This is a genomic window from Variovorax sp. V93 (assembly GCF_041154485.1).
Taxonomy (GTDB): Bacteria; Pseudomonadota; Gammaproteobacteria; order Burkholderiales; family Burkholderiaceae_C; genus Variovorax; species Variovorax beijingensis_A.
Map to the genome: position 1 here is coordinate 221,470 of NZ_AP028669.1, position 57,671 is coordinate 279,140.

32 protein-coding genes (2 of these 32 only partly in view) are annotated in these 57,671 nt (G+C 65.3%); 29 read left to right on the forward strand and 3 right to left on the reverse strand.

Features of this window, described 5'->3' with window-relative positions; translation table 11 throughout:
- The 10 genes from tssG to ACAM54_RS01110 form a co-directional block, all read left to right on the forward strand.
- A protein-coding gene (tssG, locus tag ACAM54_RS01065) for a type VI secretion system baseplate subunit TssG (RefSeq protein WP_369649522.1) crosses the window boundary here: on the forward strand, nucleotides 1–39 show its 3' portion. The gene continues 1,107 nt to the left of window position 1, outside the view; only the last 39 of its 1,146 coding nucleotides appear in the window; the start codon falls outside the window, past its left edge; it ends in the stop codon at nucleotides 37–39.
- Nucleotides 36–2,765 carry a type VI secretion system ATPase TssH gene (tssH, locus tag ACAM54_RS01070; protein WP_369649523.1) on the forward strand — a complete coding sequence of 910 codons (2,730 nt, stop codon included), beginning with the start codon at nucleotides 36–38 and terminating at the stop codon, nucleotides 2,763–2,765. The genes tssG and tssH overlap by 4 nt, the downstream gene beginning before the upstream one ends.
- A 29-nt stretch (nucleotides 2,766–2,794) precedes the next feature.
- Nucleotides 2,795–5,128, forward strand: a complete 2,334-nt coding sequence (locus ACAM54_RS01075; RefSeq protein WP_369649524.1) for a type VI secretion system Vgr family protein — start codon at nucleotides 2,795–2,797, stop codon at nucleotides 5,126–5,128.
- A 93-nt stretch (nucleotides 5,129–5,221) separates the two neighbouring features.
- Nucleotides 5,222–7,558, forward strand: a complete 2,337-nt coding sequence (locus ACAM54_RS01080; RefSeq protein WP_369649525.1) for a type VI secretion system Vgr family protein — start codon at nucleotides 5,222–5,224, stop codon at nucleotides 7,556–7,558.
- A gap of 52 nt (nucleotides 7,559–7,610) precedes the next feature.
- Nucleotides 7,611–9,941, forward strand: coding sequence for a type VI secretion system Vgr family protein (locus ACAM54_RS01085; protein WP_369649526.1), 2,331 nt, complete (start codon nucleotides 7,611–7,613; stop codon nucleotides 9,939–9,941).
- Nucleotides 9,942–9,944: 3 nt separating this feature from the next.
- Nucleotides 9,945–10,379, forward strand: a complete 435-nt coding sequence (locus ACAM54_RS01090) for a hypothetical protein (protein WP_369649527.1) — start codon at nucleotides 9,945–9,947, stop codon at nucleotides 10,377–10,379.
- A 5-nt stretch (nucleotides 10,380–10,384) separates the two neighbouring features.
- Nucleotides 10,385–13,045 carry a DUF2169 domain-containing protein gene (locus ACAM54_RS01095; RefSeq protein WP_369649528.1) on the forward strand — a complete coding sequence of 887 codons (2,661 nt, stop codon included), beginning with the start codon at nucleotides 10,385–10,387 and terminating at the stop codon, nucleotides 13,043–13,045.
- A complete protein-coding gene (locus ACAM54_RS01100) occupies nucleotides 13,042–14,133 on the forward strand; it encodes a pentapeptide repeat-containing protein (protein ID WP_369649529.1) in 1,092 nt (363 codons plus the stop codon). Before ACAM54_RS01095 ends, ACAM54_RS01100 begins: the two co-directional genes overlap by 4 nt.
- A 26-nt stretch (nucleotides 14,134–14,159) precedes the next feature.
- Nucleotides 14,160–14,879 carry a DUF3540 domain-containing protein gene (locus tag ACAM54_RS01105; RefSeq protein ID WP_369649530.1) on the forward strand — a complete coding sequence of 240 codons (720 nt, stop codon included), beginning with the start codon at nucleotides 14,160–14,162 and terminating at the stop codon, nucleotides 14,877–14,879.
- A 31-nt stretch (nucleotides 14,880–14,910) separates the two neighbouring features.
- Nucleotides 14,911–15,294, forward strand: a complete 384-nt coding sequence (locus tag ACAM54_RS01110; protein ID WP_369649531.1) for a DUF4150 domain-containing protein — start codon at nucleotides 14,911–14,913, stop codon at nucleotides 15,292–15,294.
- Between the two features lie 59 nt (nucleotides 15,295–15,353).
- Here ACAM54_RS01110 and ACAM54_RS01115 read toward each other — a convergent pair whose 3' ends face one another.
- Genes ACAM54_RS01115 through ACAM54_RS01125 form a run of 3 tightly spaced genes read right to left on the reverse strand, consistent with a single transcriptional unit; the run spans nucleotide 15,354 to nucleotide 18,528 of the window.
- Entirely contained in the window at nucleotides 15,354–16,169 is an 816-nt protein-coding gene (locus ACAM54_RS01115) for a PP2C family serine/threonine-protein phosphatase (RefSeq protein WP_369649532.1), read from the reverse strand.
- On the reverse strand, nucleotides 16,162–18,099 hold the full coding sequence (gene tagH / locus ACAM54_RS01120; protein ID WP_369649533.1) for a type VI secretion system-associated FHA domain protein TagH: 1,938 nt from the start codon (nucleotides 18,097–18,099) through the stop codon (nucleotides 16,162–16,164). The genes ACAM54_RS01115 and tagH overlap by 8 nt, the downstream gene beginning before the upstream one ends.
- A gap of 57 nt (nucleotides 18,100–18,156) precedes the next feature.
- Nucleotides 18,157–18,528 carry a TssQ family T6SS-associated lipoprotein gene (locus tag ACAM54_RS01125; protein WP_369649534.1) on the reverse strand — a complete coding sequence of 124 codons (372 nt, stop codon included), beginning with the start codon at nucleotides 18,526–18,528 and terminating at the stop codon, nucleotides 18,157–18,159.
- A gap of 164 nt (nucleotides 18,529–18,692) precedes the next feature.
- Here ACAM54_RS01125 and tssJ point away from each other — a divergent pair, with 164 nt between their 5' ends.
- From tssJ to ACAM54_RS01220, 19 genes are all read left to right on the forward strand, one after another.
- Nucleotides 18,693–19,208, forward strand: a complete 516-nt coding sequence (tssJ, locus tag ACAM54_RS01130) for a type VI secretion system lipoprotein TssJ (RefSeq protein ID WP_025569783.1) — start codon at nucleotides 18,693–18,695, stop codon at nucleotides 19,206–19,208.
- A 242-nt stretch (nucleotides 19,209–19,450) separates the two neighbouring features.
- On the forward strand, nucleotides 19,451–20,746 hold the full coding sequence (gene tssK, locus ACAM54_RS01135; protein ID WP_261380227.1) for a type VI secretion system baseplate subunit TssK: 1,296 nt from the start codon (nucleotides 19,451–19,453) through the stop codon (nucleotides 20,744–20,746).
- Between the two features lie 8 nt (nucleotides 20,747–20,754).
- A complete protein-coding gene (locus tag ACAM54_RS01140; protein ID WP_209535833.1) occupies nucleotides 20,755–22,134 on the forward strand; it encodes a DotU family type VI secretion system protein in 1,380 nt (459 codons plus the stop codon).
- On the forward strand, nucleotides 22,134–25,769 hold the full coding sequence (tssM, locus tag ACAM54_RS01145) for a type VI secretion system membrane subunit TssM (protein ID WP_369649535.1): 3,636 nt from the start codon (nucleotides 22,134–22,136) through the stop codon (nucleotides 25,767–25,769). The genes ACAM54_RS01140 and tssM overlap by 1 nt, the downstream gene beginning before the upstream one ends.
- A 1-nt stretch (nucleotide 25,770) precedes the next feature.
- Nucleotides 25,771–26,496: a type VI secretion system-associated protein TagF gene (gene tagF, locus ACAM54_RS01150; protein ID WP_369649536.1), complete on the forward strand. Its 726-nt coding sequence runs from the start codon at nucleotides 25,771–25,773 to the stop codon at nucleotides 26,494–26,496.
- Nucleotides 26,497–26,527: 31 nt separating this feature from the next.
- Complete coding sequence (locus ACAM54_RS01155; RefSeq protein WP_369649537.1) at nucleotides 26,528–28,696, forward strand: serine/threonine-protein kinase; 2,169 nt, start codon at nucleotides 26,528–26,530, stop codon at nucleotides 28,694–28,696.
- Nucleotides 28,697–29,458: 762 nt separating this feature from the next.
- Nucleotides 29,459–32,872 carry an IPT/TIG domain-containing protein gene (locus ACAM54_RS01160; RefSeq protein ID WP_369649538.1) on the forward strand — a complete coding sequence of 1,138 codons (3,414 nt, stop codon included), beginning with the start codon at nucleotides 29,459–29,461 and terminating at the stop codon, nucleotides 32,870–32,872.
- A gap of 112 nt (nucleotides 32,873–32,984) precedes the next feature.
- A complete protein-coding gene (locus ACAM54_RS01165; protein ID WP_369649539.1) occupies nucleotides 32,985–34,541 on the forward strand; it encodes a hypothetical protein in 1,557 nt (518 codons plus the stop codon).
- A gap of 42 nt (nucleotides 34,542–34,583) precedes the next feature.
- Nucleotides 34,584–41,006 (forward strand): Ig-like domain-containing protein, encoded by a 6,423-nt coding sequence (locus ACAM54_RS01170; protein WP_369649540.1) that lies wholly within the window; start codon nucleotides 34,584–34,586, stop codon nucleotides 41,004–41,006.
- Nucleotides 41,007–41,021: 15 nt separating this feature from the next.
- Nucleotides 41,022–41,609 carry a glutaredoxin family protein gene (locus ACAM54_RS01175; RefSeq protein ID WP_369649541.1) on the forward strand — a complete coding sequence of 196 codons (588 nt, stop codon included), beginning with the start codon at nucleotides 41,022–41,024 and terminating at the stop codon, nucleotides 41,607–41,609.
- Nucleotides 41,610–41,695: 86 nt separating this feature from the next.
- Nucleotides 41,696–46,894, forward strand: a complete 5,199-nt coding sequence (locus ACAM54_RS01180; RefSeq protein ID WP_369649542.1) for an RHS repeat-associated core domain-containing protein — start codon at nucleotides 41,696–41,698, stop codon at nucleotides 46,892–46,894.
- Nucleotides 46,891–47,496 carry a hypothetical protein gene (locus tag ACAM54_RS01185; RefSeq protein ID WP_369649543.1) on the forward strand — a complete coding sequence of 202 codons (606 nt, stop codon included), beginning with the start codon at nucleotides 46,891–46,893 and terminating at the stop codon, nucleotides 47,494–47,496. Before ACAM54_RS01180 ends, ACAM54_RS01185 begins: the two co-directional genes overlap by 4 nt.
- A gap of 42 nt (nucleotides 47,497–47,538) precedes the next feature.
- Entirely contained in the window at nucleotides 47,539–47,985 is a 447-nt protein-coding gene (locus ACAM54_RS01190; RefSeq protein ID WP_369649544.1) for a DUF4265 domain-containing protein, read from the forward strand.
- Between the two features lie 389 nt (nucleotides 47,986–48,374).
- Nucleotides 48,375–48,989, forward strand: coding sequence for a hypothetical protein (locus ACAM54_RS01195; protein ID WP_369649545.1), 615 nt, complete (start codon nucleotides 48,375–48,377; stop codon nucleotides 48,987–48,989).
- Between the two features lie 168 nt (nucleotides 48,990–49,157).
- Nucleotides 49,158–53,123 (forward strand): hypothetical protein, encoded by a 3,966-nt coding sequence (locus ACAM54_RS01200; RefSeq protein ID WP_369649546.1) that lies wholly within the window; start codon nucleotides 49,158–49,160, stop codon nucleotides 53,121–53,123.
- A gap of 5 nt (nucleotides 53,124–53,128) precedes the next feature.
- Nucleotides 53,129–53,578 carry a type II secretion system major pseudopilin GspG gene (gene gspG, locus ACAM54_RS01205; protein ID WP_369650935.1) on the forward strand — a complete coding sequence of 150 codons (450 nt, stop codon included), beginning with the start codon at nucleotides 53,129–53,131 and terminating at the stop codon, nucleotides 53,576–53,578.
- 69 nt (nucleotides 53,579–53,647) lie between these two features.
- The gene (locus ACAM54_RS01210) at nucleotides 53,648–54,826 is read left to right on the forward strand and encodes a type II secretion system F family protein (protein WP_369649547.1); all 1,179 of its coding nucleotides are present in this window, start codon (nucleotides 53,648–53,650) and stop codon (nucleotides 54,824–54,826) included.
- Nucleotides 54,823–56,415, forward strand: coding sequence for a GspE/PulE family protein (locus tag ACAM54_RS01215; protein ID WP_369649548.1), 1,593 nt, complete (start codon nucleotides 54,823–54,825; stop codon nucleotides 56,413–56,415). The genes ACAM54_RS01210 and ACAM54_RS01215 overlap by 4 nt, the downstream gene beginning before the upstream one ends.
- Before the next feature lie 8 nt (nucleotides 56,416–56,423).
- Nucleotides 56,424–57,671 carry the 5' portion of a hypothetical protein gene (locus ACAM54_RS01220; RefSeq protein ID WP_369649549.1) on the forward strand. Its footprint extends 195 nt past the window's final position, so the window shows 1,248 of its 1,443 coding nt (coding positions 1–1,248); the start codon lies at nucleotides 56,424–56,426; its stop codon lies off the right edge, out of view.

The following is a 57,671-nucleotide window of genomic DNA, read 5'->3' on the forward strand; positions in this document are numbered from 1 at the left end:
GCTTCCGCAGCGGCCGAGGCTTCTTCCATGGCCCTATGACCGATATCCGCCGCGTCTCCCTTTTCTCCAAGCTGAATCCGATGCTCTACAAGGCATTGGAGACTGCCACCGCCTTTGCCAAGCTGCGCGGCAATGCCTATGTGGAACTGGTGCACTGGCTGCACCAGATCCTGCAACTGCAGGACAGCGACCTGCTGCGCATCGTCAGGCGCGCGGGCCTCAACCTCGATGCGGTCGAGCAGGACCTCGTGCGTGCGCTCGACCGGCTGCCGCACGGCGCCACCTCGATCAGCGACATTTCGGAGCACGTCGACAACGCCGTCGAGCGCGCCTGGGTCTATGCGAGCCTGCGCTTCGAGGCCACATCGATCCGCGGTGCCTACCTGCTCGCGGGCATCGTCAAGACGCCGGGGCTGCGCCAGGTGCTCTCGGGCATCTCGCGCGAGTTCGACAAGATCGTGCCCGACGTGCTCATCGCCCAGCTTCCCGCGTGGACCGAAGGCTCGCCCGAGGACGACTTCGACGCTGCGGCTGCGCCGGGGCCTGCCGCTGCAGCGGCATCCCACCAGGGCGACGGCGCCGCCGCGGGCGGCTCGGCGCTCGCCAAGTACGCGAGCGACCTGACGGCCAAGGCGCGCGCGGGCGAGCTCGATCCGGTCTACGGCCGCGACGACGAGATCCGCCAGATCATCGACATCCTGATGCGCCGGCGGCAGAACAATCCGCTGCTCACCGGCGAAGCGGGCGTGGGCAAGACGGCCGTGGTCGAAGGGCTGGCCTCGCGGCTCGCGGCGGGCGACGTGCCGCCGTCGCTCAAGGACGTGTCGCTCTGGGTGCTCGACCCGACGCTGCTGCAGGCCGGCGCGGGCGTCAAGGGCGAGTTCGAGCAGCGGCTGCGCCAGGTGATCGACGAGGTCGAGAAGAGCCCCAAGCCCATCGTGCTGTTCGTCGACGAGGTGCATACGCTGGTCGGCGCGGGCGGCACGGCCGGCACCGGCGATGCGGCCAACCTGCTGAAGCCGGCGCTCGCGCGCGGGCGGCTGCGCACCATCGGCGCCACCACCTGGTCGGAGTACAAGAAGTACATCGAGAAGGACCCGGCCCTCACGCGGCGCTTCCAGACCATCCAGGTGCACGAGCCCACCGAGTCCAAGGCCGTGGTCATGCTGCGCGGCATTTCGGCCGAGCTCGAGAAGCACCACGGCGTGCTCATCCTCGACGCCGCGCTCGAAGCGGCCGTGAGCCTGTCGCACCGCTACATTCCCGCGCGCCAACTGCCCGACAAGGCCGTGAGCCTGCTCGACACGGCCTGCGCGCGCGTGGCCCTGAGCCAGCATGCGCTGCCCGCGGCCATCGAAGACCTGCAGCGCCGCATCGAGGTGCTGGGCATCGAGTCGGGCATTGCCGGGCGCGAAGCGGCGATCGGCGTCGGCGAGCACCGGCGCGTGGAGGACATCGCGGCCCAGGTGGCTGCGGCGCAGGCCGAGCTCGACCTGCTCGAGCAGCGGCGCGCGGAAGAAAGCCTGCTCGTCGAACGCATCGTGGCGCTGCGCAAGCAGCTGTCGCCGGCGGCGGTGCCCGTGCAGGCCGAAACGCAAGAGCAGGGCGACGCGGCGGATGAAGACGCGCCGCTGGACGCCGAGGCCGCTGCACCCGAACCCGGGAGAACACCCGAAGAGATCCGCGCCGAACTCGACCAGGCACAGGACAGGCTCGTGCAGCTGCAGGGCGAATCGCCGCTGATCCTGGCCGCCGTCGACGCGCAGGCCATTGCCACCGTGGTGGCCGACTGGACCGGCATTCCGATCGGCCGCATGGTGCGCGACGACGCGCAATCGGTGCTGCGCCTCGGTGAAATACTTTCGGCCCGCGTGGTCGCGCAGCCCGATGCGCTGGAGACCATCTCGCGGCGCATCCGCACCGCGCGTGCGCGGCTCGACAACCCGAACAAGCCGGTGGGCGTGTTCCTGCTCTGCGGCCCCTCGGGCGTGGGCAAGACCGAAACTGCGCTTGCGCTGTCGGAGGCCTTGTATGGCGGCGAGCAGAACCTCGTGACCATCAACATGAGCGAGTTCCAGGAGTCGCACACCGTCTCCACGCTCAAGGGCGCGCCGCCCGGCTACGTGGGCTACGGCGAGGGCGGCGTGCTGACCGAGGCCGTGCGCCGCCGGCCCTACAGCGTGGTGCTGCTCGACGAAATCGAGAAGGCCCACCCCGACGTGCACGAGATCTTCTTCCAGGTGTTCGACAAGGGCTGGATGGAAGACGGCGAGGGCCGCCACATCGATTTCCGCAACACCGTGATCATCATGACCTCCAATGTCGGCACCGACCTGGTCATGCAGCTGTGCGAAGACCCGACCCTGCGCCCCGACCCCGAGCCGCTGGCGGCCGCGCTGCGCGAGCCGCTGCTCAAGGTGTTCGCGCCGGCGCTGCTCGGCCGGCTGGTTGTAGTGCCTTATTACCCGTTGCAAGCCGATGCATTGCATCGCATCATTCGCCTCCAGCTCGACCGCATTGCCACCCGCCTCGATGCGAACCATGGCATTGCGCTGGACTACGACGACAGCGCCGTCGAACTGGTGGCGCGCCGGTGCACCGCCATCGAATCGGGTGGGCGGATGATCGATGCGATCCTCACGCACACCATCCTGCCGCGGTTGAGCGAGGAAGTCATCGGCGCCACGGTCAGCGCGCGCAAGCTCGCCGGCGTGCGGCTGTCCGCGGCGGGCGACGACTTCCAGTACGAATTTTCCGAAGCGTAAGAAGACAAGAATGCAAGGAGACAAACTGCATGGCGAGAGTCGTAAGCGCGCGCACCCCACTGGGTGAGGACCAACTGCTGTTCCGCTCGATGGCGGGCACCGAGGGCCTGTCGCAGCTGTTCGAGTTCGAGGTCGAGTTGCTGAGCCCGAGTGCTGCGCTGGATCTGAAGTCGGTGCTGGGCAAGCCGCTGTCGCTGGAGATCCAGACGGCAGTGGCGGGCGAGCCGCGCTTTCTGAACGGGCAGATCGTTCGCTTCTCGATGGTGGGGCGCGAAGGCGGCACCTCGCGCCACACCGTGTACCGGGCGAGCGTGCGGCCGTGGCTGTGGTACCTCACGCGCTCGAGCGACAACAAGATCTTCCAGAACAAGAGCGTGGTGGAAATCCTGGAGGAGGTGTTCGGCGACTACGGCTTCGCGTTCGAGAAGAAATTGAGCGGCAGCTACCGTCAGTGGGAGTACTGCGTGCAGTACAACGAGAGCGACTTCGCCTTCGTGAGCCGGCTGATGGAACTCGAAGGCATCTACTACTACTTCAAGCACGAGAAGGACCAGCACACGCTGGTGCTGGCCGACGACATCGGTGCGCACGAAGCGATGCCCGGCTACGACACCATCGACTACTTCGCGGCCGACCGTGAGATCACCGAGGACATGGAAGTCATCCGCGAGTGGCAACCCAGCGAAGAGATCCGCTCGGGCAGCTACACCGTGGACGACTTCAACTTCACCACGCCCAAGGGCGACCTGATGAACGTGCGCAGCCAACCCAGGCCGCACGACAACGCCGACTACGAGATCCACGAGTGGCTGGGCGACTATCCCGCTGCCGGTGATGGCGAGCACTACGCGCGTGTTCGGCTCGAAGAGACGCAGGCCCTCGCGCAGCGCAGCGCGGGCCAGGCGACCGTGCGCGGCATGGCGCCGGGCTACAAGTTCACCATGCGCAACTCGCCGAGGTCGGACGACAACCAGGAGTACCTGGCGGTGGCCGTGTCGTACGCGCTGCGCGAAGGCGGCTATGCCACGGGCGCCGCGCCGGGCGAATACAACTTCGACTTCGTGGTGCAGCCTACTTCGCTCGCGTTCAGGGCACCGCGGCAGACGCCGGTGCCGCGCACCAGCGGGCCGCAGACCGCGACGGTGGTGGGTCCCGAGGGCGAGGAGATCTGGACCGACCAGTACGGCCGCGTGAAGGTGCAGTTCCACTGGGACCGCTACGGCCAGCGCAACGAGAACAGCTCGCGCTTCGTTCGGGTGTCGCAGATCTGGGCCGGTGAGCGCTTCGGCGGGGTGTTCACGCCGCGCATCGGGCAGGAGGTGGTGGTGGACTTCATCGGTGGCCGGGTGGACCGGCCGGTGATCGTGGGGCGGGTGTACAACGCCGACCAGATGCCGCCATTCGCGCTGCCGGGCGAGGCCACCAAGAGCGGCATCGTCACGCGCTCGAGCAAGGGGGGGTCGCCCGCGAACGCGAACGCCTTCGTGTTCGAGGACAAGATGGGCGCCGAGCAGATCCTGCTGCACGCCGAGCGCAACCTCGATGTGGAGGTGGAGGGCGACGAGACGCACACGACCGAGAAGACGCGCACCACGCTGATCAAGGGGCACGAGTCGGCCACCTACGAGTCGGGCGAGGAGCGGCACATCACGGGCGGCGCGGTGGAGACCATCGACGGCGGCGAGGAGCGCACGGTGACCGGCGGGGCGACCGAGACGGTGAAGGGCGGGGAGACGCGCACGATCAAGGGCGGTGCGACCGAGACGATCACGGGCGGGGAGACGCGGCTGGTCAACGACGGAATCAAGGAGACCGTCAATGGATGCGTGATGCTGACTGTCAACGGCACGGTGGTGCGCATCGTGAGCGGGACAGATATCCGCATCACCGGTGGCGGACGCATCGAGATCGTGAATGCCATCGACGCCAAGTTCGTCCTCGGGCCCGATCTCACGGTGGTCGCCGGACCCAAGGTCGTCCATGCGCCCACCATTGTCAATCTCAGTTCGAGCTACACGATCAACACCAAGGACTACACGCTCGATGCGGATGTGATCATCTACAACACGCCGAAGCATGAGACGACCACGCAGGTGCAGGACCACCATCGCAACACGAACTATTCGGCCGCTTGGGGGAAGTTCGTTCACCGTTGGGAAGCCTACGACTTCTATGGACTCAAGATGCAGGTGACGGGGGCGTTCTTTTCGTTGAACGGAATCTTCGTCAACCTTTCGACGGTGAATTCGATCGAGCACAGGATCAGGCGGCAATTCGAGTTCGTCGAATTCCAGAACTTCAGGTCGGAGGTCAAGAAGAAAGGGCTGCGTGCGGCGCTTGCAACGATATACATCAAGGCCTGATGGCAGCGAAGGCAAAGTGATCTTGCCAGAGGCCTTTGCAGCGATCACGCGCACCGCGGATTCGGCAATTCGAACAACCAGGAGACAAACTGCATGGCGAGAGTCGTAAGCGCGCGCACCCCACTGGGTGAGGACCAACTGCTGTTCCGCTCGATGGCGGGCACCGAGGGCCTGTCGCAGCTGTTCGAGTTCGAGGTCGAGTTGCTGAGCCCGAGTGCTGCGCTGGATCTGAAGTCGGTGCTGGGCAAGCCGCTGTCGCTGGAGATCCAGACGGCAGTGGCGGGCGAGCCGCGCTTTCTGAACGGGCAGATCGTTCGCTTCTCGATGGTGGGGCGCGAAGGCGGCACCTCGCGCCACACCGTGTACCGGGCGAGCGTGCGGCCGTGGCTGTGGTACCTCACGCGCTCGAGCGACAACAAGATCTTCCAGAACAAGAGCGTGGTGGAAATCCTGGAGGAGGTGTTCGGCGACTACGGCTTCGCGTTCGAGAAGAAATTGAGCGGCAGCTACCGTCAGTGGGAGTACTGCGTGCAGTACAACGAGAGCGACTTCGCCTTCGTGAGCCGGCTGATGGAACTCGAAGGCATCTACTACTACTTCAAGCACGAGAAGGACCAGCACACGCTGGTGCTGGCCGACGACATCGGTGCGCACGAAGCGATGCCCGGCTACGACACCATCGACTACTTCGCGGCCGACCGTGAGATCACCGAGGACATGGAAGTCATCCGCGAGTGGCAACCCAGCGAAGAGATCCGCTCGGGCAGCTACACCGTGGACGACTTCAACTTCACCACGCCCAAGGGCGACCTGATGAACGTGCGCAGCCAACCCAGGCCGCACGACAACGCCGACTACGAGATCCACGAGTGGCTGGGCGACTATCCCGCTGCCGGTGATGGCGAGCACTACGCGCGTGTTCGGCTCGAAGAGACGCAGGCCCTCGCGCAGCGCAGCGCGGGCCAGGCGACCGTGCGCGGCATGGCGCCGGGCTACAAGTTCACCATGCGCAACTCGCCGAGGTCGGACGACAACCAGGAGTACCTGGCGGTGGCCGTGTCGTACGCGCTGCGCGAAGGCGGCTATGCCACGGGCGCCGCGCCGGGCGAATACAACTTCGACTTCGTGGTGCAGCCTACTTCGCTCGCGTTCAGGGCACCGCGGCAGACGCCGGTGCCGCGCACCAGCGGGCCGCAGACCGCGACGGTGGTGGGTCCCGAGGGCGAGGAGATCTGGACCGACCAGTACGGCCGCGTGAAGGTGCAGTTCCACTGGGACCGCTACGGCCAGCGCAACGAGAACAGCTCGCGCTTCGTTCGGGTGTCGCAGATCTGGGCCGGTGAGCGCTTCGGCGGGGTGTTCACGCCGCGCATCGGGCAGGAGGTGGTGGTGGACTTCATCGGTGGCCGGGTGGACCGGCCGGTGATCGTGGGGCGGGTGTACAACGCCGACCAGATGCCGCCATTCGCGCTGCCGGGCGAGGCCACCAAGAGCGGCATCGTCACGCGCTCGAGCAAGGGGGGGTCGCCCGCGAACGCGAACGCCTTCGTGTTCGAGGACAAGATGGGCGCCGAGCAGATCCTGCTGCACGCCGAGCGCAACCTCGATGTGGAGGTGGAGGGCGACGAGACGCACACGACCGAGAAGACGCGCACCACGCTGATCAAGGGGCACGAGTCGGCCACCTACGAGTCGGGCGAGGAGCGGCACATCACGGGCGGCGCGGTGGAGACCATCGACGGCGGCGAGGAGCGCACGGTGACCGGCGGGGCGACCGAGACGGTGAAGGGCGGGGAGACGCGCACGATCAAGGGCGGTGCGACCGAGACGATCACGGGCGGGGAGACGCGGCTGGTCAACGACGGAATCAAGGAGACCGTCAATGGTGACTTGGTGCTCAGCGTCAACGGAAGCCATATTCGCCTTGTGGCCGGCGCCGACATCCGCATCACCGGTGGCGGACGCATCGAGCTTGTCAATGCGATCGATCTGAAGGCGGTGCTGGGGCCGGATATCACGGTTGTTGCCGGACCCAAGATCGTCTATGCGCCCACGATCATCAACCACACCGACAACTACACGATCAAGGCAAAGAACTACACGTTGAACGCGGACGTCACCATCATCAACACGCCTAATAAGACGGTCAATGCCACCGATCAGCACTGGCTCCTCGGTTTCCTGAAGATCCTGACCCGCAACCAGGTGAAGGCGATTGCAGCAGCCACCGATTTCTATGGGGTCAAGCTGCAGCTCTGCATCAACAACATGCAGTTCAACGGCGTCTTCCAGAACTGGGCGACGTACTTCATGCTTGATGCTCCTTTCAAGCTCGTCCTTGGAGAGAAGAAGGGAAAGAAGGCCGGCGCGGTGAATATTCGGAAGACGTCGTTCTATTTCACTAACTATTTCAAGATCAAGAAGTCGTGAGACTGGTTTCTCGCCCGTTTCTGCACTCCATCGAGATGAGAGGCAACAAGCCATGGACCGGATATTGAAAGCCTACTCGCCGTTGGGCGAAGACCAACTATTGTTCCGTGCCATGCATGGCACGGAAGGACTTTCGCAGTTGTTCGAGTTCGAGGTGGAATTACTAAGTCCACGACGATCGATCGACGCCGGCGAGGTGCTGGGCAAAGCGCTCGCGCTAGAGATGCGGACGGCCGGCGGCACCCGGTTCCTCCATGGCCAAATCGTGCGTTTCGCTGCGGTTGGCCGCGAAAGCAGTGGTTCGCGCTACACCGTGCACCGTGCGACGGTGCGGCCCTGGTTGTGGTTTCTCACGCGTTCGAGCGGCAACAAGGTTTTTCAGAACAAGTCGGTGGTTGAGATCCTCGAGGAAGTCTTTGGGGGCTACGGTTTTGCATTCGAGAAAAAGCTTTCGGGCAGCTACAGGCCATGGGAGCTCTGCGTGCAATATGAAGAGAGCGACTTCGACTTTGTGAGCCGCCTGATGGAGCTCGAGGGCATCTATTACTATTTCAAGCACGAGAAAAACAAGCACACGCTTGTTCTGGCCGATGACATCGGGGCGCACGAAGACATTCCAGGGTATGCCAGCATCGATTACTTTGCTGCTGATCTGGACGCCAGCGACGATCTGGAGGTCATCGACGCTTGGCAAGCGACCGAGGAAATCCGCTCGGGTAGTTACGCCTTGGACGACTTCAACTTCACGACATTCAAGGCCGATCTCCGCACTGTTCGCAGCCAGCCTCGCACGCATGCCAACGCCGACTACGAAATGTACGAATGGCTCGGCGACTACACCGATGTAGCGCAGGCCGAACACTACGCGCGCGTCCGGCTGGAGGAATCGCAATCTCTAGCCGCACGCAGCTCTGGGCATGCGACCGTGCGTGGAATGGCGCCGGGCTATCGCTTCAGCATGCGCAACTCGCCGCGCGAAAGCGACAACTGCGAATATCTGGTCGTGTCGGTGTCCTATGCATTGCGTGAAGGCGGCTATGCGACGGGCGCAGCCCCGGGCGCGTACAGCTTCGGCTTCACGGCCCAACCCACGGACAATCCGTTCCGCGCGGCGCGGCGCACGCCGATGCCCCGCACGACGGGCCCGCAGACCGCCACGGTGGTGGGTCCCGAAGGTTCGGAGATCTGGACTGACCAATACGGCCGCGTGAAAGTGCAGTTTCACTGGGACCGCGAAGGCCAGCGCAACGAGAACAGCTCGAGCTGGGTGCGGGTTTCGCAGGCTTGGGCGGGCGATGGATTCGGTACCGTTCACGTTCCGCGGATCGGCCAGGAGGTGGTGGTCGACTTTATCGCGGGCCGCATCGATCGACCCATCGTCATTGGCCGCGTCTACAACGCCGACCAGATGCCACCGTTCGATCTGCCGAGCGAAGCCACCCGAAGCGGCATTGTTTCACGGTCCACGCCGGGGGGCGCAGTCGCCAATGCCAACGTGCTCGCCTTCGAGGACCGGACAGGTGCCGAGCAGATCCTGCTGCATGCGCAGCGCAACCTCGACGTGGAGGTGGAGGGCGACGAGACGCACACCACGCAGAAGACGCGCACAACCTTGATCAAGGGGCACGAATCGGCGACCTACGAATCAGGCGAAGAGCGGCACATCACGAACGGCGCGGAAGAAACCATCGACGATGGCGAGACGCGTACGGTGACAGGTGGAGCGATCGAGACGGTGAAAGGCGGAGAGACGCGCACGATCGAGGATGGCGCGACCGAGAGGATCAGCGGGGGCGAGTTGCGCACGGTCAACGGCGGCATCAACGAAACAGTGAACGGCGATGTCGTTGTGACCATCAATGGCACCGTGTTGCGCCTCGTGAGCGGCGCCGATATTCGCGTCACCGGTAGCGGCCGGGTGGAGATCGTCAATGCGGTGGACATCACCCTGGTTCAGGGCCCAAAGCTGAAGACTGTACTGGGGCCCAAGATCGTCTATGCGCCCAGCATGCGCAATACCAGCACGGACTACGTCATTTCCACCACCACGTTCAAGCTCAATGCGACCGGCACCGTGATCAACACGCCGGAGCAACATGTCAACGCCGCCGACCAGAGCTGGTGGAACCAACTCACGAGGGAATCCTATTGGCACCAGAGATTGTTCGTCCTCGCCAGCCTGGACCTGTTTGGAAACAAGATACAGACGTCGATCATCAATTCGCTGCTCCAACCGGGAATGTTCGTGAACCTTTCGGTGCTCAACTGGGTTCAAGCGAAAAAAGTGACCGATGTGCCATGGGCGAAGATTGCGGCAGGGCTCGCCTCATTGCGCTCCGGGGGCAAGCAGAAGACGACCAGCGGTATGGAAGTCGAAAGCTGAGTGATGGTGGATTGGCTGGATATCGCTGCAACGGTCTTGAGCGTCGTCCTCGGGGCGGCGGTCGTGTTCGTATGCTTTTTTCTCGTTCGAGGCGCTTTCGCCACCGAGGCGATCCATGTCGTGGAAGAAAAAGACTGGGAGGCGTTGAAGGGTGTCGGCCAGCGCGCCGAGGCCGATATTCTGATGCTGGCGCGTCCCCACAACCGGCTCGTTGTCTGGCGCAACGGTTCGCCCAACATGGCAGCCGCGGAATTGCGAGTGCGCTTTGACGATGACACAGGAACGACACGCGAGGCGAGTTTGAAAACCTTGATCGATCAGGAGCTTCTCGCCAATTTCACGGTGGGCAAGAAGCTGCCTATTCTCTATTCGAGCGGAAGCCCGCCGCTCGTGGCCATCGATCGCGAGCGCGCGCAGGTGGCGTTCTCTTCCACGTAGCGCGTATGAGAATCGTCAAACCACTGCGGCTGGGCATGCTCACCCGCCCGTTCACCCATGACCAGCGCCGCTGGTTGGCCGTCACGGTCATCGCCATGACCGACAGCCTGAGGGAGGATGCCAGGCTGATCCCCGAGCCGCATTTCTGGAAGATCTTCGGTGAAGAATTCGGTCAGGAGGCCGCTTTTGATCTGGCCATGCCCAAGTCCAGTCCCGAGTTCCTCGTCAGCGGCCATGCCTATACCCGTCATCAGGAGGACAAGAGCCGATGCGCAGTGCGTGTGCGCGTCGCAGGCGTCCAGAAGGATCTGCTGGTTTCCGGAGAACGGTTCTGGGTCGATGGCCGCCCAAGCGCGCCCAAACCGTTCGAGTCGCTGCGCATCGACTGGCGCCACGCCTATGGCGGGCCGGGATTCGAAGAGAACCCCGTCGGCATGGGGCGAGAAGACGAGACGGTCAACGGCCTGAGTGCGCGTCGGCTGCCGCATGTCGAGCATCCCGGCGCGCGGCTACATCGGCCCAACCAGGACGTCCAGCCTGCCGGCCTTGGGCCGGTTGATATCGCAGTGCCTTCGCGTGCAAGCCGGCTGGGCCGCCAGTACGACGAACACTGGCAGGAGCACCTGTTTCCCGGCTTCGCGAAGGATATGGACTGGGGCTATTTCAATGCGGCTCCTCGTGACCAGTGGCTGCCGACGGGTGAAGCCGGCATCGCCGGCGCGGATTTCGAGATCTGGAACATGCATCCCGAGCATGCGGTTTTGCATGGCAAGGTTCCCGAGTGGCGCGCGCGCTGCATCGTGGTGCGAGGCAGGATCAACGGCTTGAGTCTCTCCGAGGGAATGCTTGACGATGTGCCCATGCGCCTCGACACGGCCTGGTTCTTCCCTCATCTGGAACGGATCGGCCTGATCTACCACGGGTTTATTCCGGTCGCCGAAGACGATGCCGCTGACATCACGCACGCCATGATCGCGCTTGAACATGGGGTGGAACCGCCGAAGAGCCTGGACACCTATCGGGACGTGATGATGCTGCGGTGCGAATCGGAAGACCGGGCCCTCTACGGGCTGTTCGACGAGCACCTGATGCCAGAGGCTGCGATTGCGCCCTGGCCGGAGCTCGATGCGCCATTCGAGGATTCGCCAATGCGGGTCAACATGAAAGCCCGCGCCGACCGCGAGATGGCGGAAATGAGCGCTTCGTTCAAGATGGCGGGCCTGGACCCCAAAGGTGAATTGCCGGCCGAATTTCCGGTGGAGAAGATGCCGACGCTGCGAGAGCTGCCGGCTTTCATCAAGAAAACCAAGGCGACCATCGAAGAGCATCGAAAGAAGGCCGAGGAAGTTCGTGCTGCGCTCGCCGAAGCGGGACGGGCCAACGCGGAGCAATCGCGCAAGGTGGGCTTCGATACGTCCAAGATCTTCGATCGCGCGGGTGAAGCGCGCCAAAAAGGGCCGCCGAAGGAAGATCACATGTCCCGGATCGAGGCCATGGCCCGGGGACCGGCCTCTGCGGGCTTTTCTCCTTCTGCGCAGCAGATGGAGCAGATGCGCCAGCTCGTCGCGCAGGCTCAGGCCAGTCTTCTCGAGAGCTATCGCCGCACGGCGCAGATGCAGGATGCCGCCGACCGCATGACGGCCGAGCAGTCGGCCGAGGCCCGGGCCAGGGTGAAACGCATCCTTGCGGATACGCGGGATCTTTCGGATCTCGATCTCACCGGCGCCGACTTGTCGAACATGGACCTTCGCAACGCGCGCTGGCACCGCACGTTGCTCGAGTGCGCGGATTTTTCCGGCAGCGTTCTGGACGGAGGCGACATGCAGGAAGCCGTGCTGGCGCGTGCCGGGCTGCATCGCACGTCCATGCGTGACGTGAACCTGGCGAAAAGCAATCTGGCACTGGCGCGCTGTAGCGATTCCGATTTCGCGGGTGTGCGCATGCAGGACACCATCGTCGAATCGATGACCGCGGATCGATGCGGCTTTTCGGATGCCCTGATGGAGGATCTCGATTTTTCCGATGCGACGCTGTCCGACTGTGACTTCACGCGCGCCCGCCTTTCGGTGGTGAACTTTGACGAAGGCAGCGTCCTGCGCGGCATTCGCTTCACCGGTGCCACGCTCCACAAGGTGGCATGGATCGAGAGCACGGTGTCGGACCTCCAATTCGATGCAGCCGAGCTCGACACCTGCGACTGGACCGAAACCGACTGCAGCAAGGGCATCGATTTCTCGGATGCCCGTTTGCGCAGCACCTGCTTCGTGGACGAGAGCCATCTGCGCGGTGCCAATTTCCAGGGTGCCGTGCTGATCGATTGCAATCTACAGCAGCTCGAGCTCGACGGTGCGGACTTCCGCGATGCCCGGCTCGACAATACCGATTTTTCCGATGCCTCAATGCGCGGCGCAAAGCTGGCCGGAGCAAACGCTGACGGCGCCACCTTCGTGCGAACCGACCTCACAGGCGCGTCGTTCGTCGATGCGAGCCTCATGGAGGCCGATATGCAGAAATCGATTCTCGCAGCGGCCGATTTCCATCGTGCCAACCTGTTTCAGACCGACCTGTCGCAGTGCCTAATCGACGCCACGACGCGTTTCGACGAGGCCTATACCGATCAGGTCATCACGAAGCCCGTGCGCAGATCGCGAGAGGCGCAGCCATGACGCCGAAGCAGATACAGAGAATGGTCAAAGAAGGCAGGGAAATCCACAATGCCAAGCTGCAGGGATTGGATTTTCGCGGCATGGATCTTTCCGGTGGCATATTCCTCGAGACCGATCTTGCGGGTGCCAACCTGTCCGGCGCGAGTGTGAAAGGCAGTGTGTTCGACGGCTGCAGGTTGACGGGCGCCGTGTTTGAGCATGCCGATGCGGATCTGTCTTCCTTTCACCGTGGCGATGCTTCGGGATTGCGTCTTGGCGGTGCAAAGCTCGACAACGCGTCGTTCCACGATGTCGTGATGTGTGAGGCCCGTCTCGACGGTGCGACAGCGGGGATGCTGAGTTTTACCGGTTGCGATGCGCGCAGGGTGTCGTTTGCGACGCTGGCATCCGAGATGATGGTGTTTTACGAGAGCCGGCTCGATCAGGCGGATTTCTCGGGCAGTGTGCTGGAAAAGACGACCTTCTACCAGGCTGACCTGCGCACCGCCATCTTCTCTCGATGTCATTTCTCGCGCACCATGTTCGTAGAGGCGAATCTTTCAGGGCAAGTGTTCCGAGGGCAGATCTTTGACGGCGCCCAATTTGTCGGGGCCGACCTCACAGGCTGCGACTTCGAGGATGCAACCTTGAAACACTGCAACTTCAAAGGCGCCAGTGTCGATGGCGGATCGTTTCGGCGGGCAATCGCGCCGCAGTGCGTATTCGTGGAAGCGGGATTGAATGGGGTCCGGTTCAACGGCGGCAATTTCGTTCAGAGCGTCTGGTCCGATGCGCGGCTCGTGGGCGCCGATCTGTCGAATGCCGATCTCGAGCAGTGCGTCTTTCACCGTGCGAGTTGCGGCGGTGCCAATTTCGGAGGGGCGAGGCTCAACTATGCGGACCTCTGCTACGCAGACCTGCACGATGCCGACATGCGCGATGCCACCCTGATGCGCACCCAGGTCCACAGGGCCACCCTCGAGGGTGCGCGGTTCTCGGATCGAGGAGGCCTGATCCTCAATGACGCGCCGCTGTTCGAGGCTGAGGAATTTTCTGCACGGCGTCCGAAACACCGTGATCCTCCGCCCGTATCCGGCCGTACCGATTGAGACCCTATCCCATCGAGGAATTCAGCATGAACAACCATCCTTCTCCAATGAGTTCCGCTTCACTGACAGGAGAGCGTCACAAGACGCTCGCCGCCGCCGTACCGATGAGGCCCGAGACTGGCACCGGTGTCGTGAATGCGATAGGAATCGTCACGGCCATCCTTCCCGGCGGCATCCACAGCGTTGCCAGCGAAGGGCGGACCCTGCGCTGCCAGCGCGCGGCCAGTTGCTTGCTGCGGCCTGAAATCGGCGACACGGTGCTTGTCAACGGTCCGGATGAACATCGCCTCTACCTGACGGCGGTTGCCGAGCAGGCCGATGCGACTGCGGCGCGTATCGACGTGCCGGGAGATCTGACGCTGGCTTCCGAACGCGGGGCCGTCAGCGTGAAGAGCGCCACTGAACTGGTGCTCGAAGGACCGAAAGGCCTTGCCATGCAGACCGGGCAACTGCGCATCGACGCCCAGGTGGCGGACTGCCGGGTGGGACGCATGAACTACCAGGGCGAGGAGGCATGCGCGACGGTCACGCGTATTCGTGTCATCGGGCGCATCTATGAAGCTGTCGTGGATCGGCTGGTGCACCTGAGCAAATCGGCATTCCGCATGACGGAGGGGCTGGAGCAAGTGCAGGCGGGCCAGATCGACTACAGGGCCAACGAGATGGCCCGCCTGCACGGAAGAAACACGGTGGTCACTGCAAGGAATCTGATCAAGACGGATGCCAAACAGATCCACATGGGATGACCGCTTGATTTCCATTTAAAGGAGAGAACGAATGCATTGTGGTTGCCAGGGGCCGAGCCTCGATATCGCGGGACCAGACGTCTGCAAGACGCCGGCGGTTCCCTTTCCGCATCCTAACTTCGGGCTGGGATTCATGGCCGTGCCCAACGTCACCAACATCTATTGGATGTGCATGTGCGCGCACAACAAGAAGACCAAGATACCGCTGACGTTCGGCGATAACACGGGCATCGGGCTCGGGGTGCGTAAACAACGGGTCATGAGCTATTCAAAGAAGACCACGGGCTCCAACACCTTCTTGATCAAGGGCTCGCCAGCGGTCCGACTCACGAGCCTGACACAGCAGAATGGTGGCAATACCTTGGGGGGGCAGTTCACTCCCGGTCAGCTCAACAACATGAATTTCATGGCCTGAAAGGAGCGCGGCGCGCTTTGCTGCCGCCACCGGCGAGGAAGGAAATAGCGCCCGACCGTCTACGGCCGCGCTGCGGGTGTCGCCGTCCCCGCCAGCGTCACCTGCTGCGGAAACCCCACCCACACCGCCAGCGCCGAGTAGTTGTCGCGCGACTCGTCGGCCTTGGCTTCGGCCGCGCGGCGCAGCAGCGCGAGCCATTCCTCGGCACTGTCCGCGAGCTGCAGCGAGCGTTCCATCACCTGCTGCGAGATGAGCTGCCACAGCCCGTCGGTGCACAGCAGGAACGCATCGCCGTCGGCGAGGCGTTGCGGCGTCGACACGGTGGTTTCGGCCGTGGCACGGGCGCCGAGCGCGCGGTACAGCAGGTTGCTCTTCACCAGCCGTTCGCCCCCATTGGCACCATTGCCGAGGGCCGCTTCGCCCGAGCGCTCCGACAGGCTGTGGTCCTCGGTGCGCTGCATCAGCGCGCCGCGGCGGAACCAGTAGAGGCGGCTGTCGCCGACGTGGGCCCAGCAGGCCTGGCCGCTGGTGCGGTCCACGAACAGCGAGACGATGGTCGCGCTCATGCGGCTCTGGTCGGCCAGCTCCCGCTGCTTGGCGAGGATGGCGTCGTTGGCGGCCTTCACGGCCTGCAGGATGTCGTGCTGCGCCACCGAGGGGTTGTCGACGAAGGTGTTCAGCGCGGTATCGACTGCGATGCGCGCGGCCAGCTCGCCGCCCGCGTTGCCGCCGACGCCATCGCTCACGACGAAGCAGGCGTTGTATTCGTCCAGGTGGTAGCCGATCGCGTCCTGGTTGCCGCTGCGCTCGCCCACGCAGGAGAACTGCGAGGTCGAGATGGGCACCGCGAATGCGCGGGGGGTGGTCTCAAGCACGGCGCGCCTCCTTCAACCGTTCCATCTCCTTGTCGTAGGCCTGCTGGAAGGCCCGTCCGAAGACGGCCTGGAAATCGTCCTCGACGGCCGCGGTGGTCTCCGCATGCAGCTTCTGCAGCTGGCGCCACAGGCGCGCCTCGCGGCCGCCGGGCAGCAGCTTCTCGCCCAGGCCGCCGTCGTGCGGCGTGGCGGTGTTCAGCGCCGTGGGATCGAAGCGCTTGAGCACCGTGAGCAGCGCGGCGCGCATGCCGGCCACCATGCCGAGCTGATGCGATTGCAGGTCGCCGAGCGCGTCGTGCACGGCCGCTTCGGGCGACAGGAAGCCGGGCATGCGTGCGCCGAACATCTGCATCAGCACGGCGCGGCCATTGGGAAGGATCTTGAAGGGGTTGTTCTCCTCGTCGACGATCATCGTGATCTCGGCCCGCACTTCGCGCTTGAGCATGGCGCGAGACGAGAGCAGCTCGATGGTGCCGTCGGTGAACGCGCGCATGAGCCGGCCGAGGCGCCGCATGGCTTCGGCATCCAGCGGCTGCTGGCCGGCCACGTCGGGCACGCCGGCGCCTTCGAGGAAGGCCTTGAAGAGTTCGTCCGAAGAGGCGGATGCCGATGGCGGCGCGGCGGCAGGGGCTGTGAGCGCGGCCACGGGCGAAGCTGCGGCAGCAGGCTTCGGTTGCTGCGGTGCGGGCGGCTCCGTCGGCGCGGCCTTCGGAGGAGGCGGCGCGACATCCTCCACGCGTGCGGCCGCGGCGGGCACCGGTGGTGGCGGGGGCGGCGGCGGTGGTGGTGGTGGTGGTGGTGGTGGTGGTGGTGGTGGTGGCTCGGCCTGCGCGGACACCTGCGGCTCGGCCGGCTTCGCAGCCGGCGGCTCGAACGGCACCGGGTTCGGCGGCCTGAACTGCGCCGCCAGTTCCCGCGCATGGTTCGAATGGCTGTAGCCCTGCGGCGCCTGCGGCCGTGACAGCAGGTCGATCGCCGGATGCACGTCGTGCAGCGGATCTTCGTGGGTCAGCGCGGTGGGGCGCGGATCGGACAGCGGCGAGGGCGCGTCGTTGTCGGCGGCAAAGAAGGACAGCGGGTCCATGCCGCGCTTGAGCGCCACGTCGGACATGCCGTCTTCCGCTTCCGGATTCAGCTCGGCCAGTGGATCGACCGGGTTCCTGCGCGCCTGCGAGGGCAGCTCGAAAGGCTCGTGCGCCATCGGGTCGGGCATGGGCTCGGCAGCGCTGGCCTCGCGCCGCGGCGCGTTCGCGAGGATGGCATCCCAATCGGCGGCGGAGGGAATTTGCGAGGCGCTCGTCTGCGTGCTTGCCGGTGACGGGGCCGGCGATGGCGGCGCGGCAGGCACCGGCGCAGCCGCCAATGCCTGTGCGGGCGGCGGTGCCGGCATGGCCGGCGGTGGCGGCATCGCCACGGTCACGGGCTGCGTATCGCCGATCGGCAGCGCGCCGGCGCCGAAGAGGTCCGAGAACACATCGGAGACGGGGGCCGCCGGCAGCAGCGAGTCCATGGGCGCCTGCGCCATGGCGCTGGCGGGCAGCGGGCTGTGCACAGGCGAGGCCGGTGGCGGTGCCGCCGCCATCAGCGGCGCGGCGGGCGCCACGACTGCTGCGCGTTGCCCGCTCCCCGCCACCAGCACATAGCTTCCGATGGTCACGCGGTCGCCATCGGCGATCGGCGATTCCTGCTCGTGCTGCAGCGTGCGTTCGTTGACGCCGATGGGCAGCACCGCACTCATGTTGCGCAGCACCGCCGCGCCGCTGTCGTCGAAGCGCACGGTGGCCTGCAGGCGCGAGATCTGGCGCTGCTCGTCGGGCAGCACCAGGTGGTTGTCGGGACTGCGCCCGATGGTTCCGCCGGGTGCAGCGAGCAAGGCCGAAGGGCCTGCGGTCACCGGCTTGCCGGCATGTTCGATCACCGTCCAACGCATGGCATCTCCATGTTCATGTCGAGCGCGGCTCGTGCCGCGGCTCATCGCCTGCGGCGTTCAACGCTTCATTCGCTTGGCGGCCTCGAAGGCGGGGCCCCACACCGGGTGCTTGCGCTCGGCCACGGTGAGGTCGAAGTTGGGGAACGCGTCCATGAGCTTGCGGAACTGCGCGCGGCATTCGGGCACCTGGTTGGCCACGCAATAGCTGAAGGCTTCGAGCTTCATGGCATCGAGCCGCGTGGTGGGCTCGGCCGCGTCGAACACCGAGACGCCGCCGCTCTTGAGCGTGGTGATGGCCTTGGCGTAGTCGCCTTCGTCATAGGCCTGTTGAGCGCGTTCGAGCGTGCTGCGCGCCACTTGCTGGCTCAGGCGTTCGGGTTGCGGCGGCTCGGGCGGCGGCGTGGTCGTGCAACCAGCAACCAGAACCAAGGTGAACGCCAAAGCAGGCAGACATGACTTCAATCTTCTCTCCTACCTTGCAAAAGGCAATGCTTGAGATAGTGTGCCGCTGTCATGCGACAGGCACGCGATGCGACGCGGTAGGTGCGCACGACTTCGATAATATAGGCCGCGAACCACTAGGGAAGATCTCAATGCATCGACGAACCCTGCTTCAAGGCGCACTTGCAACCGCACCGTTGCTTGGTGGCCTCAGTGGATGCGCATCGACTGCGAAGTCATTGCCCACGCCCTACGCGGTGACCATCAGGATCGACGATGGCGTCAACCCCGACGGACGCGGCCAGCCGGCGCCGATTCTCGTCAAGGTCTTCGAATTGAAATCTTCCGGTAACTTCGAGACGGCAGACTACTTTGCACTACAGGACCGCGACCGCGAGACGCTGGCCGCGGAACTCGTGAACGCCGATCAGGCCATCATGCGCAGCGGCGAAGAGCGTGTCTTCAAGCGCGAGGCCGGGCTCGACTCGCGTGCCATCGGCATCATCGCGGGCTACCGCAAGCTCGAGGCCGCACGCTGGCGCATCGTGCTGCCGCTCAAGGAGCCGAAGCAAACCAATCTGTACAAGGTGTGGCAGTTTTCTCCGAGCGAGCAAAACGTGCGCGTCGCGATCCGCAAGAGCGGCATCGAGTTACTACCAAGTCGTTAATTTCACGGCTTTGTAGTTAGAAAGTGCGAGAAATTCGCACGCTAAATGCGGTGCAAAACGTAAGAAGCGCCGTGTAGCATCAGAGAAAAAAACCGATTCAATCGGGAGGTCGTTAACAAGACCTCCCGCTTCAGCGTGGGCATGCCCCAGGAGGTTCTTTGGTGACAGTTCGCAATCCGGGCGCCGGCAAGCAGGGCGCCCTTCCGCAGGCGTTGGCGAATCGCGTGGTGTGGTCCGAAGGCATGTACCTGAGGCCCCAGCACTTCCAGCAACTGGAGCGCTATGTCGAGCAGTACGTCACGCGCCGCACCGCGGGCCTGCAAGGTGCCTATTGGGGATGGCTCAACCTGGACATCGATCGCGATGCACACGCGCTCGGCCGCGTGTCGCTGCTCGGCGGCGCCGGCGTGCTGCCCGACGGCACGCCGTTCTCTTTCGGCGCCGAAGATGCACCGCTGCCCTACGAGGTGCCGAGCGACCTGACCGACGAGCTCATCGTGCTGGCGCTGCCGCTGCGCCGCACCGGCAGCGAAGAGATCATCTTCGCCGACGACGAGGGCTCGGCCGCGCGCTTCGGCGTGGTCGAGCGCGAGGTGGCCGACGGCAATTCGGTGGCGCTCGGACCGGCGGTGCTGCAGCTTGCGAAGCCGCGCCTGCGGCTTGCGCGCGCATCGTCGCTCACGGCCGAGTGGCAGGCCATCGGCGCGGTGCGCGTGATCGAACGGCGCACCGACCACAAGCTGGTGATCGACGCCAACTACATTCCACCGGTGCTCGATGCATCGGCGCACCCCATGCTGCGCAGCATGGTCGCCGAACTGCACGGCCTGCTCACGCAGCGCTCCGAGGCCCTGGCCTCGCGGCTCTCGCAGCCCGGCCGCGGCGGCGTGAGCGAGGTCTCCGACTTTCTCCTGCTCGAACTCGTCAACCGTTATCTCGCAACGACCTGGCATGCGCAGCATGCGGTGCAGGTGCACCCCGAGGAACTGTTCATCGACTGGTTCAAGCTGGCCTGCCATCTCGCCACGCACACCTCGCCCACGCGGCGCCCGGTGGTGTGGCCGAAGTACGACCACGACAATCTCAACGAGACCATCCGGCCGCTGATGGAAGAGCTGCGGCGCTCGCTCTCGGCCGTGCTCGAGCAGAGCGCCATCGCCATCGAGCTCGAAGAGCGCAGCCACGGCGTGCGCGTGGGCCGCATGCCCGATCCGGTGCTGGTGCGCAATGCAGGCTTCGTGCTCGCGGTGCATGCCAACCTGCCCGCCGATGCCATCCAGCAGCGCTTTCCGACGCAGGTCAAGATCGGTTCGGTGGAGCGCATCCGCGACCTCGTGCAGCTGCAGCTGCCAGGCGTCACGGTGCGGCCGCTGCCGGTGGCGCCGCGCCAGATTCCATACAACGCGGGCTATCACTATTTCGAACTCGACAAGAGCGGCGACATGTGGCGCCAGCTCGAAAAATCGGGCGGCGTTGCAATGCACTTGGCCGGCGACTTTCCGGGGCTGGCCATGGAGTTCTGGGCAATTCGTCCGTGAGGGACCCTATGAACGGTGTCAATGACATGGCGGTCGGTCCGGGAGGCTTCGTGCCGCCCAACCCGGGCGGCGGCAACAACAGCGGCAACGGCGATCCCGCGGGCACGCCCCTGGCATCGCGCGGCGCGGGACAGCAGCAACCCCAGTCATTCACCGCATGGCATGACGCACGCCGTCCGCATGCGGGCGACACGGCACTGGCCGGCAACAACCCGCTGGTCGCGGCGGCCAACCCGCTGCTCGACCTGATCCCGCAGATCCGCGCCACCGGCCACCACGATGCGCCCGCGCAATTGCGCGAACACCTGGTCGACGAGGTCCGGCGCTTCGAGACGCGCGCGCAGCAAAGCGGCATCGCGCCCGAGGTGATCATCGGCGCGCGCTACTGCCTGTGCACCGCGGTCGACGAAGCGGCCGCACTCACGCCCTGGGGCGGCAGCATCTGGTCGTCGCAGAGCCTGCTCGTGATGTTCCACAACGAGACCTGGGGCGGCGAGAAATTCTTCCAGCTGCTGTCGCGGCTGGTGCAGAACCCACAGCAGCACCTGCAGCTGATCGAGCTCATCTACTTCTGCCTGGCGATGGGCTTCGAAGGGCGCTTCCGCGTCATCGACAACGGCCGCACGCAGCTCGAAACGCTCAAGCAGCGGCTGCTGCAGATCATCCGCCAGACGCGCGGCGAAATTGCCGTGCCGCTGTCGCCGCACTGGCAGGACGCGAGCGCGCCGGTGCGCCGCACGCGCAACTGGGTGCCGCTGTGGGCCGTGGGCGCGGTGGCGGCAGTGCTGCTGGTGCTGGTGTTCGGCGTGCTCACGTTCAGCCTGGCCGGCCGTTCCGACGGTGCATTCGCCGCGGTGAATGCAGTGCGCCTGCCGCAGACGCAGCGTGCCGTGGCCGTTGCGCCGGCGCCGCAGCCGCGCCTGCAGCGCTTTCTCGAACCCGAGATCCGCGACGGCCTGCTGACGGTGCGCGACGAGGCCGACCGCAGCGTGGTGGTGCTGCGCGGCGACGGCCTGTTCGCATCGGGCTCCGACCGCGTGCTCGACCGCTATGCGCCCGTGCTCGCGCGCGTGGCCGACGCGCTCAATTCGGTGGAAGGCAACGTGCTCATCAGCGGCTTCAGCGACGACCAGCCGATCCGCAGCGTGCGCTTCCCGTCCAACTGGCAGCTTTCGCAGGCGCGTGCCGATGCGGTCAAGAAGATGATCGCCACGCGCGTCACCCGGCCCGAGCGCCTGCGCGCCGAAGGCCGCGGCGATGCCGACCCGCTGGTGCCCAACGATTCGCCGGCCAACCGTGCGCGCAACCGGCGGGTCGAAGTGACGCTGCTGGTGGCGCCCGTGGCCGCAGGCGCAGCAGCAGCGGCGCCGCAGGGAGGAAACCGCTGATGCTGCGCGCGATTTTCCGTTTTCTCGTGAGCCGCGACCTGTGGGTCTTCCTCGGGCTCCTGGCCATTGCGTTCCTGATCTGGATCATCGGCCCCGTCATCGCAGTGGGCCGCTACCGGCCGTTCGAAAGCGAGTTCGTGCGCATCGTGGTGATCGCGCTGATGTTCGCGGTCTGGATCGCGCGCGTGCTCTACCGCAAGTGGCGCGAGCGGCGCCTCAACGCGCAGCTGCTCAACCAGCTGCGCACGCCGTCCCCCAAGGAGAAGGCCGCCAAGCCCGAGGATGCGCCCGAGATCAAGGAGCTGCAAAGCGGCTTCAGCGACGCCACGTCCATCCTGAAGAACATGCGCTTCGGCGCGGACGCCAGCGGCAAGCCTGCGGGGCGCTTTGCGGTGTTCGACCGCCAGTACCTGTACCAGCTGCCCTGGTACATCTTCATCGGCGCGCCGGGCTCGGGCAAGACCACCGCGCTGGTCAACTCCGACCTCGACTTTCCGCTGGCCGACCAGCTCGGCAAGGCCGCGGTGCGCGGCATCGGCGGCACGCGCAACTGCGACTGGTGGTTCACCAACGAGGCGGTGCTGATCGACACCGCCGGGCGCTACACCACGCACGAGAGCAACCGCGAAACCGACGAGGGCGAGTGGAAGGGCTTCCTCGACCTGCTCAAGAAGTTCAGGCCGCGCCAGCCGATCAACGGCGCCATCCTCACCATCAGCATCGCCGACCTGCCGCTGGCCGACGACGCGCAGCGTGCGCGCCACGCCATGGCGCTGCGCAAGCGGCTGCTCGAACTGCGCAACGGCCTGGGCATCAATTTTCCGGTGTACGTGCTGGTCACCAAGACCGACCTGCTGGCCGGCTTCAACGAGTATTTCGGCTCGCTGGGCCGGGCCGAGCGCTCGCAGGTGTGGGGCTTCACGTTTCCGATCGATGCCAACCCGGCAGACCCCGCCAAGGCCGACCTGCGCGAGCGCTTCCACCAGGAATACAAGCTGCTGCACCAGCGCCTGGACGAGCGCCTGCCGGAGCTGCTGGCGGCCGAGCCCGACCAGCTGCGCCGCGCGCAGGCCTACCTGCTGCCGCAGCAGTTCGCAAGCTTCGAGGACATCCTCGGCACCTTCCTGGCCGACGTGTTCAACCCCTCGAAGTTCGAAGTCGCGCCCATGCTGCGCGGCGTGTACTTCACCAGCGGCACGCAGGAGGGCACGGCCTTCGACCGCGTGATGGGCGCGATCAAGCGCTACCTGCAGGTCAACGCGCCGCCCGCGCCGCCGCCGGGCCCGGGCAAGAGCTACTTCCTGAAGGAGCTGCTGCAGCAGGTGATCTTCCGCGACGCGGGCGTGGCTGGCACCAACCTGCGCTGGTACCGGCGCAAGCGCGCCATCGACCTGGCGGGCTACGGCCTCATCGGCGTGCTGCTGGTGGTGCTGCTGGGCGCCTGCGTCAACAGCTGGCGCAACAACCGCGACTACGTGGCCGAGGTCGACAACAACGCCAAGGCCTTCAACAAGGCCGCGGCGCGCGGCGAGCTGCCGACGGTGGTCGATTCCAACAGCGACATCGCCAGCTCGCTGCCGGTGCTCGACCGCCTGCGCGACCTGCCCAAGTCGAGCCATTTCGACATCGGCGATCCGCCCGTCTCCTACCGCTTCGGCCTCTACCAGGGCGAGAAGCTGCAGGCCGCGACCGACGGCGTCTACCAGCGTGCGCTCGAAAGCGTGCTGCTGCCGCAAGCCTCGCAGCGCGTGGAGCAGGCGCTGCGCGAGGCCTCCAAGACCGATGCCGAATACAGCTACGAGGCGCTCAAGGCCTACCTCATGCTGTACGACGCGGAGCGCTACGACGCCGACTTCCTCCAGGCCTGGCTGCTCACCGACGTGGACCGCAAGATCGGCGCCGGCCTCACGCGCGAGCAGCGCACCAACCTCGAGTCGCACCTGAAGGCGCTGTTCGCCGAACGCGTGGTGACCTCGCCCTTCGCCAAGGACGACCGGCTCATCAACGAGACGCGCGCCCGCCTGGCCGGCGTGCCGCTGGCGCAGCGCTCCTATGCGCGGCTGCGGCGCATCCTGCTGCAGACCAGCCCGCCCAACGCCTTCAGCATCGCGGAGGCGGCGGGAGCCGAGTCGGCGCTGGTGATCAAGCGCGCGAGCGGCAAGCCGCTCACCGACGGCATCCCGACGCTCTTCACCTACCGCGGCTACTGGGACATCTTCGACAAGCGCATGGCCGAGACCACGCTCGCGCTCGAACAGGAAGACCGCTGGGTGCTGCAGATCCGCGCGCCGGGCATGACCGACATCACCTCGCGCGAGCTGCTGCTGCGCGAGGTGCGCCGGCTCTACCTCACCGACTACATCCGCATCTGGGACGACTACCTGGCCGACGTGCGCCTGGCCGACAGCCGCTCGCTGCTGCAGAGCATCCAGATGACGCGCGTGCTCTCGACCAGCGAGTCGCCGATGTCGCGCCTCATCCGCGGCGCGGCGCGCGAGACCGACCTGCTGCGCAACCACGACGAGGCCACGCGCAGCCTGCTCGACCAGGCGCAGAACCGTGTGGCCAGCACGCGCGAGCGCATCGAGCAGCTCATCGGGCAGCCCGACGGCAGCCAGCGCCGCAACACCGTGCCGGACCGCCCCGAATCGCTGGTGGACAACCACTTCGCGCCGCTTCGCCGCATGGTCACCGCGCCCAAGGCCGGCGGCCAGGCGCCCATCGACGCCACCGCCGCGCTCATCAACGAGCTCTACACCTTCCTCACCGCCACCGACACCGCATTGCGCAGCGGCAACATCCCGCCGTCGAGCGATGCGGTCACCAAGGTGCAGGCCGAGGCGGGCCGCCTGCCGGTGCCGTTCCAGGGCATGCTGAACGATCTCTCGGCCACCGCGTCGTCCAAGGCGGCGGCGGTGACGCGGCAGAACATCGGGCAGAACGCCGCTGCCACCATCGGCCAGTTCTGCAGCCAGGCCATCGCGGGGCGCTATCCCTTCTCGCGCGGCTCCAACCGCGACGTGGCGGCCGGCGACTTCGCTCAGCTGTTCGCGCCGGGCGGCATGATGGACGACTTCTTCCAGAAGAACCTGGCCTCGCAGGTCGACACCTCCGTCAACCCGTGGGCCTTCAAGAAGGGCGTGGACGGCAGTTCGCCGGGCCGCTCGGCGTACCTCGATTCGTTCCAGAAGGCGCAGGCGATCCGCGACGTGTTCTTCTCGGGCATGGCGGGCGGGCGCACGCCCTCGTTCACCATCGACATCCGGCCCGAGGACATGGACGCCGCCATCAGCCAGTTCACGCTCGACATCGACGGCCAGACCGTGCGCTACGCGCACGGGCCGCAGGCGCCCAGCACCGTCAAGTGGCCCGGTCCGCGCAACAGCAACCAGGTGCGCCTGCAGGTGACGACCGCCAGCGGCACGCCGGCCGGCGGCATCGTCACCGAGGGGCCGTGGGCGCTGCACCGGCTGTTCGACAAGGCCTCGATCTCGTCGGGCAGCGCACCCGAATCGTTCAACGCGACCTTCGACCTGCAAGGCAGGAAGGTGGTGCTCGCGGTGACGGCCAACAGCGTCTACAACCCGCTGCGCCTGAACCAGATGAACGGCTTTGCATGTCCGGGGAAGTCCTGAGATGAACAGCGGCATTCCTTCGCCGCGGGTGTGGGTGCCCGACGACCAGCAGATCGGCTGGTACGGCAAGCTGCCCGCGGCCGGCGACTTTCTCTACCGCCGCGTGCCGCGCGAGCTCCAGGCCTGGTGGGACCGCTGGATGCAGAACGGCCTGGGCACCTTCAAGCGCTGGCCCGACGCCATGACGCGGCACTACGTGGTAGCGCCGGTATGGAACTTCGCGATTCCGGCCACCCAGGGCGTGGACGCGGTGCAGTTCGGCTGCCTGGCGCCCAGCTGCGACCGCGTGGGGCGCTACTACCCCGTGTGCGTGACCTTGCAGGTGGCGGCATCGAGCTACCGGCCCTCCATGCTCGAGGGCTCCGCCGCCTGGTACTGGCAATGCGGCACCGCGCTGCTGCAGGCGATCCGCCACAGCGTCGCGCCCGACCAGTTCGACCGCCAGGTGCTGGCCGCGGCCCACGGCGGTTTCCAGACCGCGAGCGGCGGCTCGGACGACATCCTGTCGATCCTCGGGCCTGCGGCCGGGGGCGCCGGCACGGCGGGCGCGCAGCAGCGCCTCGGCTGGCCCGAGCTGCCCCTGTGCTTCGACGCCTTCGGCAGCACCAGCTACTGGTGGACCAACCAGGCGGACGGCTCGCCGCTGCGCACTGCCGCCCACGGCGGAGGCCTCAACACGCCGCTGTTTTCGAAGTTGTTTTCACAGGGGCATGTGCCATGGGCATGAACGACCAGACCCCCGCCGCGGGAGGAGATGCATGACGACCAACGCCAGCAGCAATAACAACAACAGCAGCAGCACCAGCGTGCAGGCCGATCCGCAGGAGCGCCCCCATCCGCTGGACGCGGGCCACCGGCTGGACGAGTTCGAGCTGCTCGAGGTCATCGGCGAGGGCGGCTTCGGCATCGTCTACCGCGCCTACGACCACTCGCTGCAGCGCGAGGTGGCCATCAAGGAATACATGCCCTCGATGCTCGCGCGCCGCGTCGGCGACGACAGCGTGCACGTGCGTTCCGACCGTCTCACCGCCACCTTCCAGGCGGGCCTGCGCAGCTTCATCAACGAGGCGCGCACGCTCGCACAGTTCAGCCATCCGGCACTGGTGCGGGTGCACCGCTTCTGGGAAGCCAACAGCACCGCCTACATGGCGATCCAGCTCTACCGCGGCCGCACGCTGCGCCGCCTGGCCGAGGAAGAGCCGAAGAAGATCTCCGAGGCCTGGCTGCTGAGCATGCTCGGCCCGCTGCTCGGCGCGCTCGAAACCCTGCACCGCAGCCAGTGCTTCCACCGCGACATCGCGCCCGACAACATCTTCATCCAGCAGGACGACCTGCCCGTGCTGCTGGACTTCGGCGCCGCGCGCAAGTCGATTGCCGACCTGGTCGACGAAGTGGCGGTGATGGTGAAGTCCGGCTATTCGCCCATCGAGCAGTACGCCGACGACAACACGCTGCTCCAGGGCGCGTGGACCGATCTCTACGCGCTGGGCGCCGTGCTGTACCGCGCCGTCACCGGGCACCCGCCGCCGTCGGCCGTGGTGCGCAGCGTGCAGGACGCCTACGTGCCGCTGTCGTCGCTCGGCCGCAGCGACCTGAGCCCGGCCTTCTGCGCGGCCGTCGACCACACGCTGGCCGTGCACAGCAAGGACCGCACGCAGACCGTGGCCGCGTTCGCGGCCGAACTGGGCCTTGCCAAGCTGGGCGACACCTACGTGAGCGGGCTGGCGGCGCCGACGGCCGTTGTTGCTGCACCCGCTCCTTCGAAGCCCGCGCCGGTCGTGGCGCCGGTGCCGCAGCAAGCGCCGGCTGTTCCGGCGCCCCAGACACCGGCACCAATGTCGGCAGCAGCCGCATCGCAGCAAGCCGCTGCATCGGCCAGTGCTGCGCGGCCTGAAGCCGCCGCCCCGGAACCCGCCAGGCCCAGGCCCCAGCCCGCGCCCAAGGCCGAGCCGGCCCCGGCTCCCGCGCCCAGGCCCGCCGAACCGCGCGAGGCGGCGGCAGCGCCGGCGCGCGCGCCATCGGTGGCCGCCGGCAAGCAGCCGTCGCCGTCCGCCGCCAAGAAATCGTCGCGGCCGCCGTGGGGCCTGGTCGGCGTGCTGATGATTGCACTGGTGGCCGTGGGCAGCTGGATCGGCCTTCACCTGACTGCGGGCCGGCAAGAGACGTCGACCGCCATGGTCCCGGCGCCTCCGCCGTCGGGGCCGATGTCCGCCACCTCGCCACCGCCCGCCGCCATGCCGCCGGGAGAAAGCGCCCCCGGCGGCGTACCGGCAACTGCGGGCGAGAACGTGGCGGCAGCGCCCGGCACGCCGCCTCCCGCGGCGGCCGCCAGCGCGCCGGCCGGCCCGTTGACGCCGCTGACCAACGTGCCGGTCGGCGCGGCGCCGGCAGCTGCACCGGCCACACCGGACCCCGCAGCCACGCCGCCGGGCTCGACCACCACGCCCGTGACGCCGCCGGAGGCCGCCATGGCCACCGCCGAAGCCGAGGACTGGAACCTGGCCCAGGCCGAGAACACGCGCGAAGGCTACGAGGCCTACCTGCGCCGCTACCGGCGCGGCCCGCATGCGCGCGATGCCCGCAATGCCATCGCCGAGCTGAACCGGCTCGCGCAGACGATGCCCGCGGCACCCGGCACGGCGCCAACGAACTCCATACCCACCGTGATCGCCGGCGGAACTACACCGCCGACCGCGCCGCCTGCAGCTCCGCCCGGCATGGGACGCGTGGTGCTCAACATCCGGCCCTGGGGCCAGGTCTTCGTCGACGGCGCCGAGCGCGGCGTGAGCCCGCCGCTCAAGTCGCTGTCGCTGCGCCCTGGCATCTACAACATCGAAGTGCGCAACGGCGACCTCGATGTCTATCGCCAGCGCGTGACGGTGCAGGACAGCAAGTCGGCGCCCGTGGTGAGCCACGAGTTCAAGTAGCGGCGGCTATTGCGCCGCGGGGCCGGCGCTAAAAAAAAGCAACGTTCCAATTCGCCGTGCCTTTGCAACCGAGGGTTGCAAGGGCGGCCGCTGCATTGCCGATTCAATGAATGCGGCGACCTGTTGGGTCAATGCCACTCAATTTGTCCGCGCGACACATTTGCATTGAGAATTGCATAAGAAAATTAATACTTTTTAATTCCTCGATGCGAAGGACGTTGTTTTTTCACCCAAGTCAGGTCCTGTTCACTTGATGTCTGGATGTAATTTATTGATAAGATCGGTAACGTAAGAAAGCAATAGAAGAAATTTTAGCTAATAAGTATTAAATAGGGAGGACAGCTTGAGCGAAAGCCCGTTGCATGCGCAGCGTTGGGTTGCTGCGTCTGAATCGATGTGTCGATTCCAGATCCGCGCAGCCGTGATCCGTCTGGAAATGCCCTCCAGCGCGATCGGGTTTTGCTCGAGGTCTTCTTGATTTCGGCGTGCTCTTCGCTTTGCCGCGCGTTTTGCAAATTGCAAAGCGGCGCGGCTGCATTTGTTTTTGCAATTGGTGTTGCATTGACGGGCGCGACTCCGGCCTGGGCGCAAACCGCCGTTTCCGGACCCATTTCTGCCTCCACCCGGTGGACCACCGCGGCCAGCCCTTATGTGGTGAGTGGAACAGTTTCCGTTCAGGGCTCCGCGGTCCTGACGATCGATCCCGGCGTGGTCGTCTACATGGGAGCCAATGCCGAGCTCCGAATTGAATCCGGAAAGTTGATGATGCAGGGCGAAGCGGCTCGCCCGATCAAGTTCACCTCCGAAAAAGTGCGAACGGGAGCGGTGCCCGCCGCCGGCGATTGGGGGCAACTGGTTCTCACGGCTGGTGCAACCGGCAGCACCTTTCAGCACGCGGAAATCGCCTACGGCAAGGGCGTGTCGATCTCCGGCGCCGCCGTAACGCTCGACAACGTGCGCCTGCTCAATCACGCGGCGCCCGCCATCTCGGCGGACCTGGTGGCGAGCCTCGGCGGCTCGGGCAACGAGGCTGCCGGCAACACCCTGAACGCGGTGGTGGTCCCGTCGGGCGATGTCACCGGCACCGCGCGCTTCGGCCTGCGGGGCATCCCGTACCTCGTTCGCTCGGGAACCCTGTCGGTCGGCGCTTCGCCGGCCATTGACACCATCGATCCCGGCAGCATCCTCGCGGGCGAGACCGCCACGCTGTCGATCACCGGCAAGCGCCTCGGCGGCGCGGTTTCGCCGAAATGGTCGCTGGCCGGTCTCACCACGCAAGTGCTTCCCGGTGCAACCGACACGCGGGTTCAGCTGCAGGTGGCGGCGGCGCTGACGGCAACCGCGGGCAATGCCGACCTCACACTGTTGACCGATGCGGGCGAAGCGGTCAGGACCAACGCGCTGATCGTGCAGCGCAACCAGCCGCGCATCACGGCGCTCAACCCTTCGAGCTTCTTCACTGCCGCAGGAGCGGGCAGCTTTACCGTTTCCGGCACTTTCTTCACCAGCGCATCGATCGTCGAACTCGACGGCCAGACGCTGGCGACCACCTACAACTCCGAGACGCAGCTCACGGCCACGCTGCCCGAGCAATCCGTCGCCGGCTCGCGCAACGTGCGCCTGCGCACGCCGGACCCGCTCAACGCCGGCGCATTCCTCACGTCCAACGTCCTGCCGCTCACCGTGACGCAGGCAAAGGCCGGCTTCAGCCCGGCAACGGCCTCGATGTTCGCGGGTGCCTCGCAGACCATCGCACTGCAATTGCCGTTCAATGCGCCCGCGGGCGGACTCGAGTTCAACCTGACATCGGCCGCGCCAGCCATCGCCACGGTGCAGCCGAGCGTCGTCGTTCCAGCCGGCTCGAAGACCGCCAGCTTCCAGGTGCAAGGCGTGGGCATCGGCGAAAGCCAGGTGATTGTTGCGCGATCGGCCTGGGCCAATGCGACCCTGCCGGTGGCCGTGATCCAGCCGCCCGTCACACTGGCCTACGAGCCTGTCACTTCGGCCCTGGTCGGCGTGGTGGTCGGCACCGACACACAGCCGGTGGTCCAGTCGGTCGACGGCCTTGCATCTCCCCACGTGGGCGTTGCGTTCGGCACCTATGCCAAGCAACTCACGCCGTCGGCGGCGGTGATTGGGACTTCGCTCACGCTGCAGGTGGCCGGCGAAGGGCTGGGCGCGGTGTCCGCCGTACAGTTCTCGCCGGCGGATGGCCTCACGGTCGGCATTCCGTCCGTCAGCGTCGACGGCAAGCTCCTGAGCGTCAGCGTCGCCATCGATGCGGCCGCAACCAAGTCCGCGCGCCGAGTGATCCTGTCCACGGCAACCGGGCGCGTGCCATTCACCACGCCCACCGGCGACCAGTTCGTGGTGGCTGCGCCAGCGCCGCAGATCGACTCGGTCAATCCGAACGTCGTGACGGTGGGCCAGTCGGCCGTGAAGCTGTCAATGCGCGGCCAGAACCTGCGCGACATCCAGTCGCTGCGGTTCGAGCCTTCGCAAGGCATCGTGGCCATCAATGCGCCGGCCGCGAGCGCGGATGGCACGCTGCTCGAGATCACGATCCAGACCGATGCCGCCGCCACCAGCGGACCGCGCACTGTCATCGTCTCGACCGCCGGCGGCGAATCGTCCGCCGTGCCGACGCCGGGCAACACCTTCCAGGTGGCTCGCGAGATTGGTACCAGCTACCGCGACGTCAGCTCGCCAATGGTCGGCGTGCAGGTCGGTGCCACCTCCTTCCCGCAGGAACAGGCTGTCGGGCCGATCATCTCGGCGCAGGTGGGCGTCATGGTGGGCGAGCCGCCCGCTGCCTCCGGCCAAAGTGTCGATCCGGTGGTGTCGCCGCTCGTGGGCCTGGTCGTGGGCTCGGGCGCCTTCGACATGGCGCCGGCCGCAGGCAGCGTGGGAACCAGCGTGAACGTCGTCGTCCAGGGCACCGGCCTGTCATCCGTGGCCGCGGTCGAAATGTTCCCGGCCGACAACCTGGCCATCAGCAATGTCGTTGCCAACGCAGCGGGCACGCAGGTCAGCTTCACTGTCGCCATCGATGCGGCGGCAGCAAAGACGGTGCGCCGCGTGCTGCTCAAGACAGCCGACCCTGCCAACCCGGTGATCCCGTTCCTGCTGTCGTCCAAGTCGCAGTTCCTCGTTGCGGCACCGCTGCCCGTGGTCGACATCTCGATCACCCCGCAGGTCGTGGTGGCGGGCAAGCCCAAGGTCGATCTCATCGTGCGCGGCCGCAACCTGCGCGACGTGCTCGGCGTGCGCTTCGTTCCCCCGCAAGGGATCACGGCGCTGGGCACGCCTTCCGCCAATGCAGACGGCACCTCGATGCTGGTCAGCGTGCAGGCAAGCGCCGATGCCGAAACCGGCCCGCGCGTTCTCGTGGTGAGCACCGTTGCTGGCGAGTCGTCGGAAGTCGCGATTCCGGCGAACACGGTGCAGGTGGCGCGCACGGTCGAGGGGCCTTTCAATGACGTGAGTTCGTCGCTGGTGGGGGTGATGGTGGGTGCGCCGCCGGTCGCCGATCCGGTGGTTCGCGAGGTGTTCGCTTCCTCCGTGGGAGTGGTCGTCGGGCCGGTGGTCACGGCCGTCACTCCGGCAGGCCTCGTCAAGGGCACCTCGGGCAGTCTGGTGGTCAGCGGCTTTGCGCTCGACGGCGCGACCGCGGTGAGCCTCACGCCGGTTGCGGCAGCTGGCGGCGTGACCTTGGGCGTGCCTGTGGTGAATGCCTCGGGCATGGAAGCAACTGTGCCTTTCGAGGCCGCGCCAACTGCGACGAGTGCGAGCCATCGGATCAACCTGCTGAATGCAGCCGGTGCGCGCATCCCTGCGTTGACGGACACCGCGCTGCAACTGCGCGTTCTTGACGCGCCATCCATCTCCTCGTTCGAGCCCATCGTGATGACGCGCGGCCGCGCATACACCCTGGTGGTTCGTGGCAGCAATCTCAAGGAAGTGCGAGGCATCGCCATCGAGCCTTCCACCGACATCACGTTGGAGGATCTGAGCCTGGCCTGGGGTAGCGATTCGCTTGGGGAAAAGCTGAGCATTCGCGTCTTCATCGCGCCGGCGGCCGCCACAGGGCCGCGTGTCGTGCGGCTTGTCTATCCGGGTGGCAGCACCAGCGGCCAAAGCGCAACCAACAACACCCTCAATGTGGTGTCTCCGTAATGGATCGATTTCATCGTCTTCCACGCCGGCCGCGGGCAATTCACAGCGGCACTGCCGAGGGCAGTCCCCTTTCACTTGTTCGCGCGTCCATCGCCTTTTCAAGGAGTCCTGAATGAACTCAACCCTGCAACTTGCACCCCGTCCGTCGATCGTGGCGCCACGACTGAATGCCGCATCGAAGATCACCCTTGCCGTTCTGCTGCTCGCCTCGATGGGGTCGAGCCTTGCTGCGTTCGACAGTGGCAGCACGGGTGCCGACGGTGTGTTGAACCCTGCGGTCTCTACCCAAATCGTGCTGCCACCGAGCGGCATTCTTCAATACACCTCGATCAACATTCCCACCGGCGTTACCGTGACGTTCAAGAGGAACGTGCTGAATACGCCGGTGCAGCTCCTGGTCTCGGGTGATGTTTCCATCGTGGGGAGCATCGACATTCGTGGCGGGACGGCCAAGGCGTCCGGCACGGCTGGGGACGGTAACCAGGCCGACGATGGCATTCCAGGTGTAGGCGGACCTGGAGGGTATGACGGTGGCCGTGGCGGCAAGGACGATCTGCAAAACCGCGCCGAGCCGACTCGCGGTGGCGCAGGCCTTGGGCCTGGCGGTGGCGGTGGCGGGTATGAACGTGCAGACGGATGCTATGCGGGGGTTTACTACCACCGGATGGGGCGTGGTGGAGCCTATGCCTCCAAAGGTGGTGCAGCACACGGCAGCGGCTATAACTGCACGGCAGTGGCCGACGAGCCGGAGCGTGCAAATCCGTACGGGACTCCCGCGATCGTTCCCCTCATCGGCGGCTCTGGCGGCGGTGGTGGTCGGGGTGGAACGAACTATCCGGGCGGCGGCGGCGGAGGTGGCGGCGGCGCAATCCTGATTGCCGCGAATGGAACTATCACTCTCACAGGTTCCATCACCGCAGGTGGTGGCGACGCGGCCGATCGCGCGGGCACCGGTGTCGGCAGCGAAGGTTCGGCCGGCTCCGGGGGCGCCATCAAATTGGTCGCTACAGCCATCAAGGGCGCGGGCTCGTTGAATGCCGACGGAGGTTGTCTGATCGCCAACGGCTCTCGCCAGAATTGCGACGTACGGCTGAATGGAGGTTCTGTAGGCCGCATCCGCATCGAAGGCGAAAGCGTGACCTTCAGCGGTGCTTCGTCGCCAGCGTACACAACAGACGTGCCTGCCGCCATCGCCGTGGCCAACGCACCCTCCATCCGCATCGCATCCGTCGCCGGCAGCAACGTCCCCGCAACGCCCACCGGCAATGCGGACGTCACGCTCCCCGCAACGATCACCAACCCCGTCACGGTGAACTTCACGACCGCGAACGTTCCCACGGGCAACACCATCAAGCTGCGCGTCGTGCCGGCCTATGGCGATGCCGTCGAGGTACTGAGCCCCGCCATCACCGGCACCGCAGCCAGCGGCGCCACCAGCGTCAGCGTGAACCTGCCCCAGGGCCCCAGCGTCCTGCAGGCCATCACCAGCTACACCGTCACCGTCGCACAGGCCGAATCGCTCTCCCGCTTTGCGGAGAACGAGAAGGTCGAGCGCGTCGAACTCGTGGCGTCGATGGGCCAGGAGAGCATGGCCCAATTGATTACCGCGAGCGGCAAGCGCTACACGGTGCCGGCTTCGGTGCTGCAGCTGGTCGGCCTGGCAGGCTGATCGCGGCCGGCGACGCTCGAACAAGAACCACAGGGAGCGACAGTGGCGGATGCACGGCAGTGGCAGGAGAGTGCGCGTCATGGCGCGGTCAGCGGTGACCGGCCGGTCGAGCAGCGTCCCGTCAAGGCTGCGCCACCGTTCGCGCTCTCTCACACGCCGCCACTGCGTTCGCGCTTCAAGCGCGCCGTTGCGGCGCTCGTGGCCGTGGCCATGCTTGCGCCTTCGATTGGCCCGGTGGCACATGCCGCCGAACTGATCCTCGACGAAGGCGTCGTCGTCAAGTTCGGCGCCGATGCCCAACTGGTCGTGCGCGACAAGCTGCGCGCGGGCGCGGCCGTCACGCTCACCAGCGTCAACGACGACGCGACGGCCGGCCAGACCAATCCCACGGCGGGCACGCCTGCGGCCGGCAGCTGGCGCGGCCTCAGCATCGAGAAGACATCGACCGCCTTCGGCCAGCCGGCATTGAACGGGCTTTCCCTGCGCTATGGCGCAGGCCTGTCCGTGCGCAGTGCCAGCCCGGCCCTGCAGTTCATGCAGCTGACCGACAACACCGTCGGCCTGCGGCTGCTCGATGGCGCGAACCCGGCCATCACCGGCTCCAGTTTCCTGCGCAACGGCATCGGCATCGAGGCGCTCGGCGGCAGCGTGCCGAACGTCACCACCACGCAGTTCTCGCAGAACACCGGCTTCGCGATCACCAACGAAAAACCGGCCACCGTGATCCAGGCGACCGGCAACTGGTGGGGCCACGCGAGCGGGCCGCGCGACGCCGCGGGCAATCCGCAAGGGCAGGGCGATGCCGTGTCGGCGGGCGTCAACTACAGCAGCTACCTGGCCCAGGCCCCGCTGATCAGCCCGAGCATTCGCCTGGTGGCGCCGGCAGCGTTCTACGCAACCAACAACCTGCAGCTCGAACTCGCGTGCGTGAACGCGACGGAATACCGCATTGCAGAGAACGGCGAGTTCGCTGCGGCAACGTTCGTGCCCCTGGCAGGCGGCAAGGCCGTCATCGACTACACCGCATCGGCGGGCGATGGCCGCAAGACCATTGGCGTGCAGTTCCGCAACGCGGCAGGCACCGTGGTGTCGGCCAACCTCAGCAACCCCGCCGCCGCCAATACCGCCACGGTGCTCATCGACAGCGCCGCACCGGTGGTGAGCATCAACAACCCCGCCGCCGGCAGCGTGCTTGCACAACCCATCACGGTCGAAGCCTCGGCCACCGATGCGGGCGGCCTGGTCAAGGTCGTGTTCTATCTCGACGGCCAGGTGGTTTCCACGCAGACCACGATCTCTCCATCGGGCAGCTACAGCTACGCGTGGAACACCGACAACAGCGCCAACGGCGACCACACGCTGCGCGTGGTGGCCACCGACGAGGCCGGCCGCAGCAGCGAGCAATCGCGCGTGGTCACGGTGTCCAGAACACCCCCGGCGCCAGACACCGCCGGACCGGCCATTGCCAACGTGCGGCTCGATGGCATGGCGCTGGCCGACGGCGCCACCCTGACCCGCAACGCAGTCACCAGCGCCGAGGTCACGGACCGCAGCGGCGTGGCCCGCGTCGAGCTGCTGCTCGACGGCCAGACCATCGCAACCCCGACCGGCTCCGGCGGCCAGTACAGCGCGCCGTTCAGCATTGCCGGCGTGGCCAACGGCAGCCATGCGCTCGCATGGCGCGCGGTCGATTCGCTGAACAACGTCAGCACCGCGAGCTACCAGGTCACCGTTGCGCACGCGGCGCCCGATGCGCCCGTCATCACCAGCCCAAAGACCGGCCTGACGACCCGCACCGCCACCTTGCCCGTGACCGGCACCGCTGCCGCCGGAAGCAGCGTGCAGCTGCTGGTCAATGGCCAGCCATCCGGCCCGTTGCTGACCACCAGCAACGGCGCGTTCAGTGGTGCGGTCACGCTCGCTTCCGGCAGCAACCAGGTGCAGGCACGCGCCAGCGATGCCTATGGCCAGAGCGGCTTGTCGGCCGCGGTGTCGGTCACGCTCGATGCCACGGTGCCCTCGGGCCCGAGCAACCTGGCGGCGGCCGCGCTGGTCGACGGCAAGGTCCGCCTGACGTGGGCGCGTTCCACCGATCCGAACGCCATCGGCTACGACCTCTACCGTTCGCGCAGCGCGTTCGCGGACATCGGCGCAGCCACCAAGGCCAACGCATCGCCAATCACCGGCACCAGCTACGAAGACCTGCCCAAGCCCGATGGCGCATGGTTCTACAGGCTCGTGGCCGTCAACTCGGTCTTCACGCCTTCCGTGCCGACCGACCAGGTGCAGGTGGTGGCCGACGGCACGGCGCCCAAGGCCGTCTCGGTGGTCTACCAGCCGCTGGGCAAGGTCGACCCCGCCACCGGCCGCATCGGCCAGGGCAAGGTGAACGTACAGCTGACCGTCAGCGAAGAGCTGCAGACCGCGCCCTACCTCGCCGTGGTGCCCGCGGGCGGCGCGCCCATCGTGCTCGAACTGGCAAAGTCCAACGCGACCACCTACACCGGCGCCTTCTTCGTCGACGGCAACACGCCCTCGGGCACGGCCAATGCATTGTTCTCGGCGCGCGACATGGTCGGCAACCGCGGCACCGAGATTGGTGCCGGGGCCACGCTCAAGATCGACACCGAGGGCCCCGCGCTGTCTTCCATCACCTTGAACCCGGGCGCGCCCATCAAGGTGGGCACCGCAACCACGGTCCAGGCCACCTTCGTCTTCAGCAAGGCGCCCAAGCCTGGCGCCACGCCGCAGGTCAAGTACCTGTTGTCGGGCCCCGTGCGCCAGGCCACGCCCATTGCCGGCCTCACGGCGGTTGACGCGACCACCTGGAAAGCCAGCTTCGTGCTGCCGAACGATGCCGGCCTGGCTTCGCCCGAAATCCTGAGCTTCAGCAGCCAGGCGCAGGACGACCTCGACAACGTCTCGACGCGCGTGAGCGCAGCCAACCGCTTCCAGGTCTACCAGGGCAACCTGCCGCCGGCCGGCGCGCCGCTGATGCTCACCGGCAAGGCCATGCCGGGCGGCAAGGTTTCGCTGACCTGGCAGGCCGTGGACGAAGCCTTCGCCTACCAGGTGTATCGCAAGGGCCCGGCAGACGCGGCGCTGGTTGCGCTCGCGCGCGCCGCCGCCGCCACGCACATCGACCAGACACCGGCCGATGGCCTCTACACCTACGCCGTGGCATCGGTGCGCTCGTCCAACGGCGAAGAAACCGTGTCGAGCCAGAGCGCGACCGTGGACGTGACCACCATCGCCAACGCGCCAGGCGCGCCGCAGAACCTTGCCTTGCTGCTGACCGGCCAGGGCATCAAGGCCACGTGGCAGGCGCCCGTAGCCAGCACCGTCGACTACTACAACCTGTACCGCGCGAGCGGCACCAGCATCACCAGCGTGGCCGGCCTCACGCCGATCAAGACGCGTGTCAAGAACCCGATCACCTACGACCCGGTGCCTTCGCCGAGCCAAGGCGCGTACGTTGTCACCGCGGTCGATGCCGCGGGCAACGAATCGGCCGTGTCCAACTCGGCCTACCTCAACGCCAGCCTGCTGCCGGTGGTCAACCTGCGGGTCGAGCAGATCGGCAATGCGCTGCCCGTCATCTCGTGGCAGGCGCCCAATGGCAGCCTCTCGGGCTACAACGTGTACGTTGGCCCCGATGCCACGCGCACCAAGCTCACGCCCAGTCCCATCACGGCCACCAGCTTCAGCGACAGCGGCTTCTCGGGCGGCGAGCGCCGCTACACCGTGGCCAGCGTCGACGGCTCCGGCCAGGAGATCGGCCGCAGCTTGAACCTGCCGGCGGTCAGCACGCAGATCGTCTCGGGCCTGCCCATCAAGCGCGGCATCATGAACAAGGTGCAGGCCCAGGTGGTCAACACCTCGGCCAGCGCCGTCACCAACGCCCGCGTGGTCGTGCGCCTGCCCATCAACCGCGAGGCCACGCAGTTTGCCGATCACAAGTCGGAGCCCTTCGACCTTGGCAGCAACCAGACCCAGCTGGTGACCGTGGTGGTTGGCGGCTACGCCGACCTGCCGGGCCAGGCCCAAGCGCAGGTCGGCCTCGAGAGCAGCCCGAACGAAGGCGAAACCGTCAAGATCGCGCGCAACCAGACGCTCGACGTGGGCGACAGCGCGCTCGTCGTGGGCATGTCCACCGGCGAGTTCACGCGCGGCGCCACCGGCAAGGTGCGCCTCACCATCGAGAACACCTCCGAAGTCGAAGTCGAGTTTCTGACGGCCACGGCCGGCGGCAACAACCCTTCGAGCGAGCTGCGCTTCAAGATCCTCGACGCAGACGGCAACGTGCTGGCCACCCAGCCCTACAAGCAGGCCGTGGGCGCCAACGTGATCACGCTGACCAACGGCCAGACCGTGGCGCGCATTCCGGCCGGCGCCAGCTACACCTCCGACCAGTTCGACCTGGCCGTGCCGGGCTCCAGCCCGAACAGCATCCGCGTCAAGCTCGAAGTCGACAAGATGCGCTACCACAGCGGGCAGGACGACCAGGTCGTCATTGCCGGCCGCGGCAGCGAAAAGGCGGTTTCGCTCATCGACACCGCCTATGTGGGCGAGATCACCAACGTCACGCCGCTGAGCTCCTTCGGCGACCAGGACATCGTCATCACCGGCCGCGCACTGGCCCGCGGCAGCAACCAGCCGCTGCCGAGCACGCGCCTCAAGCTCGTGTTCAACCAGCAGGGCTTCGAACGCGTGTTCAGCGTGCTGACCGATGCCAGCGGTGCGTTCACCTACACCTTCCAGCCCACGGCCACGGACGCCGGCCTCTACAAGATCAGCGCCATCCATCCGGACCTGACCGACCGGCCGGAGCAGCGCAACTTCACCATCAACCGCGTGACCTTCGGCCCCACGCCGTTCAAGGTCGACGTGCCGCGCAACTACAGCTACCCCGTGCCCTTCATTGCACGCTCGGGCGCAGGCACCACCGCAACCAACATGCGCTTCGTGCTGGAGCCGAGCGCCCAGCCCACGGGCCAGCTGCCGGAGGGCATCAACCTGCAGCTGCCCGCACCCGCCAGCATCGGCGAGCGCTCGCAGGTCAACATTCCGGTGGTCTTCAGCGCCACCAACGAGGCGCTGGCTTCGGGCAGCGTCATCCTGAGCGTGTACAGCGACGAGCGCCCGCAAGGCGCCGGCGCGCCCATTGGCCTGGTGCGCATCAACTACGCGCTGAGCGAGGCCAAGGCCTACCTGGTGAGCTTGCCGAGCGTGATCGAAACCGGCATGTCGCAGGGCGCCAACCAGATCGAAAGCGTGACCGTGCAGAACAAGGGCACGCAAGACGCGCTGGCCCTCGCCTTCACGCTGGCCAAGCCCGATGGCAGCGCGGTGCCGAGCTGGGTCAACCTCTCCAGCAATGCCGACGGCAACCTGGCCGTGGGCGACAAGCGCACCATCGACATCGCCTTCAAGCCGCCCACGGGCCTGCAGGAAGGCGTGTATGAGTTCCGCCTGAACGTGCAGGGCACCAACGTGCCGGCACAAAGCCTGAACATCTACGCCAGCGTCACGCAAAGCGGCAAGGGCAACGCGCTGTTCCGCGCGAGCGACATCTACACCGCCACGCTCGACAAGCAGGGCCGCCTGATCCCCGGCCTGGCGGGCGCGACCATCACCCTGCAGAACGAAGACGTCGCCAGCGTGAGCCACCAGCTCACCACCGATGCCCTGGGCGAGGCCTACTTCCAGGACGTGCCGGCCGGCCGCTACACCTACCGCGCGCGCGCCAACAACCACCAGGAAGTGGCCGGACGCCTGCAGATCAAGCCGGGCGTCACGCTCACGCAGCCCATCTTCCTGAACTACAACCTCATCACGGTGGAGTGGAGCGTGCGCGAGGTCACGATCCAGGACCGCTACGAGATCACCATCGACGCGACCTTCGAGACCGATGTGCCCGCGGCGGTGGTGGTGATGCAGCCGAGTTCGGTGAACCTGCCCATCATGAATCCGGGCGATGTGTTCTACGGCGAGCTGTCATTGACCAACCACGGCCTGATTCGTGCCGATGGCGTGGAGCAGCAACTGCCGCAGAGCGATTCGTTCTTCCGCTACGAATTCCTGGTCGAGGTGCCGGCCGAACTGCAGGCCAAGCAGCGCGTGACCATTCCGTATCGGGTCATTGCGTTGCAGTCGCTCGAGACGCTTGCCAATGCTGGCAATGCGAGTGGTGGCGGTTGCTACAACTACAGCAACACCACGCGGGTGAACTATGACTTCACCTGCAAGAACGGGGAGCAGTCGAACGGCACCACCTCGACGAGCTGGTTCAGCAATTCGAGCAGCAGTTGTGCGCCGGGCACCGGGGGCGGCGGAGGCGGCAGTGGCGGGGGTGGCTGGGGTGGAGGTGGCGGCTTCGGCGGCATCGGTGGCGGCAGCACGTCGATTCCGCTGAGCGGCAGGAAGTGCGTTGCCACTCCTGATGGCAAGACGCAGTGCAGTTGACGCCGAGGAACGCTCATGCCCACCATCTGCGCCAAGTGTCATCTCGTTCGTCCCGAGGACGCAACCGTGCCAGTCTGGCAGTGCCCCGGCTGCGGTGTCGCCTACGACAAGGCCAGCGATGCCCAGCGAGCACGTGCGTCGTCGGCGGGGCCGCGTCGCCGTGAGATGCGCGTTGACTCCAGCGGCAGCGGCGGCTTGGTGTGGGGCAAGTGGGTGCTCGTGCTCGTTCTTTGTTGCGCTGCGTACCTTGGCTACCGGATGGCGCACGAGCGCGGCCGGACGGACGAAGGCATTGGCAGCATTGCGTCGCGCTTGAGCGGCAGCGACAGCCCTGCACAAGTCAGAGAACTAGCCGATAGCGCTCAGGCCAGCGATGTATTCATCTACACCGCTGACTGGTGTCCGAACTGCCGTGAAGCCAAGAGCTGGTTGGCGCAGCACGGCTTCAAGTACGAGCAATGCGACATCGATCACGGCCCCGGCTGCAAGGCGCAACTCGCCAATCTGGGAGGTGACGGCATTCCGTACCTCATCGTCAAGGGTCATCACATGAAAGACGGCTTCGACTCCGAAGAGTTTGTGGCTGCGATGCGAGGCAAGTAGGGCGAGCCGATCGCTACGGCCCTGCATTCGATTCAGAAGAAGTACAGGAAAGAAGATTTGTGAAAACACAGCCAAGCACCGGGTGGATGGCACGCCGCATAGGAGCGGCGGTGGCGGCGTTGCTCTGTCTGAGCCTGCCCGTGGCCGTTGTGGCTCAAGGCAATGTCGTCCCTCCCAACGGCACCATGAGCGCGGAAGTCGTCGACCTGAGCGTGCAGACCGCCATGGGCAGTGTGTCCTGGAAACGTACCTTCAACGGTACGGGTTGGCGCTTCAATCGCAATTGGGACGGCATCTCGGCCAGCTACAAGCCGTCCATGACGCAGAGCACCGGTGGGGGCTCGCCCGGCATGAGCTATGGCAGCCAGGGCGGCGGGTCCTCGACCTGCTGGATCTGGGTCGACGAGGACTGGCAACCCGGTGATGGCGTGACCGTCCCGATCGGTGGAGGCAGCGGCAGCGCTCCGGCAGTGCCTCCCGAAACCTACCTGCCGCTCAATCGCAGCTACAGCCAGACTGCAGTTCCCCTGGACACGGTCATTACCACGGGCTTCGCGAGCGGTTGTGGAAGCATCGGCGGCAATCTGGGGGGTAATTCCAGCGAAGTGCTCGAAGGCTGGCGCCGCCAAAGCCAGCTGTATGTCGGCGCCGGCGGAACCTACGTCTTCAAGAATCGCTTCTTTCTGAGGAAGCAGGCCATTCTCAAGCTTCCGGCGGGCAGTGCCGTTCCCGTGGGGGGCAGCGTGCCCCTGGTCGGCGCGGCGAACGTCGCCAGCGGCTGGCGCTGGAGCGACAAGTCAGGCGAGTGGGCCGAGTATGACGACGAAGGTCGGATGAGCCGGTATGGCGACAAGAACAACAACGCCATCTGGCTGCAGCGCAATGCGGCAGGTCAGCTGGTGCGCATCGTTGATGGCGGCGCCGGTGGCACCGCGACCAGCGGCACCGTTCTGATCACGCTGCACTACAACGCCGCCGGCTATCTTGTGCAGGCCAAGGATTGGCCGCAGGTGGGAAACAGTCTCGACCTGCCGCAGCGCACCGTCACCTACACCTATGATGCGCAGGGCCGCATGACCGGCGTGGCCGACGTGCGCGGCAATACCACCGCCTATGACTACGACAGCAAGTCCCGGCTGATCAAGACCACCGACCCCAGGGGTGGTGAAACCAAGCTGACGTATGAATCCGAGGGCACCACCGTCAAGAGCATGACGGCGGCGGATGGAGGCGTCACCGACTACAGCTCAAGCTGGGACAGCACCAAGAAGCTCTTCTACAGCAAGGTGCAGGGCCCCGCGACGGCTGCAGGCCGACGCACCGAAGACTACAGCCACGACCGCGCGGGCGACTTGGTGAGGTACGAGGTCAACGGACGCACCGAGATCGAGGTCAAGCGAGACCCGAGTGCCAGAACGGAGACAAGAACCAACGCCAGAGGCTTCGCCACCGTCCTCACCAGAAACGAGTTCGAGCAGATCACGCAGATCGAGTATCCGGATGGAAGCAAGGTCACAACTAGCTACGACGCAAACCTGCTGAACCCCGTCGAGGAGACGAATGAACTGGGGGTGAAGACCCGGTACGAATACGACGGCAAGGGCAATCTCACGAAGATGACCGAAGCGCTGGGGTCGCCCGATGAGCGCATCACCGAATTCCAGCGCGATGCAGCGGGCAGGTCCATCGGCATCACGCGCAAAGGCCGGACGGAACCCAACGGCACCGTTACACCCGATGCCACGTGGCGTCTGAGCTACGACCAGGCAGGCCAGCTGGCTCGGACCGTCGACCCGGAAGGTAACCAACGCGGATACGTCTACAGCCGCCTCGGCGATCTCATGCAATACACCGAGCCCACTGGTGCAGTGTGGAGCTACGCGTACGACGCCGACAGCAATCAGCTCTCGGAAACCGATCCGCTAGGCAAGATCGTCGCGGCTGCATACGACGAAACTGGAAATCGGACGTCGGCGACCGACGAGCGCGGCAAGGTGTACCAATTCACTTACGACAGGATGAACCGCCAGCTCAAGCAGAGCGATCCCACGGGGGCGGCCTATGCCACGAGCTACAACGCTCAGGGCTCATTGATATCCGTCACCGACGGCGGCGGCAAGTCCATGCAGATGGACTACGACGCGCTCGTCCGGCTGACGAAGGCGACCGATGCTAAGGGGCAGAGTTACTCGCTGGAGTATGCAGAGCCCGACGGCACAGACAAGGGTGCACGTAAGCCTGGCCAGCTGAACTACCCCACTTTCCAGCGCCAGTTCCGCTACGACGCGCGCGAGCGGACGACGTTGACGAACGACAAGGCGGGCGCCGAGTCGCGGATAGAAAGCTACACGTGGGACGGCGCGAGTCGACAGAAAACGACAACCGACGCCAACGGCAAGACCCGTTATTACAGCTATACGCCACACGGAGAGATCAACGAAGTCAAAGATCCCTTGGGCAACAGCATCAGGCTGGTGCGCGATACGCGCAGCAACGTCATCGAAGTCGTGGACGCCAATGGCAAGTCCACCCGCATGACCTATGACCGGCGCAATCTGCTGACCTCGACGATCGATGCCCTGGGTAACACCACCCGCTACGCGCACGACGCCAACGGCTGGCTCAGCAGCATCACTCAGGCCAACGGACAGAAGGTCGGCTATGACTTCGACGCAGTGGGTCGGGTCGTCGCCCAGCGCGAGTACGACGCCCAAGCATCGCTGGTCAAGACCACCAGCTTCACCTATGACGCTGCCGGCAACCTTCTGACCTGGAACGATGGCACCTACAGCGCGGGGCGAAGCTACGAAGATTCCGATCAGTTGAGCAGCGAAACCATCAATTACGGCGGCTTCAGCCTCACCCACGCCTATTCCTACTACGGCAACAAAGAGATCAAGACATACACCGGGCCGGATGGCGCTGCTATCGAGTACGGCTATGACAGCACCGGCTTGCTGGAGAGCCTCACCATTCCCGGCCTTGGCACCCTGTCCGTGACCGAATGGCAGTGGTTTGCGCCGAAGAAGGTGGTTCTGCCCGGCGGGACCGAGCAGCGCATGGAGTTCGACGCCTATCAGAGCCTCACTCGCCTGAGAGTCGTCAATCCGGCCCAGGCAACAGTGTTCGAATTGCAGAACAAGTTCGGCAAGCTAGCCGAAGTCAAGCAATCCATCATCGACGGCAACACCTCCGAATATGCGCTGGACGACGCCGGTCGACTCACGGCTCTCGATGCAAGCGCGCTGAGCGGTCGCAGCGAAGCATTCACCCTTGACAGCAACAGCAATCGTCTGACCCACAGCAGGACAGGCAGCGGTACCTGGGTGTACGACAGCGCTGGCCAATTGACACAACGACCCGCAGCGAGCGGCACCGGCATCGTCAGCTACCAGTACGATGCATCGGGCAATCTCATTCAGAAGACCGACACCACCAAAAACGAGCCCGCGCGCACCACACGTTATATGTGGGATGCGTTCAAGCGTCTGAGCGAAGTGCGCGACGGGGCCGGCGACCTTGTCGCCCGCTACTACTACGACCCTTTCGATCGTCGCATCCGCAAGGAGCTGGGCAATTCGGCCATCCTGGCCACGGCCGGGACCGGCGGAAGCGACATCCGGAATGCTGTCACCCATTACCTGCAAAGCGAATGGGGCCTCCTCGCTGAGGCCGATGGCGTTGGCAAAGTCCAGACTGCGTACGGCTGGAACCCACAGAATCTAGCCAGCACCGCGCCTATCTATGCGCGCCTGGCAGACACGAGCCAGCCGGGCATCTGGCGCACTGTTTACTACCACAACGACCACTTGGGCGCCCCGCAGCGGATTACCGACGCCGCCGGCACGGTGGTGTGGAGCGCCAGCTACGACGCCTACGGCAAGGCAACTGCCCAGACAACCGCCAACGTCGCCACTGCTGTCACCAGCCACCTGCGTTATCCCGGCCAATACTGGGATGCGGAAACCGGCCTGCACTACAACGACCGCCGCTACTACGACCCCGATGTGGGGCGCTACATCGCGCGCGACCCCGTAGGGTTCGAGGGCGGCATTAATCTATACGCTTATGTCGGCGCGTCGCCCAATCGTTACATCGACCCTACGGGGGAAGTAGCGTTTCTGGCCCCTCTGGCATGGGCAGGAGCGCGTGCTGCAGCGGGCGCCGCGATCAGATGGGCGGCCCGTCGGTACGCAGCTTGCATGGTCAGCTGTGTGGGCATGGATGTGGCAATGGATACCGCAGGCCAGATGCTCGGCGTGAGCTGTGACGATCCAAACCTGCTGGAATCGGGCAAGGCCTGTGCCAAGGACTGCCTGTGGTCGCTCATTCCTATCCCAAGACCTTGCAAGTATTCCGATGCAGTGGGTACAGCCATTGGGGTAGGCGGCGCGGTGCTCGATGGTGGTGGTAGTGGGGAGGGCAGTGGTTTCGGAGGCTTTGGCGGTTGGGCTCTGCCCAGGTTTGGTGACGGCGGCTTGAGAGACAACAGTTTCACCGGCGATACCTTGGTACACGTGAAAGGTTCAGATGGAACCCCTGCTCTCAAGCCTATTGCAGATATCCAGGTTGGCGATGAAGTGCTGGCTTGGGACGAGCTGGCCGTGGTGGACGGCCAGCTCAGCCAAAGCCGCCCGCTGCGCCTGAGGCAAAAGGACCAACAAGCTCAAGACTCACAAGCAAAGGACATCTTCGGTATTCGTGGACCGGATGCCACTCGCTACGAAAAAGTGAGCGACATCATTAGCAGCGAGAAGCAGCAGCGGCTGGTGCATCTGACGCTGGACACAGGCGAGAAATTAACGGCCACCGATGGCCACCCCTTCAGGACCAGCGAAGGATGGCGGGACGCCATCATGCTCAAGCAAGGTGGAAAGCTCCTGCTCAAGGGCATTGGAAGCGGAGATGACGACTCAGCCGGCGCGGCCACCATTGCGGGCATCCAGATCGAGACAAAGACAGTCAGAGTCTTCAATCTTGAGGTGGAAAACCTTCATACCTTCTTCGTGGGTGAAGAAGGATTGGTGGTTCACAACGGCAGTTTCTACCTTGTCCCTGGATGCAGAACTCCAAGCGGGAAGCCATACGTGGGTAGAACAAAAAACGACAAGGTTTCAAAGCGCGGAAAACGCGATGGAAGAGATAGACGGGATGAGGATCGAGTCGGTAGCTACCCGGATGGTGACACCGAAGCAGCAAGAAAAGGCGAACAAGACTTAATTGATCAACATGGTGGCCCGGGCACCCTCGACAATAAACGTAACGAAATCAAGAAGAAAAAATGACTAAAAAAGACAGCGTCGAGTTATTTTGGAAGTGGTTTCAAGCATCTGAAGCTGAACTTTCAACGAGCTATCACGAGCCCAAGGTCATGAAGAATATAGACCTTCATGTGCATCGAATTTGTCCAGATCTTTCGTGGGAGATTGGGCCCGTCGACAATGAGGGACTCTATTTTTCATTATCTCCAGATCTAGATGAGGGGCTGATGGGGCTAGCGAAAAAAAGCATAGCTCGATCCTACAAAAGTACGCTTTGGAAATTTCTCGTTGGGCGACAACGACGGCCCTGGAGCAGCGTCTTGGAGGTGCTAGATGATGAGCTTAATGCTACCGGTGAGGTCGATTTGTCGAAATGGAAGCACATTGCGTATAGAGTCGAAGAGGATTTGATCGATATCGTTTTTTCTGCTAATTGCTCGAACTGCGACACTGAAAGGCTAAGCCGAATCGCGAACATAGTGGCTGTTGGGTTGTTGGGCGAAGTTGTTGTGATGGAGAAGGTGAATTCAATAGAGGTTTTGAATTTTTTTGAAGACGAGATGGAGGCCGTGGCAAAGCCGGTGCATTGGTTGCCATATGCATTTGGAATGAAGCCAATGACGTGAAAAAAGAAGTGATTGCCGATTGAAGGTAATTCAAAAAAATAGATGAGCGCGCAAGTGCAGGAGCTCGAAGTTCGTTTTCGGCTTGTTCAAGATGCAGATGATTGGCCGCCATTTGCGGTGGAGTCGCTGTGGTGCACACCAATTGGAGACAACATTTATCAAGTGGGAAATGTGCCTTATTTTGTGAAAGATATAAGGTATAGAGACAAGATCAAGGTGACCTACGATAAGGGTGTGGCTTGGTTTGAAAGTGTACTTGAGCCGTCTGATTACTCTACCGTCCATGTTTTTTGTTTTGATCCAAAAAAAGCGCAATCTTTATTGAAGTGGGCGAAAAAGAATGGCTGCATTTTCGAGGTTGCATATAAGGCAAACTATTTTGCAATAGGAATTCCTCCTTCAATCTCAAGAAAAGCATGGATGAAGAAATTCAAAGCGCTCGAGTCTTTGGAAGATGATGGATTCGAGTTCGAGATTGCTGCGGGTTGAGGGGCTTTGGGTTTGAATTGGAAGTAAAAAAAACTTGCAAGAAATAAATAAGGCGGTGATTTGGTTGTGCGAATGAGGCAGGCGGCCATACTGTTTTCCATTGCCTATTTTTATAAAAAGAAGCAAAAAGTCCTTAGTTTTGTCGCAATATATTTTCCGATTCTGATTTTTTGGCAATCTGGAAGTTCGATGGAAAAGAAGATTTTCTGATGCTCTCGGTACTTCAGTTTGCGTTTTCATTTTCTTATAGTTTTCATATATTCAGCAAAGAGGAATTGTAGGGGGGCAGGGATGGGGAGAAACATGGTCGGGCGAATCTGCGTAGGCGCCATTGCGATGCTCGCCTTGGCCCTGTCTGCGCACGCTCAGGAAACTGTCGCTCATCAGCCATGAAAAATTCTCTCGAAAAATACAAGGAAGTGCAGCGCCTTATTTCTATTGAACTCAAAGCGTATGGATTTAAAAAATCCGGAGCTGAGATGCGAAAGAAATTTAAGGAGGCAACCTGCATATTCAAATTTAGCAGGTTAATTGGGCACGAAAACGACGGTGAAATTCTCTGGCAAATGCTTGGTGCTGTAATTTACGCTGCATTCAATCCAATCTTCCGCCCAGAACGATCCATTGAATCGCTACGAATCTACGATGAGGATGTCGGTTTGACAGAGGGGCGACACGCGCTTTCCTCGGTACCTGGAAATCCGACACGTCATTGGCGCGTAAGCTCGTCAACAGACGTAAATGAGCAGGTGCGTGAGTTCATGGAGATATATCGACCTGCTTTGAATGAGCTCGAAGACTGCATGACTCTCGAGTATGTTGTCAAGGGGGTGAGATTTCATCTGGAGAACGGCGAAAAATTGGGCATGGGGTCATTCATCCTTGCGCTATTGGCTGCGCGAAAATTAGATCGTCCAAATGATTTTGACTATGTCATGAGTTTTGCCAAAAGCCATTCGGAAATAAATTCCGTCTGGGCTAAAAAGTATTTGGCAATGATGTAGGTGGTTTGGTTTTATTTTCGTCGATGGGGTGTGGGGCTGAAATTCAATTCAATTGGTTTTAGATGGACGATTTTTGGGCAAACAATACATATCCGCGAAATTGAATTCGCGAAACTATTAATAGCGCGCAAAAGTAGCGCGCACTGAAAAGCGAAAGAGGGTCGGAGGATGAAAAACAAATTGGTCGGGTACCTGTGCGCGGGCGTGCTTGCCGCCTGCGGTTTGGTCATGCCCGCCTTCGCCCAGGAGACGGTGTGCGCCAGCGTCAAGATCCAGATCAAGCAGCAGCTGACCCTGGAGCGCCAGGCGTTCGACGCCGAGATGAAGATCAACAACACCACCGACAGTGGCGTGATCTCCAACGTCTCGGTGGTGGTGAAGGTCATGGAAGAAAACGGCACGCCCGTTGCCATCACCGAAGACCCGAACGCGAGCGGCGCGAAGTTCTTCATCCGCGTTTCCAACAAGCAGAACATTTCCGACGTCACGGGCACCGGCACGGTGAGCCCGGCAACGTCCGCCATCATCAATTGGCTGATCATTCCCGCGCCGGGCTCGGCGGGGCTCAACCCGGCGGGCAAGAAGTACCTGGTCGGCGCCACGCTCAAGTACCGCTACGCGGGTGAAGACCAAACGCTCGAGGTGTCGCCCGATGTGGTCACGGTCAAGCCGCTGCCTTTGCTCACGCTCGACTACTTTCTGCCGCGCGAGGTGGAGGGCGACGACCCGCTCACGGCAGAGATCGAACCCGTGGTGCCCTTCACGCTGGGCGTGCGGGTCAAGAACAACGGCTATGCCGCCGCGCGCAATCTCAAGATCGATTCCGCGCAGCCCAAGATCATCGAGAACAACCAGGGCCTGCTGATCAACTTTCAGCTCACAGGCAGCTACGTCAACGACGCACCCACGCAGAACTCGCTGCTCATCAACTTCGGCGACATTGCCGCGTCCACCAGCAAGACGGGGCGCTGGGTCATGGAGACGTCGCTCTCCGGCAAGTTCACGGAGTTCAGCGCCACCTTCAGCCATGCGGACGAACTGGGCGGCGCGGTCACCTCCATTCTTCAGGCGACGAACGCGCACTTCCTGATTCGCGACGTGCGCGTTGACCTGCCGGGCCGCGACACGGTGCGCGATTTTCTCGCGGTCGATGGCGACTACATCCGCGTCTACGAATCCGAAGGACTCGACACGCTGGTGACCGACCGCAGCACGGTGGCGCAGCTGCAGGCCGGCACCAACGCGCAGGGCGCGGCCACCTACAAGCTCACGATGCCGCCGACCGATGGCTTTGTCTACGCAAAGATGCGCGACCCGTTCAACGGCACCAAGGCCATCGGCAACGTGGTGCGCTCGGACGCCAAGCAGATGCTGCCCGAGAACGTGTGGCTGTCGCGCAGCCGCAATGCGACGACCAAGCAGTGGGAGTACTTCGTCAACTTCTTCGACGTCAACACCACGGGCGTCTACGAAAGCGACTTCCAGGCGCCGCCGCAAGTGGCGCTGCCGCCGGTGATCCAGTTCATTCCGGACCGCGTCACCAAGGTGGGCCAGCAGGTGTCGTTCCTGGTGGAGGCTTCGAGCCCGCAGGGCACGCCGGTCGCGCTGGCCGCGGCGCCGCTGCCGACGGGCGCCACGTTCACGCCGCAGGCGGCCAACGCGCAAAGCCCGACGGTGGCGCGCGCCTTGTTCAGCTGGACGCCGGGCACGGGCTCGGCGGGCAACTACCTCATCAACTACACGGCCACGGACGGCACGCTGAGCGCGAGCCGCGCGGCGAGCATCAAGGTGGAGACCGACGAGCCGCCGCCAGGCCCGGGCACGCCGACCATCGACAGCCCGGCCTCGGGCGCACAGGTGGCCACGCTGCATCCGACGCTGCAGGTCATGACTTCGGCCGACGCCAAGGACCCGACGACCAAGGTGCAGTTCGAGGTGTATGCCGACGAGGCGATGACGCAGCAGGTTGCTTCGGCCCTGGTCGACAAGGCACCGCCCGCCCCCGGCAACGGCACGGGCACGGTGGTGCAGCCGACGGGCTGGGTGGTGGGCGTGGACCTGAGCGACAACACCAAATACTGGTGGCGCGCCCGTGCGTTCAATGGCACCACGATCTACAGCCCCTGGGTGAATGGCCGCTTCTTCGTCAACACGGTCAACGATGCGCCGGACAACTTCAACCTGACGAACCCGGTGCCGGGCTCGGACGTGACCACGCTGGTGCCGGTGCTGAGCTGGACCAACAGCCTGGACAAGGACGGCGACGCCATCACCTACAGCGTCAATGTCTACAAGGACGCGGCGCTGACGGACATCGCAGCGCAGGTGGTGGACCTGCCCGAAGCGGCCGGCGGCAGCACCTCGTGGACGGTGCCCACGCCGCTGACGAACCACGCCCGCTACTACTGGCGCGTGATTGCCAAGGACGCGCTGGGCGCGCTCACGCCCACGCCGGCGCGTCTGTTCGTCGTCAATACGGGCAACCTTGCGCCGACCATGCCGGGCATCGTGTCTCCTCCGGTGGGCGGGCAGAGCGCGAACCCGGCCACGCCGTTGACGGTGCTCAACAGCACCGACCCCGAGAACGACCTGATCACCTATGTGTTCGAGATCGATTCGGTCAACACCTTCGATTCGTCCGACAAGCGCACCTCGGGGCAGGTGATGCAGAACAGCTCGGGTTCGACCACCTGGGTGACGCCCGCGCTGGTGGAGAACAAGCGCTACTGGTGGCGCGCGAAGGCACAGGACGCGCATGCGGAATCGGCCTGGGTGATGGGCGATTTCCTGATGAACGCGGTGAACGATGCGCCGCCCGCGCCAACGGTCAAGAACCCGGGCAACGGCGCCTGGGCCGCCACGCAGCAGCCCAGCCTCGAAGCCAACCCGGTGATCGATCCGGAGGCCGAAGCGGTTCGCTACGAGTTCGAGGTGTACCGCGACGCGGGGCTCACGCAGCGCGTGGCCAGCGGGCTGTCGAACACCACGGCGCTGATCGTGGGCACCGTGCTGGAAGACAAGACCACGCACTGGTGGCATGTGCGGGCCGTCGATGCATCGGGCGCCACCAGCGCCTGGAGCGCGCCGGCGGTGCTCTACATCAGCACCGGCCCGTACCAGAACCCGAGCATCGGACTGACCGCGCCGGCCACGCCGACCGTTCCGGACACCGTGACGGTGGGCGGCGTGCAGCGCAAGCAGGTCACGCTGCGCTGGGAGGGCGTGGACCCGAACATCGAGCCGACGGTGGCGCTGTACTACAGCACCAGCGCCACGGGCTACGCGGGCAACCTGATCGTCGATGGCCTGCGCCAGAGCGCGGGCACGCAATCGGGCAGCTACGTGTGGGATGTGTCCGCGCTCGGCACCGGCACCTACTACGTCTATGCGGTGATCTACGACGCGCGCGGCCTCGGCCGTGCGTATGCCCCGGGTGCGGTGGTGGTGCCGGCGGCCACGCAGTCGGGCGCCGTGGTGGTGACGGCGGGCCCGCTGCTCTTCACCTCGGAGCAGGGCGGCACGGCAACGTACAAGGTTCGGCTGGCCAACGCGCCCGCGTTCGACGTGATGGTGCCCATCGCATCGAGCAATCCGCGCGAAGGCGAGCCGACGCCGGCCCAGCTGGTGTTCACGCCCGGCAACTGGTCGGCCAACCAGACGGTCACGGTCACGGGCCGCGACGACTGCGCGCCCGATGGCGCGCAGAGCTACCAGATGCTCAGCGGCAAGGCGCTGTCGAACGATCCGAACTACATCGGTCTTTCCGGCAAGCCGGTGAATCTTGTCAACTTCGACAACATCGACGTGCTGTCGAGCACCAGCAACCCGAACATCCATCTGTGCGGGCTGGCGGTGGTCACGGAAAAGAAGATCGACGCACGCACCTGGGAATACACGCTGCGCGGTGAACTCACGAACACCGGCGTTGCGGTGTCGGGCGTCAGCGCCAGGCTGAGCCGTCTTCCATTCAGCGTGATGCGCCTGGCCGAAGACACGCTGGTGTTCGGCGCGGTCGGCGCGGGCGAAACCGCAAAGACCACCGACACGGTCACGGTGCGCTCGGCCTTCCAGATCCCGGCGTCGCTTTTCAAACTCGGTGTCGGGTTCCGTTGGACGGTCACGGTACAGCCATGAAGCAAATGCAATCCCACTCTTCTTCCATTCGCCATTCCGGTGCGGCGCCTCGCCGTGCGCGCGGCTTCACCTTGCTCGAGCTGTTGGTGGTGATCGTCATCATCGGTCTGCTCACGGCCATCGTGGGGCCGCGCTATTTCTCGCAGATCGGCAAGTCCGAGCAGAGCACGGCCAAGGCGCAGATCGATGCCTTGTCCAAGGCGCTGGACGCCTATCGGCTGGACACCGGCCACTATCCGTCCACCGAGCAGGGGCTGCAGGCCCTGGTGGTCAAGCCGAACGGCGAGGCCAAGTGGAACGGCCCCTACATGCAGAAGAAGATCCCGCCCGATCCGTGGGGCAAGGACTACATCTATCGCACGCCGGGACAGACGGCGGAGTTCGACCTGCTCTCGTACGGCAAGGACGGGCAGGCCGGCGGCGAGAAAGAGAACGCCGATGTGTCGTTTCATTGAGCCGGGGCGGTGATGGCTGCAACGGGTGTTCGGCTCCGGGTTCAGGGGCGCGATGGGCAAAGCAGCTGGATGCGCTTTGCCGGGCTGGATGCCGCGGCAGCCACCCGGCAGGCGCGCCGCGACGGCCTGCGCGTGCTCGAGGTCGATGCTTCGTCCGATGATGATGCCAGCGGGCCGGCCGACGGCGGGTCGCGGTCCCGTGCCGGCACGGCGGCGGCACGCGGCGCTGCCTTCGACCTGCTGCTTTTCAGCCAGGAGATGCATTCGCTGCTGCAGGCGGGCCTGAATCTTGGCGAGGCGCTCAACACGCTGGTCGAGAAGTCGCAGGGGCCCGCGCGCGCGCTGCTGTCGGGCGTCGAGACGAGCCTGCGCCAGGGCAGGAATTTCTCGGACGTGCTCGAGGCCCACCCGCTCCAGTTTCCCGCGGTGTACGTGGCAACGGTCCGCTCCAGCGAGCGCACGGGCAACCTGCCCGAGGCCATGGAGCGCTTCATCGCCTACCAGCAGCAGTTCGACGTGTTGCGCAAGAAGCTGGTGTCGGCGGCAATCTATCCGGCGCTGCTGGTCACGGTGGGCGGATTCGTCACGCTGTTCCTGCTGGGCTACGTGGTGCCGCGGTTTGCTGCCGTGTACGAAAGCTCCGGGCGTCCGATGCCCTGGGCTTCGGGCGTGCTGCTGTCGATCGGGCACCTGGTCTACGACCATGCGGTGATCGCGCTGAGCCTGGTGGCGGCGGTGCTCGTGCTGGCGGTGTGGCAGCTGCGCCAGGCCGCAACGCGGCAGAAGCTGGTCGAGCTGGCGCTGCGGCTGCCGGGCCTGGCACCGCGTGCCGACCTGTTCCGGCTGAGCCGCTTCTATCGCGCGCTGAGCCTGCTGCTGTCCTCCGGCATTGCGCTGCCTCGCGCAATGGGCATGGTGGGCGGGCTGCTGAGTTCGGCCCAGCGCGCGGCGCTGGCGGGCGCGCGCGAACGCATCGAGGAGGGCGGCAGCGTGTCGCAGGCGCTGGTGCAGTTCGGGCTGGCCACGCCGGTGGCGAAGTCGCTGGTGCAGGTGGGCGAGCGCTCGGGCCAGCTGGCGCCGATGTTCGACCGCACGGCGCGCTTCCACGACGAGGAAATGACCCGCTGGATCGACGCCACCTCCAAGCTGCTGGAACCGGTGCTGATGCTGGCCATCGGCCTGGTCATCGGGCTGGTGGTGGTGCTGATGTACATGCCGATCTTCGAGCTGGCGGGGAGCCTGCAGTGAGCACCGCGCTCAACACGATCGAACTCGCGCATTCGCTCGGCCTGGTGTGGATGGACATGGCACGCCTGCGCGAACTGCGCACGCGCTGGGACGCGGTCGGCTACACCGATGCGGTGGCGCGCAAGATCGCGGTGCTGCAATCGGCCGCCGACGACCCGGCCGGCGCCAACCAGGTTTACCTTGCGCTGACCGACCACCGCGATGCGGCCGCGGAAACCTGGGGGCTCAACCAGTGCCGCCGCCTGGGCATCCGCGATGTGGCGGTGGGCCTTGTCGATGCCGACGACTTCGACGGCCTGCTGGCGCAGCAGGAGCGCCAGATGCGCGCGATGGACGGCTTCCAGGCGGTCGAGGCCGAGGCCGACGACGGCGAACTGGCCGCGCTGATCAGCATGGTCTCGATCCAGCAGGAGACGAGCCCCGTCATCAAGCTGGTCAATTCCACGCTGTACGACGCGCTGAAGCTCAACGCGAGCGACATCCACCTGGAGTGCGACGCCCAGGGGCTGCGCGTGCAGTACCGGCTGGACGGCGTGCTGGTGTCGATCACCGAAGTGGCCGGTGCCGACATGGCCGAGCAGGTGATCCAGCGCGTCAAGGTGATGGCAGAGCTCGACATTGCCGAGCGCCGCATTCCGCAGGACGGCCGCTTCAAGGTGCGGGTCAGCGATCGCGACATCGACTTTCGCGTGTCGGTGATGCCCAGCATCTTCGGCGAGGACGCGGTGCTGCGGCTGCTGGACCGCAAGGCGCTCACCGAGCAGGCACAGAGCCTCACGCTCGAAAGCCTGGGGCTGCGCGAGCAGACCAAGGCCTCGATCCGGCGGCTCGCGAGCAAGCCGCACGGCATGCTGCTGGTCACCGGGCCGACGGGCTCGGGCAAGACGACCACGCTGTACGGCACCATCACAGAAATCCACACGGGCCGCGACAAGATCATCACCATCGAGGACCCGGTCGAGTACCGCCTGCCGCATGTGCTGCAGATTCCGGTGAACGAGAAGAAGGGGCTGACCTTCGCGCGCGGGCTGCGTTCCATCCTGCGCCACGATCCTGACAAGATCATGGTGGGCGAGATCCGCGACGACGAGACCGCGCAGATCGCGGTGCAGGCCGCGCTCACGGGCCACCTGGTGTTCACCACCGTCCATGCCAACAACGTGTTCGACGTGCTCGGGCGCTTCCTGCACATGGGGGTGGACGCCTACAGCTTCTCGGCCGCGCTCAACGGCATCGTGGCCCAGCGGCTGGTGCGCGTGAACTGCCCGGTGTGCTCGGAGCCCGTGGAGCCAACGCCCGAGGCGCTGGCGGCCGCGGGCGTCGATGCCGCGGCCATCCGCTCCTGGACCCTGCGGGCCGGCAAGGGCTGCGGCCATTGCCGCGGCACCGGCTTCAAGGGCCGGCGGGCGGTGGCCGAGGTGCTGGTGATGAACGACAAGCTGCGCGAGCTGATCGCCGCGCAGGCCTCGATCTCCGTCGTCAAGGACGAGGCGCGGCAGGCCGGCTGGATACCGCTGGCCGACATGGCCATCGAACTGGTGGCCTCCGGCGAAACGACGCTCGACGAAGTCGCGCGCGTGGCGGGTTGAGAGCGCCCATGCCCAAACCCGTTCTCTATCTCTACATCGGCGCGCAGCGGCTGCAGGCCGCCTGGAGCGTGCGGCGCGGCGCCGAGCTGCGCATGCTGTTCGACGCCGCCTACAGGCAGCCGGCCGCGGACGAGCCGCTGGCTTCGGTCGACGCCTTGCCGGCCGCCGTACCGGAAGCCATCGAAGCGCTCGCCCGCAGCTGCCAGGCCGAGATGGCGCTGCAGCGCGGCGCCGAGCTTCGGGTGCTGGTGTCCGACCAGTGGGTGCCGAGCGCCTCCGTGCCGTGGAACGCGGCGCAGTACCGCGCGGCGGCGGCCGTCGCGGCCGCGCGCAGCGAACTGCGCGAAGCGGGGCACGAGGTTTCGCCCGGCGACCTGCTGCGGCTGGACGATGCGCCGCTTCGCCAGCCCCGGCTGGCGGTTTGCTATCCGGCCTCGCTGCTCGAACACGTGAACCGGCTGGCGGCGGGGCTGAAGACGCGGCCGCATTCGATCACGACCTTGTCCGCGCTGGCCTGGCGCGGCAACGACGCACCGGGGCAGACGCCCGCGCACTCCGAACGCGTGCTGGCCATCCTCGAGCCGGGCGACGCGTCGGCGCGGCAGGTGATTCTGGTGCGCGGGCAGCGGGCCTCGGCGTGCATCGACGAAGTGGTGATCCGCCCGTTGCACTCGGATGGCACCGCGCGGCCTGCGGCGCGCGAGCTGGCAACGTCGGTTGCGGCCATCGTCCAGCGGCTGGGATGGAACGCCGTGCCGTCGCCTTCGTCGCCCGAAGTCGCCACGCTGTTCTCCGTTACCGACCTGGCGCCGAACGATCCGCTCGGCGGCGCTTCCGGCCCGATGGCATGGTGGGTCTTGCCGCAAGGCCGGCGCGACCTTGCCGCAGCGCACGCGCTCGATGCGGTGGCGCGCGCCGCCCGGCCTTCCGCCGCCAAGCTGCTGCTGCTCGCGTGCGTGCTCGGCGGCATCGGCTTTTCGGGCGTGGCGCTGTGGCGCAACGAGGCCCGGCTGCAGGAGGCGCTCGCAACGGCCACGGCGGCCCGGCGCGCCGCCGTGGTTCCCGAGGCGCCGCCGCCATCCGCGGAGCAGGCCAAGCGCATCGCCGCCGTCAATGCGGTGGTCTCCGAGCTCAACATCCCGCTGCCCCGCTTGCTGCGTGCGCTGCAGCCGCCGAAGGACATCCGCGTCGGACTGCTGGGGCTGGAGCTCGTGGCAGGGCGGGAGCGCGGCGCGGGGCCCGGCGATGCGCGCGTG

Excerpts from the sequence above, each read along its gene's own strand:
- tssH (WP_369649523.1), top strand. The coding sequence starts at position 36 with ATGACCGATATCCGCCGCGTCTCCCTTTTCTCCAAGCTGAATCCGATG.
- ACAM54_RS01075 (WP_369649524.1), top strand. The coding sequence starts at position 2,795 with ATGGCGAGAGTCGTAAGCGCGCGCACCCCACTGGGTGAGGACCAACTG.
- ACAM54_RS01080 (WP_369649525.1), top strand. The coding sequence starts at position 5,222 with ATGGCGAGAGTCGTAAGCGCGCGCACCCCACTGGGTGAGGACCAACTG.
- ACAM54_RS01085 (WP_369649526.1), top strand. The coding sequence starts at position 7,611 with ATGGACCGGATATTGAAAGCCTACTCGCCGTTGGGCGAAGACCAACTA.
- ACAM54_RS01090 (WP_369649527.1), top strand. The coding sequence starts at position 9,945 with ATGGTGGATTGGCTGGATATCGCTGCAACGGTCTTGAGCGTCGTCCTC.
- ACAM54_RS01095 (WP_369649528.1), top strand. The coding sequence starts at position 10,385 with ATGAGAATCGTCAAACCACTGCGGCTGGGCATGCTCACCCGCCCGTTC.
- ACAM54_RS01100 (WP_369649529.1), top strand. The coding sequence starts at position 13,042 with ATGACGCCGAAGCAGATACAGAGAATGGTCAAAGAAGGCAGGGAAATC.
- ACAM54_RS01105 (WP_369649530.1), top strand. The coding sequence starts at position 14,160 with ATGAACAACCATCCTTCTCCAATGAGTTCCGCTTCACTGACAGGAGAG.
- ACAM54_RS01110 (WP_369649531.1), top strand. The coding sequence starts at position 14,911 with ATGCATTGTGGTTGCCAGGGGCCGAGCCTCGATATCGCGGGACCAGAC.
- tagH (WP_369649533.1), bottom strand. The coding sequence starts at position 18,099 with ATGCGTTGGACGGTGATCGAACATGCCGGCAAGCCGGTGACCGCAGGC.
- tssJ (WP_025569783.1), top strand. The coding sequence starts at position 18,693 with ATGCATCGACGAACCCTGCTTCAAGGCGCACTTGCAACCGCACCGTTG.
- tssK (WP_261380227.1), top strand. The coding sequence starts at position 19,451 with ATGTACCTGAGGCCCCAGCACTTCCAGCAACTGGAGCGCTATGTCGAG.
- ACAM54_RS01140 (WP_209535833.1), top strand. The coding sequence starts at position 20,755 with ATGAACGGTGTCAATGACATGGCGGTCGGTCCGGGAGGCTTCGTGCCG.
- tssM (WP_369649535.1), top strand. The coding sequence starts at position 22,134 with ATGCTGCGCGCGATTTTCCGTTTTCTCGTGAGCCGCGACCTGTGGGTC.
- tagF (WP_369649536.1), top strand. The coding sequence starts at position 25,771 with ATGAACAGCGGCATTCCTTCGCCGCGGGTGTGGGTGCCCGACGACCAG.
- ACAM54_RS01155 (WP_369649537.1), top strand. The coding sequence starts at position 26,528 with ATGACGACCAACGCCAGCAGCAATAACAACAACAGCAGCAGCACCAGC.
- ACAM54_RS01160 (WP_369649538.1), top strand. The coding sequence starts at position 29,459 with ATGATGCAGGGCGAAGCGGCTCGCCCGATCAAGTTCACCTCCGAAAAA.
- ACAM54_RS01165 (WP_369649539.1), top strand. The coding sequence starts at position 32,985 with ATGAACTCAACCCTGCAACTTGCACCCCGTCCGTCGATCGTGGCGCCA.
- ACAM54_RS01175 (WP_369649541.1), top strand. The coding sequence starts at position 41,022 with ATGCCCACCATCTGCGCCAAGTGTCATCTCGTTCGTCCCGAGGACGCA.
- ACAM54_RS01180 (WP_369649542.1), top strand. The coding sequence starts at position 41,696 with ATGGCACGCCGCATAGGAGCGGCGGTGGCGGCGTTGCTCTGTCTGAGC.
- ACAM54_RS01185 (WP_369649543.1), top strand. The coding sequence starts at position 46,891 with ATGACTAAAAAAGACAGCGTCGAGTTATTTTGGAAGTGGTTTCAAGCA.
- ACAM54_RS01190 (WP_369649544.1), top strand. The coding sequence starts at position 47,539 with ATGAGCGCGCAAGTGCAGGAGCTCGAAGTTCGTTTTCGGCTTGTTCAA.
- ACAM54_RS01195 (WP_369649545.1), top strand. The coding sequence starts at position 48,375 with ATGAAAAATTCTCTCGAAAAATACAAGGAAGTGCAGCGCCTTATTTCT.
- ACAM54_RS01200 (WP_369649546.1), top strand. The coding sequence starts at position 49,158 with ATGAAAAACAAATTGGTCGGGTACCTGTGCGCGGGCGTGCTTGCCGCC.
- gspG (WP_369650935.1), top strand. The coding sequence starts at position 53,129 with ATGCAATCCCACTCTTCTTCCATTCGCCATTCCGGTGCGGCGCCTCGC.
- ACAM54_RS01210 (WP_369649547.1), top strand. The coding sequence starts at position 53,648 with ATGCGCTTTGCCGGGCTGGATGCCGCGGCAGCCACCCGGCAGGCGCGC.